At 59.1% G+C, this 57179-nt stretch carries 55 protein-coding genes and 1 pseudogene (2 of these 56 running past the window's edge); 28 read left to right on the top strand and 28 right to left on the bottom strand.

The window, feature by feature from the left end; all coding sequences use genetic code 11:
* Nucleotides 1-351 carry the 3' portion of a 4-hydroxy-tetrahydrodipicolinate synthase gene (dapA, locus tag CKA81_RS09040; RefSeq protein ID WP_128354963.1) on the top strand. Its footprint begins 555 nt before the window's first position, so only the last 351 of its 906 coding nucleotides appear in the window; the start codon falls outside the window, past its left edge; it ends in the stop codon at nt 349-351.
* Complete coding sequence (gene bamC, locus CKA81_RS09035; protein WP_128354962.1) at nt 352-1485, top strand: outer membrane protein assembly factor BamC; 1134 nt, start codon at nt 352-354, stop codon at nt 1483-1485.
* 6 nt (nt 1486-1491) lie between these two features.
* On the opposite strand, the gene cysG is transcribed toward bamC, so the two are convergent.
* The 10 genes from cysG to gapS6a all read right to left on the bottom strand — a co-directional run bounded on the left by cysG (nt 1492) and on the right by gapS6a (nt 16145).
* A complete protein-coding gene (gene cysG / locus CKA81_RS09030; protein WP_128354961.1) occupies nt 1492-2886 on the bottom strand; it encodes a siroheme synthase CysG in 1395 nt (464 codons plus the stop codon).
* Complete coding sequence (gene cysI / locus CKA81_RS09025) at nt 2883-4598, bottom strand: assimilatory sulfite reductase (NADPH) hemoprotein subunit (RefSeq protein WP_128354960.1); 1716 nt, start codon at nt 4596-4598, stop codon at nt 2883-2885. Before cysI ends, cysG begins: the two co-directional genes overlap by 4 nt.
* A gap of 11 nt (nt 4599-4609) precedes the next feature.
* Nucleotides 4610-6406, bottom strand: coding sequence for an assimilatory sulfite reductase (NADPH) flavoprotein subunit (locus CKA81_RS09020; RefSeq protein ID WP_128354959.1), 1797 nt, complete (start codon nt 6404-6406; stop codon nt 4610-4612).
* Nucleotides 6407-6498: 92 nt separating this feature from the next.
* Complete coding sequence (locus CKA81_RS09015; RefSeq protein WP_128354958.1) at nt 6499-7695, bottom strand: cupin domain-containing protein; 1197 nt, start codon at nt 7693-7695, stop codon at nt 6499-6501.
* The gene (mutS, locus tag CKA81_RS09010) at nt 7692-10322 is read right to left on the bottom strand and encodes a DNA mismatch repair protein MutS (RefSeq protein ID WP_228255688.1); all 2631 of its coding nucleotides are present in this window, start codon (nt 10320-10322) and stop codon (nt 7692-7694) included. Before mutS ends, CKA81_RS09015 begins: the two co-directional genes overlap by 4 nt.
* Before the next feature lie 5 nt (nt 10323-10327).
* Nucleotides 10328-11593, bottom strand: a complete 1266-nt coding sequence (locus tag CKA81_RS09005; RefSeq protein WP_118994193.1) for a tyrosine-type recombinase/integrase — start codon at nt 11591-11593, stop codon at nt 10328-10330.
* 23 nt (nt 11594-11616) lie between these two features.
* A complete protein-coding gene (locus CKA81_RS09000) occupies nt 11617-11841 on the bottom strand; it encodes a helix-turn-helix domain-containing protein (RefSeq protein ID WP_118994194.1) in 225 nt (74 codons plus the stop codon).
* Between the two features lie 123 nt (nt 11842-11964).
* Nucleotides 11965-12168, bottom strand: a complete 204-nt coding sequence (locus tag CKA81_RS08995; protein WP_118994195.1) for an excisionase — start codon at nt 12166-12168, stop codon at nt 11965-11967.
* A 298-nt stretch (nt 12169-12466) separates the two neighbouring features.
* Nucleotides 12467-15781, bottom strand: a complete 3315-nt coding sequence (gene gapS6b / locus CKA81_RS08990) for a GapS6b family protein (protein WP_118994196.1) — start codon at nt 15779-15781, stop codon at nt 12467-12469.
* A 22-nt stretch (nt 15782-15803) separates the two neighbouring features.
* Nucleotides 15804-16145, bottom strand: a complete 342-nt coding sequence (gapS6a, locus tag CKA81_RS08985) for a GapS6a family protein (RefSeq protein WP_118994197.1) — start codon at nt 16143-16145, stop codon at nt 15804-15806.
* A gap of 707 nt (nt 16146-16852) precedes the next feature.
* Here gapS6a and CKA81_RS08980 point away from each other — a divergent pair.
* The 5 genes from CKA81_RS08980 to CKA81_RS08960 all read left to right on the top strand — a co-directional run bounded on the left by CKA81_RS08980 (nt 16853) and on the right by CKA81_RS08960 (nt 21992).
* Entirely contained in the window at nt 16853-17677 is an 825-nt protein-coding gene (locus CKA81_RS08980) for a DUF932 domain-containing protein (protein WP_118994198.1), read from the top strand.
* Between the two features lie 81 nt (nt 17678-17758).
* Nucleotides 17759-19792 (top strand): ParB/RepB/Spo0J family partition protein, encoded by a 2034-nt coding sequence (locus tag CKA81_RS08975; protein WP_128354957.1) that lies wholly within the window; start codon nt 17759-17761, stop codon nt 19790-19792.
* Between the two features lie 718 nt (nt 19793-20510).
* Nucleotides 20511-21038: a JAB domain-containing protein gene (locus CKA81_RS08970; protein ID WP_164878371.1), complete on the top strand. Its 528-nt coding sequence runs from the start codon at nt 20511-20513 to the stop codon at nt 21036-21038.
* 78 nt (nt 21039-21116) lie between these two features.
* Entirely contained in the window at nt 21117-21452 is a 336-nt protein-coding gene (locus CKA81_RS08965) for a hypothetical protein (RefSeq protein WP_128354956.1), read from the top strand.
* A 225-nt stretch (nt 21453-21677) separates the two neighbouring features.
* Nucleotides 21678-21992: a DUF736 domain-containing protein gene (locus tag CKA81_RS08960; protein WP_128354955.1), complete on the top strand. Its 315-nt coding sequence runs from the start codon at nt 21678-21680 to the stop codon at nt 21990-21992.
* A gap of 73 nt (nt 21993-22065) precedes the next feature.
* On the opposite strand, the gene CKA81_RS08955 is transcribed toward CKA81_RS08960, so the two are convergent.
* Nucleotides 22066-22362, bottom strand: coding sequence for a helix-turn-helix domain-containing protein (locus tag CKA81_RS08955; protein WP_118994202.1), 297 nt, complete (start codon nt 22360-22362; stop codon nt 22066-22068).
* Nucleotides 22363-22626: 264 nt separating this feature from the next.
* Between CKA81_RS08955 and CKA81_RS08950 the strand changes: the two genes are divergently transcribed.
* The 4 genes from CKA81_RS08950 (at nt 22627) to CKA81_RS08935 (ending at nt 25409) form a co-directional block, all read left to right on the top strand.
* Complete coding sequence (locus CKA81_RS08950; RefSeq protein ID WP_118994203.1) at nt 22627-22977, top strand: DUF2958 domain-containing protein; 351 nt, start codon at nt 22627-22629, stop codon at nt 22975-22977.
* Between the two features lie 370 nt (nt 22978-23347).
* Nucleotides 23348-24154, top strand: a complete 807-nt coding sequence (locus tag CKA81_RS08945; protein WP_118994204.1) for a DUF2285 domain-containing protein — start codon at nt 23348-23350, stop codon at nt 24152-24154.
* An 83-nt stretch (nt 24155-24237) separates the two neighbouring features.
* Nucleotides 24238-24522, top strand: a complete 285-nt coding sequence (locus CKA81_RS08940; RefSeq protein ID WP_118994205.1) for a helix-turn-helix transcriptional regulator — start codon at nt 24238-24240, stop codon at nt 24520-24522.
* 26 nt (nt 24523-24548) lie between these two features.
* Entirely contained in the window at nt 24549-25409 is an 861-nt protein-coding gene (locus CKA81_RS08935) for a replication initiator protein A (RefSeq protein ID WP_118994356.1), read from the top strand.
* A gap of 174 nt (nt 25410-25583) precedes the next feature.
* On the opposite strand, the gene CKA81_RS17070 is transcribed toward CKA81_RS08935, so the two are convergent.
* Nucleotides 25584-25724 carry a hypothetical protein gene (locus tag CKA81_RS17070; protein WP_164878370.1) on the bottom strand — a complete coding sequence of 47 codons (141 nt, stop codon included), beginning with the start codon at nt 25722-25724 and terminating at the stop codon, nt 25584-25586.
* Here CKA81_RS17070 and parA point away from each other — a divergent pair.
* The 5 genes from parA (at nt 25723) to CKA81_RS08900 (ending at nt 30244) form a co-directional block, all read left to right on the top strand.
* The gene (gene parA / locus CKA81_RS08925; protein WP_118994206.1) at nt 25723-26361 is read left to right on the top strand and encodes a ParA family partition ATPase; all 639 of its coding nucleotides are present in this window, start codon (nt 25723-25725) and stop codon (nt 26359-26361) included. The two genes, CKA81_RS17070 and parA, sit on opposite strands and share 2 nt — an antisense overlap.
* Entirely contained in the window at nt 26358-26642 is a 285-nt protein-coding gene (locus CKA81_RS08920; protein ID WP_118994357.1) for a chromosome partitioning protein ParB, read from the top strand. Before parA ends, CKA81_RS08920 begins: the two co-directional genes overlap by 4 nt.
* Nucleotides 26639-27184 (top strand): DUF2840 domain-containing protein, encoded by a 546-nt coding sequence (locus CKA81_RS08915; RefSeq protein ID WP_118994207.1) that lies wholly within the window; start codon nt 26639-26641, stop codon nt 27182-27184. Before CKA81_RS08920 ends, CKA81_RS08915 begins: the two co-directional genes overlap by 4 nt.
* Nucleotides 27181-27780 carry a S26 family signal peptidase gene (locus CKA81_RS08910; RefSeq protein ID WP_118994208.1) on the top strand — a complete coding sequence of 200 codons (600 nt, stop codon included), beginning with the start codon at nt 27181-27183 and terminating at the stop codon, nt 27778-27780. Before CKA81_RS08915 ends, CKA81_RS08910 begins: the two co-directional genes overlap by 4 nt.
* A 460-nt stretch (nt 27781-28240) precedes the next feature.
* Nucleotides 28241-30244, top strand: a complete 2004-nt coding sequence (locus tag CKA81_RS08900; protein ID WP_118994210.1) for a relaxase/mobilization nuclease and DUF3363 domain-containing protein — start codon at nt 28241-28243, stop codon at nt 30242-30244.
* Nucleotides 30245-30259: 15 nt separating this feature from the next.
* On the opposite strand, the pseudogene CKA81_RS08895 reads toward CKA81_RS08900, so the two are convergent.
* The 16 genes and pseudogenes from CKA81_RS08895 to CKA81_RS08815 all read right to left on the bottom strand — a co-directional run.
* Nucleotides 30260-30832, bottom strand: a pseudogene (locus CKA81_RS08895) (LysR substrate-binding domain-containing protein); the annotation flags it as partial.
* 92 nt (nt 30833-30924) lie between these two features.
* Entirely contained in the window at nt 30925-31773 is an 849-nt protein-coding gene (ccmI, locus tag CKA81_RS08890) for a c-type cytochrome biogenesis protein CcmI (protein ID WP_118994212.1), read from the bottom strand.
* Nucleotides 31770-32237 (bottom strand): cytochrome c-type biogenesis protein, encoded by a 468-nt coding sequence (locus CKA81_RS08885; protein ID WP_118994213.1) that lies wholly within the window; start codon nt 32235-32237, stop codon nt 31770-31772. Before CKA81_RS08885 ends, ccmI begins: the two co-directional genes overlap by 4 nt.
* Nucleotides 32234-32758, bottom strand: coding sequence for a DsbE family thiol:disulfide interchange protein (locus CKA81_RS08880; RefSeq protein ID WP_118994214.1), 525 nt, complete (start codon nt 32756-32758; stop codon nt 32234-32236). The genes CKA81_RS08885 and CKA81_RS08880 overlap by 4 nt, the downstream gene beginning before the upstream one ends.
* Entirely contained in the window at nt 32755-34716 is a 1962-nt protein-coding gene (locus tag CKA81_RS08875; RefSeq protein WP_118994358.1) for a heme lyase CcmF/NrfE family subunit, read from the bottom strand. The genes CKA81_RS08880 and CKA81_RS08875 overlap by 4 nt, the downstream gene beginning before the upstream one ends.
* 5 nt (nt 34717-34721) lie before the next feature.
* Nucleotides 34722-35162: a cytochrome c maturation protein CcmE gene (gene ccmE / locus CKA81_RS08870; RefSeq protein ID WP_118994215.1), complete on the bottom strand. Its 441-nt coding sequence runs from the start codon at nt 35160-35162 to the stop codon at nt 34722-34724.
* Nucleotides 35159-35341 carry a heme exporter protein CcmD gene (locus CKA81_RS08865; RefSeq protein ID WP_118994216.1) on the bottom strand — a complete coding sequence of 61 codons (183 nt, stop codon included), beginning with the start codon at nt 35339-35341 and terminating at the stop codon, nt 35159-35161. The genes ccmE and CKA81_RS08865 overlap by 4 nt, the downstream gene beginning before the upstream one ends.
* Nucleotides 35338-36075: a heme ABC transporter permease CcmC gene (gene ccmC, locus CKA81_RS08860; protein ID WP_118994217.1), complete on the bottom strand. Its 738-nt coding sequence runs from the start codon at nt 36073-36075 to the stop codon at nt 35338-35340. The genes CKA81_RS08865 and ccmC overlap by 4 nt, the downstream gene beginning before the upstream one ends.
* Before the next feature lie 10 nt (nt 36076-36085).
* Entirely contained in the window at nt 36086-36769 is a 684-nt protein-coding gene (ccmB, locus tag CKA81_RS08855; protein WP_118994218.1) for a heme exporter protein CcmB, read from the bottom strand.
* 4 nt (nt 36770-36773) lie between these two features.
* A complete protein-coding gene (gene ccmA, locus CKA81_RS08850; protein WP_237183383.1) occupies nt 36774-37340 on the bottom strand; it encodes a cytochrome c biogenesis heme-transporting ATPase CcmA in 567 nt (188 codons plus the stop codon).
* Between the two features lie 439 nt (nt 37341-37779).
* Nucleotides 37780-38103, bottom strand: coding sequence for a thioredoxin family protein (locus tag CKA81_RS08840; protein WP_228255844.1), 324 nt, complete (start codon nt 38101-38103; stop codon nt 37780-37782).
* Between the two features lie 48 nt (nt 38104-38151).
* Nucleotides 38152-40407 carry a heavy metal translocating P-type ATPase gene (locus tag CKA81_RS08835; RefSeq protein WP_164878369.1) on the bottom strand — a complete coding sequence of 752 codons (2256 nt, stop codon included), beginning with the start codon at nt 40405-40407 and terminating at the stop codon, nt 38152-38154.
* 7 nt (nt 40408-40414) lie between these two features.
* A complete protein-coding gene (locus tag CKA81_RS08830; protein ID WP_228255686.1) occupies nt 40415-41521 on the bottom strand; it encodes a c-type cytochrome in 1107 nt (368 codons plus the stop codon).
* Between the two features lie 15 nt (nt 41522-41536).
* Complete coding sequence (locus tag CKA81_RS08825) at nt 41537-42355, bottom strand: c-type cytochrome (RefSeq protein ID WP_118994222.1); 819 nt, start codon at nt 42353-42355, stop codon at nt 41537-41539.
* 7 nt (nt 42356-42362) lie between these two features.
* Nucleotides 42363-43013 carry a cbb3-type cytochrome c oxidase subunit II gene (locus CKA81_RS08820; protein WP_118994223.1) on the bottom strand — a complete coding sequence of 217 codons (651 nt, stop codon included), beginning with the start codon at nt 43011-43013 and terminating at the stop codon, nt 42363-42365.
* On the bottom strand, nt 43010-44626 hold the full coding sequence (locus tag CKA81_RS08815; protein WP_425330941.1) for a cbb3-type cytochrome c oxidase subunit I: 1617 nt from the start codon (nt 44624-44626) through the stop codon (nt 43010-43012). The genes CKA81_RS08820 and CKA81_RS08815 overlap by 4 nt, the downstream gene beginning before the upstream one ends.
* A gap of 215 nt (nt 44627-44841) precedes the next feature.
* Here CKA81_RS08815 and CKA81_RS08810 point away from each other — a divergent pair, with 215 nt between their 5' ends.
* The 12 genes from CKA81_RS08810 to CKA81_RS08750 all read left to right on the top strand — a co-directional run.
* Nucleotides 44842-45519 (top strand): response regulator, encoded by a 678-nt coding sequence (locus CKA81_RS08810; RefSeq protein ID WP_118994224.1) that lies wholly within the window; start codon nt 44842-44844, stop codon nt 45517-45519.
* Nucleotides 45516-46874 carry a sensor histidine kinase gene (locus CKA81_RS08805; RefSeq protein WP_118994225.1) on the top strand — a complete coding sequence of 453 codons (1359 nt, stop codon included), beginning with the start codon at nt 45516-45518 and terminating at the stop codon, nt 46872-46874. The genes CKA81_RS08810 and CKA81_RS08805 overlap by 4 nt, the downstream gene beginning before the upstream one ends.
* A 76-nt stretch (nt 46875-46950) precedes the next feature.
* Nucleotides 46951-48801 carry a protein-disulfide reductase DsbD gene (gene dsbD, locus CKA81_RS08800; protein ID WP_228255685.1) on the top strand — a complete coding sequence of 617 codons (1851 nt, stop codon included), beginning with the start codon at nt 46951-46953 and terminating at the stop codon, nt 48799-48801.
* Nucleotides 48798-49631: a TlpA disulfide reductase family protein gene (locus CKA81_RS08795; RefSeq protein ID WP_118994227.1), complete on the top strand. Its 834-nt coding sequence runs from the start codon at nt 48798-48800 to the stop codon at nt 49629-49631. The genes dsbD and CKA81_RS08795 overlap by 4 nt, the downstream gene beginning before the upstream one ends.
* Nucleotides 49628-50179, top strand: coding sequence for a TlpA family protein disulfide reductase (locus CKA81_RS08790; RefSeq protein ID WP_118994228.1), 552 nt, complete (start codon nt 49628-49630; stop codon nt 50177-50179). The genes CKA81_RS08795 and CKA81_RS08790 overlap by 4 nt, the downstream gene beginning before the upstream one ends.
* A gap of 35 nt (nt 50180-50214) precedes the next feature.
* Nucleotides 50215-50988: a thiol:disulfide interchange protein DsbG gene (gene dsbG / locus CKA81_RS08785; RefSeq protein ID WP_118994229.1), complete on the top strand. Its 774-nt coding sequence runs from the start codon at nt 50215-50217 to the stop codon at nt 50986-50988.
* A gap of 49 nt (nt 50989-51037) precedes the next feature.
* Nucleotides 51038-51841, top strand: a complete 804-nt coding sequence (locus tag CKA81_RS08780) for a sulfite exporter TauE/SafE family protein (protein ID WP_118994230.1) — start codon at nt 51038-51040, stop codon at nt 51839-51841.
* A 74-nt stretch (nt 51842-51915) separates the two neighbouring features.
* Nucleotides 51916-53283: a dihydrolipoyl dehydrogenase gene (locus CKA81_RS08775; protein WP_128354954.1), complete on the top strand. Its 1368-nt coding sequence runs from the start codon at nt 51916-51918 to the stop codon at nt 53281-53283.
* A 571-nt stretch (nt 53284-53854) separates the two neighbouring features.
* Entirely contained in the window at nt 53855-55453 is a 1599-nt protein-coding gene (gene lnt / locus CKA81_RS08765) for an apolipoprotein N-acyltransferase (RefSeq protein WP_118994232.1), read from the top strand.
* Nucleotides 55454-55550: 97 nt separating this feature from the next.
* Nucleotides 55551-56456, top strand: a complete 906-nt coding sequence (locus CKA81_RS08760) for a LysR family transcriptional regulator (RefSeq protein ID WP_118994233.1) — start codon at nt 55551-55553, stop codon at nt 56454-56456.
* 32 nt (nt 56457-56488) lie between these two features.
* Nucleotides 56489-56755 carry an EexN family lipoprotein gene (locus tag CKA81_RS08755; RefSeq protein ID WP_118994234.1) on the top strand — a complete coding sequence of 89 codons (267 nt, stop codon included), beginning with the start codon at nt 56489-56491 and terminating at the stop codon, nt 56753-56755.
* A 233-nt stretch (nt 56756-56988) separates the two neighbouring features.
* On the top strand, nt 56989-57179 hold the start of the coding sequence (locus CKA81_RS08750; protein WP_118994235.1) for a conjugal transfer protein TraG. 1825 nt of this gene lie beyond the right edge of the window; 191 of the gene's 2016 nt are visible here — the first part of the coding sequence; it begins with the start codon at nt 56989-56991; its stop codon lies off the right edge, out of view.

Genomic DNA, 57179 nt, shown 5'->3' with positions numbered 1-57179 from the left:
GATGCACCGGCTGATTTTCTGGTGTTCAGCGGCGACGATCCCACGGCCGTCGCACTGATGCTGCTGGGCGGTAAGGGCAATATCTCTGTCACCGCCAACGTGGCGCCGCGGCTGATGCACGAACTATGCATGGCGGCCATCAAGGGCGACGGCATACTGGCCCGGCAACTGAACGCCAAATTAGCTGCCTTGAACAAAGTGCTGTTTGTAGAATCCAACCCGATTCCCGTCAAGTGGGCCGTTGCTGAAATGGGTCTGACCAAACTGGGCTATCGCTTACCCTTAACCTCCTTGCACGAACAGCACCATGAGCTGGTGCGTAAATCGTTGAAAGACGTGGGCTCTATCTAAATGACAAATTCGCGTATTACCAAACGCTTTGCCGGCCTGACGGCTGGCCTGTGCGTACTGCTGCTTGCCGGTTGTTCGACCCTGAACCAAATGATGGGCAACGAAGAGGCGGTCGACTACAAAAGCACCGTTTCGGGCGATCCGCTAAGCATACCGCCCGACCTTACCCAGGCCAACAGCGAAGCGCATTACCGTGCCCCGGAAGGCACCGCCACATTCAGCCAGTATGCGCAGACTCAACAAGCAGAGCAGAGCCGCGGCGCCGCCGAGCGCATCTTGCCCCGGACCGAAGGGGTCGAGGTGATGCGCGATGGCGATGTGCGCTGGCTTTCAGTTGCCCGGCCTGCCGAAGACGTCTACCCGAAGATCATCGACTTCTGGGTCGATCAGGGCTTCACCATACAGTCGCAAGATCCACGCGCCGGCCTGATCGAAACTGATTGGGCAGAGAACCGCGCCAAGATTCCTGAAGGCTGGATCCGCAGTGCGCTGGGCTCCATCGTGGACACCGTCTTCGACAGCGGCGAACGCGAGCGTTTCCGCACTCGCGTCGAACGCGTCAACGGAAAAACCGAGGTCTATATCAGCCATCAACACATGGTCGAAACGCCCACGCAAGACGGCACCACCTTCAAATGGGTAGGCGGCAAGGAAGATCCCGGTCTTAACGCAGCAATGCTGGCGCGTTTGATGGTGTTCCTGGGCACGGACGTGCAGCGCGCACACGATATGGTGGCACAGGCCGAGAAAACCTCCGGCGAAGCTGAAATCATGCAAGTTACCGACGGTCAAGCGGCCATCACGCTGGGCGAGCCCTTCGACCGCGCATGGCGCCGCGTTGGCGTGGCGATCGACTCCGCCGGCTTCTCGGTCGAAGATCGCAACCGGTCGGCAGGCGATTACTTCATCCGGTATCTGGACAGCGATACGGGCGAAAAAATCGAACAGCAGAACTTCATTGGCCGCATGTTCGGATCAAAGAACACTGCCGAACCCACGCCATTCCGCATTCATGTGGCACAGCAGGGTAGCGGGTCGGTGGTTACCGTGTTGGACCAGAACGGACAAGTTCAGGATACCGATACGGCCAAGCGCATCATCAATGTGCTGTCTACGCACATGAAGGAAAAATAAACCGCTTCAAGCGGCCTGGCTGGCGCCGAACCATTGCAGGGTAGGCGCCAGCGCAGTCACTTCTCCGACCAGCAGCATGGACGGCGCCTTGATGTCATGCTCGCGGCCCAGTCGCGCCAGGTCCTTCAACGCCCCATGCACCACGCGCTGATTGCTGCGGGTGCCGTTTTCAATGATGGCAAAGGGCGTGTCGCCCGATCTGCCGTGTCGCATCAGTTGGGTCGATAGCCAATCAAGCTGGCTGACCCCCATATAGAAGGCCAGTGTCTGCTTTTCGCGGGCTAGTGAAGCCCAGTCTTCGACGTGGTTGTCTGGCCTGCAGTGGGCCGTTACCAGTCGTACCGATTGTGCATAGTCTCGATGCGTCAGGGGAATGCCCGCATAAGCGGCGCATGCCAGGGCGGCCGTGATGCCCGGCACCACTTCGTAGCTGATGCCTTGCTGCTGAAGAAACTGCAGTTCCTCTCCGCCACGCCCGAATACAAACGCATCTCCGCCCTTGAGGCGGACGACGAGACTTCCCTGGCTGGTATGCGCGAGCATCAACTGATGAATGCGGGCCTGAGTGGCGTCGTGGTCCTCGCCGGGTCGCTTGCCGACGGCGATCTGCGTTGCATCGCGCCGAGCCAAGTCCAGAATTTGTTGATCGACCAGCCTGTCGTACAGAATGACGTCGGCCTCGTTAAGCGCACGTAGTGCCTTGAGCGTCAGCAGGCCGGCGTCGCCCGGCCCGGCGCCCACCAATATGACTTTGCCTTCCGCCTTCTGCTGCGCCTGCTGCAGTATCGCTTGTAGCAGGGTTTCAGCTTCCTCTGGACGCTGGCTGCGTAGCGCCGCGGCAACCGGACCATCCAGCAGCCAATCATAGAATTCGCGGCGGCCGCGCAGTTCCGGCCTGGCGGCACGAATGGCTGGTCGATAGCGTGCCGCCAGTTCCGCCAGCGAACCCAAGGTGGCGTCGAACAGGCTTTCTATGCGTTCGCGAACCCGGCGTGCCAGCACCGGTGCACTGCCCGCGGACGATATGGCGATGGTCAGCGGAGCACGGTCGACAATCGATGGAACCTGGAAGCTTGATAGCTCGGGGTCGTCAACAACGTTGATGAACAGCCGCCTGTCGTTCGCAAGTTCGGCGATGCGGCGATTCAGTTCGCGGTCATCGGTGGCGGCCACGACCAGCCATACGTCGGACAGCCACTGCGCATCAAAGCGCTGCGTAATTAACGCTATCTGGCCCTTTGCGCCTAATTGCTCCAGCTCTGCGTTGATTCTAGGCGCGCCTACGGTGACGCGGGCGCCGCAAGAAAGCAGACTTTTGACCTTGCGCTCGGCGACATCGCCAGCGCCCACGACCAACACGCGCCGGCCCGTCAGGTCGGCGAAAAGGGGAAAGAGTTTCATGCGGTGTTCGGTAGTGTCACAGTATCCAGCCGAATAGGAATCAACTTCTGGGTGGGCGGTGGAATGACCGCAGACCTTATCAGGAAATCGCCAAACTTCTCATCGCCCTGGCGTTCGCGCGCATAGCCGGCAAACAAGGAGTCGAGTTCCGAGAGGATTTCCGCCTCGTCGATGTTTTCGCGATACAAGGTATTAAGTCGTTGACCTGTAAAGTCTGCGCCCAGCCGCAGATCATAGCGCCCCAGTGCCCGACCTATCAATGCGATTTCGGCGAGGTATGGCCGTGAGCAGCCATTGGGGCAGCCCGACAGCCGCAAGACGATAGGGGCATCGGCCAAGCCGTGTTGTGACAGCAGCGCTTCCAGCTTGGGTAGCAATATGGGGGCGTAGCGTTCGCTTTCGGCCATCGCCAGGCCGCAAGTAGGCAGGGCGACACAGGCGATGGTGTGTTGCCGGATACCGCTGTGCTGCTTGTAGCCATCCAGTCCGTACTGTGCCACCAGGGCATCGATTTGCTGACGATCCCTGGCGTCGACATTGGCTATTACCAGGTTCTGGTTGCAAGTCATCCTGAATTCGCCCTTGAGTATCTTGGCGATCTCGCGCACACCAGTCTGCAGCCGTTTGCCCTCTACATCCCAGAGCCGCCCAGACTCGATGTCCAGCCCCAGGTGCCAGCGCCCATCCTCGCCTTGCTGCCAGCCGTAGCGATCACCGTTCTGGTCGAAATGGTAAGGGCGCAGCGGCTGCAGGGCGAAGCCGATGCGCTCCTCCAGTGCCTGCTTGAACCAGTCCAGGCCCCGGTGGTCTATGGTGTATTTCAGGCGGGCGTGTTGACGTTCGATCCGGTTGCCGTAGTCGCGCTGCAAGGTCACTACGCCTTCGGCCGTGGCAATCACTTGTTCGGGCGGCACGAAGCCGATCAGGCTGCCCAGCCGCGCGTAGGTGGAGTCGTCGCCATGTGTGGCGCCCATCCCGCCCCCGATCGCCACATTAAAGCCAAGCAACTTGCCTTTCTCGATGATGGCAATCAAGCCCAGATCCTGGGCGAAGACATCAATGTCGTTGGTGGGCGGTATGGCGACACCAATTTTGAACTTGCGCGGCAGATAGGTGCTGCCGTATATGGGCTCTTCTTCCGGCTCGCCCGTAAGCTTCTCGCCATCCAGCCATATCTCGTGATAGGCGCGTGTGCGCGGTATGAAATGATCGGAAAGCTTGTTGGTCCATTCCTGAACCAGGCGATGCTGCCCGGACAGCAGCGGGTTGACTGAGCTGACAACCTGGCGGTTTACGTCGCCACAGGCTGCAATGGTGGTCGCCATGGCCTGGTTGATGGCCTGGAGGGTGGGTTTGAGGTTGCGTTTGATGATGCCGTGCCATTGGAAAGTCTGGCGCGTGGTAATGCGCAGGCCGCGCGTGGCGTACCCTCTGGCAATGTCGTCAAAGGCCAGCCATTGCGCGGGCGTCACTACGCCTCCCGGCAGTCTCGCTCGCACCATGAAGGCGTAGGCGGGTTCCAGCTTGCGCCGCCGGCGTTCGTCGCGAATATCGCGATCGTCTTGCTGATAGCTGCCATGAAATTTCAACAGCTTGTTGTCGTCGTCGCTGATGGCTCCGGTAACGGGGTCATTCAAACCTTCTTCGATCGTGCCGCGCAAGTGGCGGCTGGCCGCCTTGATGTCTTCCAGATGAGATACCGTGTTGCTCATTACTTTCCTGTTCAGTAAACGTCTCGGGCATAGCGGCCCTGCGCCGCCAGGCCATCCAGCCATTCCTTGGCCTGCACTTCATCCATGGCGCCTTCCTGTCGGCCGATGCGCAGCAATGCCTGATGCACATCCTTGGCCATCCGGGTAGCATCCCCACACACATAGACATGGGCGCCATCCTGTATCCATTCATAGACTTCGCTGGCACGCTCGGTCAGTTTGTCCTGCACATAGACTTTGTCGGCCTGATCGCGAGAGAAGGCCAGGTCCAGTCTGTGCAGATCGCCGTCCGCCAGGGCGCGTTGCCATTCGGTCTGATAGAGGAAATCGCTTGCGAAATGCGGGTTGCCGAAGAACAGCCAGTTACGACCCGAAGCGGCCGTAGCGCTGCGCTCTTGCACAAAGGCGCGAAAGGGCGCCACGCCGGTGCCGGGTCCTATCATGATCACATCGCGCGACGTATCGGACGGCAGACGAAAGCGCTGGTTTTCTTCTATAAAGATGGGCAGTTTTTCACCCTCGTCCAGCGCGGCCAGAAAGTTGGATGCCACGCCCCAGCGCGACTCGCCTTCGTATTCGTAGTTGATGGTGGCGAGCGTCAGGTGCACTTCCTCATCGACCACGGACTGGCTGGAGGCAATGGAATACATACGGGGTGTCAAAGGGCGCAAGGCCTTGACCAGGGCGAGGCCGGACCAACTGGCAGGGTAAGCCTTCAGCAGATCGAGCAGTTGACGCGTTTCCAGGAAGGCCTTGAGGCCGTCCAGCGCATCGGGCTGCAACAGCGCTTTCAGCTCGTCGCTGCCCGCCAGCTCGGCATGGGCGGCCAGGAAGGGCCGGGTCAGTTGCGTCAGTTCACGGTGCCGCGCCAGCCACTCATGCAGGCTGCGGGTCGTATTGCCGATCTCGATCTGTTGGGCGCCCTCCAGCGACAGCGTCGCCAGTACCTGGTCGACCAGCACGCTGGCCTGTGTCGGCCATACACCGAGTGCATCGCCGGGCTGGTAGCTAAGTTGGCTGCCCTCCAGCGAGATTTCGAGGTGACGCACGTCCTTGTCGCTGCCTGCTGCGGTGATGGGTTGGTTCAGCAGGACTTCAGCCAGGAATGGCTGATCCCGGGTCGCACGGGAAGTTTTAGGGTGCAGGGGGGTAACGCTGGCGGTCGGAATGTCTTGGGCTTTTAGCGCCTTCTGCGCCAAGGCAATGGCGCTGTCCGTCCAGGGTATGGCTACCGTCTCGATGTCCAGATCCGCGGTGCCCAGGTCGTGCAGACGCTCGCCGCCCAACTCGGCGAGGCGGGCATCGATGCTTTGCGCGATGCCGCAGAACAGCGGATAGCTGGAGTCTCCCAGCCCCAGGACGGCGTACTTCAGCTGCGGCAGCTTGGGCGCGCGTCGGCTACGCAGGAACTCGACAAACGCCAGAGAGTCGTCGGGCGGATCGCCGTCGCCCTGTGTGCTCATGACGATGTACAGCAACTGTTCGTCCTTGAGTTCGCGGGTGGTGTAGCGGTCGGCGCGTACCAGGCGGGCAGTCAGGCCCAGCCCGCCGGCGCGCTCGGCCAGCGATTCGGCCACGCGTTTGGCGTTGCCGGTCTGGCTGCCATAAATGATGGTTAGCTGACGTGCCACCGCAACATCGGTGGCGGTGGCGAGCACCGGGGGCGGCGCAGTACGTAGCGCCTGGCGGCCTTGCGCCACACCGGCGAAGTAACCGGAAAGCCAACTCAAGGCGTTGGACTCCAGACCTTCGGTCAGTTCGGTGATCAGTGTCTGTTTGGATTCGGGTAGATAAGAAGGGGCCAGCATGCAGCGCTCGTGGAGTGAGTATGCAGCCCATTCTAGGGAGCTTGCCGCGCCCTGCGAACGACAAGATTATTATTTCTTTATTGCTTATATGGTTATCTGTCGGGCGCGGCATAGTGCAGCCACCCTTCTTCAAGCCACTGCATCAACACTTGCCGCTCTGCGGTTCCAAGTTTGCGTACCGCCGGCGCAGAGCAGGGCATTTGCCGCTGGTCGGCCAACTGCCGCAGAGCCGCGGTGGCCTGCACCTGGGCCACTTCGCCATTGATGTACAGCTCTCGGTTCCAGTACATCAGTCGCGTGCAGCGGTCCAGGCTCAACGTGCCATCAGTGGGTATGCCGGTGGTGAGATCTGGCAAGTCTTCCGCTGGGTCGAAATAGGCATTGCCAGGTGGTTCGGTAAGCCATTGGCCTAGAAAGCGTGCCGCCAGGGCGTCGGTAAAGCGCAGCCGGGAGACCGCCTCGATGCTGGCGGCAATCAAGGCTGGAGGCAGCTCGGCCGGCTGGGCGCTGGCCAGGGTGCCCGCGTCCTTGTAGGTGGCGTGTAGCGCCGGGCCCGGAATGACTGGGTTGGCGTACAAGCCCCCCAGATCGCCCAGGTTGGCCATAATCTGGTCGTTGGCGGCTTCCAGCATGCCACAGGCCAGCGTGGCCTGGGTGGGGGCGCGAAATCCGATCGATATTGTCATGCAGTCGCCGCCCACAGCGACGCCGTCGTGTGCAGCATGGGGCGGCAGGTAAAGCATATCGCCCGGTTCCAACACATATTCTTCCTCGGGCTGGAAAGACTCGAGTATTTTCAGCGGCAGCCCGGCAAGCAGGCTTAAGTCCTTTTGCTGACTTACGCGCCAGCGGCGTTTGCCGTGGGCCTGCAGCAGGAAGACGTCGTAGCTGTCAAAGTGCGGGCCTACACCGCCGCCATCGCTGGCGATACTGATCATCGCATCGTCCAGGCGGGCATCCGAGATAAAACGGAAGCGCTGCAGCAGCTGCGCGGTGGCATCGTCGTGCAGGTCCACGCTTTGCGCCAGCAGGGTCCAACCTGGTTTGCTGGCGGCGGGCAGGCGCGAGAATGGCCCACTTTTCATGTTCCAGGTCGCGCCGTCACGCCAGATCAGGCGCGACTCCACTTCTTCCCGCCGCACCAGTTGGCGGATGTTGGCCACCGACAGGCTGGGTTTGAAGTCCGGGATGGCTTGCCTGATCAGTAGGGGCTTGCGCTGCCAGTGGCGGCGCATGAATTGCTGTGGGCTTAGACCGCCCAGCAAAGTCAGTGCTTGGTCGATGTTCAAAGGTATTCGTTCCGTAGTCGATACAGGGTGTCCAGCGCTTCGCGCGGCGTCAGTTGATCGGGATCAATATCGGCCAGGGCCGCACGCAGCAAGCCGTCGTCGGCTGCAGCGCTATCGTCTTGTGCAGGTTCGCTGGCGGCAGGCGCTTGCGACGCCGCTGCGAACAGATCCAGTTGCGGTGTGGGCGCGCCTTGCGCTTCCAGCCGCGACAGTTCGCGCGATGCGTGGCGTATTACGGCGCCCGGGATGCCCGCCCGTTGTGCCACCTGTATACCGTAGCTGCGGCTGGCAGGGCCGGGATGGACCTCATGCAAGAAGACGATGCCAGCCGGCGATTCCGCTGCCGCCAGATGCACGTTGGCCGCTGCGCTCGCCACAGTGGGCAGGCGCGTAATTTCGAAGTAGTGCGTGGCAAACAGCGTGAGCGCCTGGTTGTGCGTCAACAGCCGGTGCGCAATCGACCACGCCAGCGCCAGGCCGTCGTAAGTAGACGTGCCGCGTCCGATCTCGTCCATCAGCACCAGGCTTTGCGGGGTGCTGGCCGACAAAATGGATGCCGCTTCGGTCATCTCCATCATGAAGGTCGACCGGCCACCGGCCAGATCATCAGCGGCGCCAATACGGGTGAAGATGCGGTCTATCTGGCCCACGCGCGCGGCGGCGGCCGGCACAAAGCTGCCAACCCGGGCCAACAGCGCGATCAAGGCGATCTGGCGCATATAGGTGGACTTGCCCCCCATGTTGGGCCCGGTAATCAGCAGCATGCGCTGCTGTGGTCCCAGTTCGCAATCATTGGGCGTGAATTGCTCGATACTGCGCTCGACCACAGGATGGCGCCCAGCTTCGATGACGATTTCGCTGCCCTCGGTCAGTTCCGGCGCCGTCCAGTCGTTCAGGTAGGCGTGCTCGGCCAGTGCGCTCAGGGCATCGATTTCAGCCAGCGCAGCGGCACAAACCGACAAGGCGCCCGCGTGGACGCTCAACTGATCCAGCAGGCCCTCGAACAGCCATTTCTCGCGGGTCAGGCTGCGCTCTTTGGCTGACAGTATCTTGTCTTCCCAGGTCTTGAGCTCGGGGGTGATGTAGCGTTCGGCATTCTTCAGGGTTTGACGGCGGCGATAATCGGCCGGGACTTTGTCGGCCTGGCCGCGGGAGACCTCAATAAAGAAGCCATGCACGCGATTGAACTCCACACGCAGGTTCGTAATGCCCGTGCGTTCGCGCTCGCGCGCCTCCAATTCCAGCAGAAACGCGCCACTGTCTGTCGCCAATCGGCGCAGCTCATCCAGCTCGGCATCGTAGCCGGAAGCAATGACGCCGCCTTCGCGTATCAACACGGCTGGTTCGGGGTCGATAGCCTGCTGCAGCAACTGGGCAATCTGCGGGTCGACCAGGACGGACGACTCGAAGCGGGCCAGCGGCGTGGCAGATCCGAAGCAACGCTGCAGGTGATCGGCCAGCGCAGGCAACAAGTCCAGCGCGTCGCGCAGGCTGGCAAGCTCGCGTGGCCGCACCGAGCGCAAGGCGATGCGCGTCGCGATTCTTTCCAGGTCGGGATAGCGATCCAGCAGGCGCCGTAGCGCCGCAAGTGACGGTTCCGCCTCCAGGCTGGAGGCGCCCGGTGGTGCCGACAGGAAGCTCGCGATGACGTGCTGGCGGTCGAGTGCGGTGGCGTTGTCGCGTACGGGATGGTGCAGCCAGCGACGCAGCAATCTGCTGCCCATAGGTGTGGCGCAGTGGTCCAGGACCGAGAAAAGCGTGGGGCTGCCCTCGCCGCTGATGGTTTCCGTCAGTTCCAGGTTCTTGCGCGTGACCGGGTCCAGCACGACGTACTCGCTGGCGTGGTCAACCCGCAGGGTTTGCACATGCACCAGCGTATGGGCCTGGGTGCGACTGACATAACGCAGCAGGGCGCCGGCCGCACACGTGGCGGCTGGCAGGTCGGTCAGGCCAAAGCCCGCCAAAGACTCGACCGCGAAATGCTTCTGCAGCACCTCGTTCGCGCCATCCATATCGAAATGCCAATCAGGAATGGCGCTGCGCGCGGAGTTTGCGGGGACGTCCAGCCTGGCGCTCTCGGCGCACACCAGCTCGGCCGGGGCGATGCGATGCAGCTCTGTTTCCAGCATGGCCGGTGCGCATTCGCTCACCAGGAACTCACCATTGGCAAGGTTCATCCAGGCCAGGCCGGCCCGCTCGCTGCGGTTTACACGGGTCTGCCATACGGCCGCGATCATGCGGTCAGCGCGTGCGGGAAGCAAGGCTTCGTCGGTCAATGTGCCGGGCGTAACGATGCGTACGATCTTGCGCTCTACCGGCCCCTTGCTGGCGGCCGGATCGCCGATCTGTTCGCAGATGGCAACGGATACGCCGGCGGCCACCAGCCGAGCCAGATAGCCCTCCATGGCATGAAAGGGCACGCCCGCCATCGGTATGGGCGCGCCGTTCGAGGTGCCGCGTTTGGTCAACGTCAGGTTAAGCAGCCGGGCTCCGCGCTCGGCGTCTTCATAAAACATCTCGTAGAAGTCGCCCATCCGGTAGAACAGCAGATGCGAACCGGCCTCGGCTTTCAGGCGCAAGTACTGCACCATCATGGGGGTGTGCGAAGATGAATCGGTTTTATTCATACAAATCAAATAGTTACTGTTTCTTCGCGGTTTTCTTGGGACAAATTTGGGACAATTTGACGCATGTTTTGCATGCTCTCCCAGATACGTTCCAGCTCGCTGGGAGACTCTGAATCTATCCAGCGCGCGTACACTTGCACGAGCATGGAGTAATCATTGTGGCCCATCTGATTGGCGATAAAGGCCAAGTTTCCGCGAGCCGTCAGATTCCAGCATGCGTAGGTGTGCCGCGTCTGATAGGGTGGGCGTGGGCGAATCTCCGCCCGTCGGACCAGGTTGCTCCATTTGGTATTCCAGGCGCTGGGCACAAAGAATTCGTTGACTTCCTTCCTGCGTGCTTGAGTTTTGGGCGACAGGAGAACGCGCACGCGGTCGGTACGCGATTCATGGCGGTTTAGCCAGACTTGCAGATCAGCGGGCTTGCGATGTTTGGCGTCCTCGATAAGCACCCGCAGTGCCTCACGGGCGGGCGGGAACAGCAAGACGGTGCGTTCCTTGTTTGTCTTGGGAACCTTGAACGTCATGGATTGGGTCACTGACCGGCGTACCGTAATCTTGCTCAGGTCGGTGGCCACGTCCTCCAAAGCCAATGCCAGCAGTTCGCCGGGGCGTAGTCCGGTATAGACCGCCAACGTGACTGCCGCCCGGTCAATCGGGTGTATGCAGCCTTTATCAATGAGCAACTGATACTCCTCGAAGCTCAACGGGTCGGGGTCTTTGTGGCTTTTGGTGAAGCGGGTGCAATGCTTGGCCAGATCCTTGCAGTATCCGTTGTCTTCGCACCAGTACAGGAAGCCGGAGAAGGTTGCGAGGTAGTGGTTGACGGTAGAGACCGCGCGGGTGGCGATCAGATCGACTCGCAACTGCTGGATGTCGGCGGGCTTGAGCGCGTCGACTTGGCGGTCGCGGCCGATCGTCTCCAGGCAGACGTTTAGCGCGTTCTCGTAGCGTGACTGTGTTTCCGGTGTGATGTCGACCGCCTTGAGCGGCTTGTAGCGGTCGCACAGGTCGACCAGGCGCTTGCTGGTTTGGGCAGTGCTTTCCGCTGGGCGCGTGTGCGGAAACATTTCTGCTTCGTTGTAGGTGCCGGTGCGCAACGCATACAGAGCCGCACTGCGCAGACGCGCGGCGTGCTTGAGGTTTGCTTTGGTGGGGTCAAGTCCAAGCGTATGCCGATGGCGCACGCCCTGGTGCATGAAGTCCACGCGGATCGATTTGCCGTGTATCCAGATGCCGGGGAAGCCGGTCTTCGCTACTGCTTCGACTGCCATCACGATGCTCCTGCTGCTTATGCTTACTCCGCCTTCGTTTGCTCGTTCAAGGGCCATTGGCCGGTCTTGAGCATGAAAAGCTCGAAAAGACCGGGAGGCATGGAACGGTCGCCCGCCTCCCAACGCTGCCATGCGCGCAGCGATACCCGCACAATTTGCGCGGCTTCCGTTTGAGTAAGGCCAGCTACGATGCGGGCATCACGAATGGTGGCGACCGGCGGGCTTTGCTGCTTCGTCGATTCAGACATAGACAAGAATGGTGGAAACCTGCGCGTTTGCAGCTAATCCCCGAATTATATACGACCATTGGTCGTATTGCAAGAATTGCCATTCCCAACAGGTGACGGATGCTTATGCCTTCTAAACGTCACTCAGAAGGATCTGGCGTGCGCTGTGCTTTCCACCCATCGTTCGAACTCTGCAAGGTTCAAAAAGATACGGCCATCCGGCGCTTTGCGCCAGATGCGACCTTCCAGCCAAATTCCGCCTTTAACCTTGTGGCGCACCGCGTTCTCGCTGTAGCCAGTGACTTCGGCAAACCGCTTGACGAGTACCCATCGGCTTGGATTGCTCACGGCGTTCTCCCTGTGTTGTCGGTGCCACAATGCAACCGAACCAGCATGGGGAAATTGTTGCCGGGGTTTGTTATTGGGGAAACTTGTGTGGGCGTAGTTGAGCGTAGGCGGGTGTGTGGGGTGGCCTCGGGGTATGTCGTCTCACCGATAGGCCTGGAGCCAGGAGCAGTCGCGTTCGCGGGGATGCGCCCGCCCGTGCTTCAAGTCATGGTTATCCGGCATGACACCTTCGGTCCGTCTGGTTGAGTCGGGTCTGCGCGTTACGTTTGCTAAAAACAAACAGTGTGTGCAGATTTTTTCATGGTTCGGATTCAAATGATTGAAAATATTCAGCGATAATTTTTAAAGACATGAAATGCCCTTCAGCAAAGCTTAAAAATTTTCGACAAATATGCTCCCAAAGGGCGTGGTGCGTCCCTGTTCTGAAGAGCATGTACTTCATAACCTTTGCTAGTCGAAGTTCCGTGTAGCCCTTGCCAAATGAGAGATATAGGCTGAGTCCGTGATTAAATACATGATCGGTGAAAATCTGCCAAGGTGTGTAGCGTGGCCATAGAGTTCTGAGATCTCCGCCAAAGGTATAGCGACTGGACAGATGAACAAAAATCAAATGGAGCAACAGCTCGGATTCCCCTTCATCTGAAAAAATTTGGCGACCGTGATTTTTTATCAGTTGGAACAGAATGAAACTAGCCAACGGATTTGGTGTTTGTGCTAGCGAATGGAGATTTTGGGCAGTGAATGCCAGTGGAAGGGCGCCAACAGAGTAAAGTAAAAAGCCGTGTCGCAGACTCTCAAAGTCGAACTCTTCTTTTGACACAGCCCGAAGAACTATAGCGGCTACATTTGCCGTAGGACTCTTGTTGGCGTGGTGTAAAGCAGAAAAAGCCCCATCCATACAAAACCAAGGAATGTTATTGGCCATGGAAAGCTGAATGGCATCGTAGACGGTAGCGTCTATCCCTTCCTTGATTGAAAAAACCTCAAGATTTGCATCATGAGCCATCGGATAGGCTACAGATGAATTGTCCAGCACTAATTGCAGCGTCTCTACTATGTGTGCGCTATTTTCGCGAATATCCGATGCCGTGGTTCGAACAAGTCTTCCACTATCCGTCACACCTAAGAGCATGAACTTTTCATCGGAGATCTCATTGATGAACTGTGTCAGCTTCTCTTTGGTGGCTGCGGGTAAAATAAATGAAATGCCAGCATCTAGTACTGCGCGGACTAGGTTTGTAGTTGCTAAGTAGCCAATGCCGTAAGCGTCAAGCACAATGGCATTAGGGCTAGCCTCACCTTGATTCCATAGGGGTGATTTGGGAATCCGGACGTCAGGCCAGCAATTCAAAGCGCTTTTAAAAGCATCGTTTGGATAGAGCGCATGACCACGAATATATAACGGTAAGGCATCAACCTCTTCCAGTTGCTTGCGACGCTCAGCATCTGAATTTTGGCCGAGTTTTTTCTCTAAATAGGGTACTAACTCAGCAGGGTCAGATGGCATCTGCATCATGACGAAGCAATCGCTGCCATCGTTGTGGATATGTCGCAGTCTTAATGCAAGACGTAAACACCCCACGTAAGGGGGCAGGCGGTCTATCACCCTGTAAGTAGCCATTCCCAAATTGGCGCTTTCGCCTTTCGGCAGATCTTGCAGCAGCCTCCCCAAGTGGCTGGAGGACCTCAATGTGTATTCACCGGAGTTTTGGTCGTCCTCAACGATCAGCCGAGTCTGAATATTTCCTTCCTGCTCATACTCAATGGCAACTGCGCACTGCTCTAATGTAGCCGAGACATCTAAGTCTAAGTCGGTCATGAGGCCTGTGCCAAAGTGGAAATTTACCAAGTCGACGGCTCGGTCTCTGGGGGATTGGATGAACCAATCCACCCACAGCGGCTCTACGCGTTTGAAGTTCCCGGCTCGGGTAAGAAACCCAAGAATGGCCATGACCTCGGGAATCGGAGATTGCAGCACAGCATCAGGTATCCTCTGATGAAAAAGCTGTTGCTCGGCTAAACTCTGATGGCGCGCTCGAAGGTGGCAGCCCTGATACCATGCATATGCCATATCAGGTGCATACTCGACCATGAGATCACTAAATTTCAGTGCAGATGTGATATCCCCCATTCGCTCGGCTTTCATCGCACTGAGGTTTAAGATCATTACAGACTTTTCTGCATCTTTGATTTTGTCGATCACCTTCTCGAATGTTTCGTACTGCTCCGCTTCAAGTAAGCATCTCAGATAGGCTACGACGAACTGAGACGGCCATAACGTGTCATCGGGTATGAGACGGGAGGTGAACTCGATTGCCTTATTAGGTAGTTTGCTGGCGGATAGCTTTTCTGCCAATTCAAATACCACTTCCGGCATCAAGGTCGTTATGTCGTTCCCCCATCGCGAAATGAAACGATCCGCGTGCTGGGCCAATTCCTGTCTCTGCCGTGCACTATGGTTATCTTCATCGTGCTTAAGGGCGTGGACTAACAGTCGAACGTAAGCTTCCTCCATTTCAGAGGCGTCATTTAGTATATGCTCACGACCCACCCATTCTTCGAGCTCGGGTGGTGTTGCCAGTCGAAGGAAGGGCATTATGTCGCTGATTGGGTGACTATTCGCTGCAAGGAACTGGTTGCACCAGGCAGTGCGCTTTTGAGGATTTTCAGTTGCCGCTTTCAGCTCCCTCTGTGATTCGTTCAGCGCGGTCTCGTCACCTAAAGCAGCCTTGCACATCGCAATAGAAGCAGATCGAGTGGGATCAAGATTCGGAAGGTGCTTTTTCAGCGTTTTGAATAAGCTGAGTGGTGCGTAGCCCTGATAAGCGTTGAAAATGGAGCAGGCCAGTTCCTGGACGCGTATATCGGTGCCTTCCGATTGCTCGAATAGCTGAGCAGTGTGGTCAGCCAGATCGTCCAGCCCTTCCTTCACTGCGGGCCGGTTCAACCAAAAGTGACATTTAGCAAGATCAGGGTTGAACTTCATGCCTGTTGCGATGGTAAGAAGCACCTTGGAGTTGTAGGAGGGAAACCACGTATCCAAGTGCTTGGCCATTCGCAGCATCAGATCTGTTAGTTGCAGTCGGGCGGCACCCTCAACGATCCCAGTCAGTTCTGCCTCTGTGGGGTTTCCTTTTCCCGCTGCCTCCAGGTACTCCTTGTCTGCGTACAAACGTAGATACGTCTCTTGGGAGTACGGTCCGGGAGGCGATTTTCCTTCAAAAAGGTCTCTCGCCGCCTGTTCGCGATCAGTACCACTTGACAACTTCAGGAGCGCCGCTAAGCACATGTCCTTAACCACATGATTGCTTGCGGTCGAGATGATCTTCGCAACGGTTTTCCAGGCGTCATCGTGATCTTGAGCTTCAACCAGTCCGCTATAGATTGAAATGACCTCTACCAAGGCGGCAGCTTCAGGGTCTCGCTGGGCCATGGCTTTGAGCATGACCATCTGGGTTTTGGCCGTAGCATTATCCTTTTTTCGAAGGCTTTCGAGCACCAAATCCATTGGAGGAATCAGATCAGCCGGAGCCAGCGATTTGATCTGGACCATGATCTTATCGCCAGCCACGTTATCACCAACACCGGTGTGGCTCTGCTCAATTGTGCTCACGTATGCGGTTCCTGATTATTGATCACTGGGTGATTTTGTTGCCTGCTACATTGTCGCCACTGCCGTTGTGAGTTTGAGTGACGGTATTGATTGTGGATGGCGTAGCTATGGCAGCCTTTGCGTTGATTTCTTGAAGTAGGGTGAGTAATTGCGAGGAATTTTCTAGGCGGCGATTAATGGCTAGCTCACTTAACTCGTCGTTGATATTGAGTTTCGCAAGTTCGGTGGCCAAAGCATCAGCAACCACCTCGTCTTTAATCCAGCTACCTAAACGACTCTTTAGAATATCGCCGCTTAATTGAGCGCCGCGTTTCAATACGTCGTAAATCGTGCTTGCGATGACTCCGGTAGTAATGAAATCCATTCTAGATATTCCTTTGGTGTGAGAAAGGTGGTTTTTACGGCAGCTATCTGGGGAACATGGTGTAGGCTACAGCCGAACGAATGACTGGATGGCAATATGTGCCCGACCAGCATTGCCACTTCTTGTCGTCTCTTGCCACGAAAGGCAGTGGCGCCCCTCAAGAATGTATCAAAAATGAACAGGGCGGTGTTGTCGCTGTTGAAGTTCATCACCTAATCAAACCATAGCGTCTGCGCTTCGCGCACCACGCTGCTCCAGGTTCGCTCCCGCTCATCCCTGACGGGACTGCCTATCGCCAGCCTTCCACATCCCTGACGCCTACGGCCCGGCTTCCCCGCTTCGGGCCTGCGCGCTTCGCTTGCCTGCGGGCGACACCAAAGACCTGGCCGTTGCCTGCTCAACCATCTTTCCTGACTTCATCACCTTGTCCGCGACTGTAGCCCGTGGCCGCGTGCCGTCAAGGCGCGCCAGGCCGTGTCCTCGGCTGCGCCTGCGGGCCGCACCCTCCTGACGCTTCTTTCCTTGACGGCCCCCGTTCGTGGGCTCCTGACCGTCGCGGGCGACGAACTCAGGAAAGACGGTGGCAACGAGGCCAACCGGGTTCTTCGTGCCGACCGCACAACAACAGCTCAAAAGCGTTGGGCTTCCGAATCTTGGAATCCGGTGTGCGGTGAACAGCAAACCCTTTCTTTGTCAGGAGAAATCCCATGCTTGCATCCCGCTTCGCTCCCCATTCCCCCGTGCTTCGCAGCGACCGCCCACTATCGGACGATCAGATCAGGGCGGTGGTGCCGTCCATCTATGCCGATGCTCCACACGAAAGCCGTTCAGAACGCTACAGCTACATCCCCACGGCGGCAGTGCTGACGGAGCTACGGAAAGAAGGTTTTGAACCCTTCATGGTGACGCAGACCCGGGTACGTAACGAAGACCGGCGCGAACACACCAAACACATGATTCGCCTGCGCCATGCCAATCAGGTGAATGACAGCATTGCCAATGAAATCATTCTTTTGAACTCGCACGATGGCACGAGCAGCTATCAGATGCTGGCGGGCGCGTTCAGATTTGTTTGCGCCAATGGGCTGGTGTGCGGCGACACCGTCGCCGATGTTCGCATCCCGCATAAAGGCGACATTACCGGGCAGGTCATCGAAGGTGCTTATGAAGTGCTAGACGGTTTCGAGCGGGTACAGGAATCCCGCGAAGCCATGCAGGCGATCACGCTGGACGCGGGAGAAGCCGAGGTTCTCGCACGCGCAGCACTGGCCCTGAAGTACGACGACCCCGACAAACCTGCACCTATCACCGAAAGCCAGATTCTGATGCCGCGCCGGTATGACGACCGCCGCCCCGATCTGTGGATGACCTTCAACCGCCTGCAAGAAAACCTCACCAAAGGCGGTTTGCGTGGCCGCAGCGCCAACGGTCGCCGCCAAAGCACCCGAGCGGTGCAGGGCATTGATTCCGACATTCGCCTGAACCGTTCCCTGTGGCTGTTGGCCGAGGGTATGCGCCAGTTGAAAGCCTGATTCCCCTACGCGGCAGGGGCAGGCAGCCACCCTTGCCGCGCTTTTCATGGCTGCAATGCAAAACCTCAAGGAGTGTTCACCATGAACGCGATCAACCACACCGAAGCCCAAGCTATCGACACCGCTACGCCCGAAGCCGCCGCCCCGGCGCAAAACCTGATTCTCGTACCGCTGTCGCAGCTTCGCGTTTCAAAGCGCAACGTGCGCAAGTCCAAGACCGCAGGCCAGTCGATTGATGCGCTGGCGGAAAGCATCGCCCGCGTGGGGCTGCTGCAAAACCTCACCGTCATCGCCGCCGTCAATGGCGAGCATTACGAGGTCGTGGCCGGTGGCCGCAGGCTGGCGGCGCTCAAGCTGCTGGCGAGAAAGCGCCGCATCGCCAAGGATTGGGAGGTTCCATGCCTGCTGGTGCCGGACGCCAGCGCCCGCACCGTGAGCCTGACCGAAAACGTGCAGCGTGAGGCCATGCACCCGGCAGACCAGTTTGAAGCGTTTGCGGCACTGGTCAAGGAAGGCCGACCCATTGAAGACATTGCGGCGGATTTCAGCGTCACCCCGCTGGTGGTGCAGCGCCGCTTGAAACTGGCGAACGTCTCGCCGCGCCTGCTGGCCGATTACCGCGCCGATGCCGTGAACCTTGATCAGTTGATGGCCCTTGCCATCACAGACGATCATGCGGCACAAGACGCCGCGTTTTATGACGCGCCCGAATGGCAGCGCAGCCCCCATGCCTTGCGTGATCGGTTGACCGAGCGAGAAATTGACGCAGGCCATGCGCTGGTGCGCTTCGTCGGACTGGACGCCTACGAAGCCGCAGGCGGCGGCATTCGTCGTGATTTGTTCGCGCAGGACGATAGTGGCGTGTATGTCACCGACGCGGCACTGTTGGAAACGCTGGTGCGCCAAAAGCTGGACGACCACGCGGCCACAGTGAAGGCGGAGGGGTGGGCTTGGGTGGATGCCACGCCCTTTGCCACCTATGCCGACCTGCAAGCCTTCCAGCGAGCCCCACGTGAGCGGCGCAATCCCACCAAGCGGGAGGCCGAGCGCATGGAGCGGTTGGAAACCAAGATGCAGGCCACTGGTGCAGCGATTGATGCGGCATTGAGCGATGATGACGAGGAAAAAGCCGATGCCTTGCAGGAGCAGGGCGACAGCTTGGGCGAACAATTGCAGGCGCTGGAAGATCGCTTGCTGGATTACGCCCCGAACGTGAAAGCCGCCGCAGGGGCCATTGTTACCCTTGATCGGCAAGGGGAAATTGTGGTGTATCGCGGTCTGATGCGTGAAGCCGAAGCGAAGGCGCTGCGCACTTTGGAGCGGCTGCGCCAAGGCTTCGGCGGTGAGGATGACGTTAACGGCGAAGGCGAGGATGACGAACAGCCCAAGGCCGCTTCCATGACCGACCGGCTGGCGCAGCGCTTGAGCGCCCACCGCACCGCTGCGCTGCAAATCGAACTGGCCCGGAATCCACAAGCTGCCCTGGCCGCTGTGGTGCATGGCATGGTGCAGACGGTTTTGCAGCGTGATCGCTATCATCGCGACGGCTTGCCACTGGAAATACGCTTGACCGTGCAAGACCGGCTGGAAAGCATGGCCCCGGACTGGCCGGAATCTCCCGCCGCCGTGGCGCTGGCAGAATTGCAAAAGGTCTTGAGCGAAGGCTTGCCGCAGGACAGCGCCGACCTGTTCACCGTCTTGCTGGCAACGCCGCAAGATGCACTGGTGCGGCTGCTGGCAGTATGCGCGGCGGCAACGGTGGACATCATCACCCCCCGCGCTACCGCACAGCAACCGGGTGCGGAGCTCGCGCAGGCCGTGGGGCTGGACATGGCGGCATGGTGGCAGCCGACCGCCGAAGGCTACTTCAAGCACATTTCCAAGGCCGTGATTCTGGATGCCGTGGGCGAGTTCGCGCCTGATCAGGTGTCGCGGCTGGCGAAGCTGAAAAAGGCCGATATTGCCAGCGAAGCCGAACGGCTGGTGGCCGGTATGGGATGGATGCCCGCCATCTTCCGGGTGGCAGCCTCGCAGGACATGGCGGCAGACGAAGATGGTGAAACCGTCGAGGATGCCGATACGCTGAATGATGCGGTGAATGCCGTCGCCGCATAACCCTGACGAGCAACCAGCGCCCCGGTTTCAGCCGGGGCGCTGGCGGTTCATGGGTTTATTTCGCACCGTCCACAATGTCTCCCCGTCATTGTGGACGGTGGGCAAAATCCGGACGCGGCATCGCCGCGCCCGGTGATAACAGCCAAAGCGAAAAGCCAAATCAGCCGTTCGCCGCCCACCGGGCCAGCGGCGACCGGAGCCTATGACACAAGCGCGCCTGGGGGCGGGCGGCCATCGCTGCGCTGGACAAATAGCAGCCCATCCAGGCGCAAGGCACGGAATGACAAGGGCTGTCATAAAGTCTTCATCTCTTATGCACAGGCTTGCTCACAGAATCTGTGGATAAATCCGTGCGTGTCGGCGCACGCGCCGCCGGGCTGTCGGGCAGCGCCACATGCCGGCTTTGCCGTCACGGCCATTCGGCTTCCATCCCTCACGCCTTCGCGTCGGGGGGCGCTGCGCACTGCGCGTGCACGTTGCGCGACCCGCAACGATTAAAGTCTGGCTGCGTTGCACGCAGAGGATTCCAACGCAAAACCCAGTGACACGGTGGGGGCTGTTTTACTCCCGGTCATTGTGTCATGTCGTTCTTATTTTCAAGGGCGGCGCGTCGCCGTGGGCGCCGCTTGCGGCCGCTGGCCGTCTTTGACCCTTGAAACCTGCGCTGCGCCATGCCTTCGGGTTCCGGGCAATCCCGCCCTGAACACTGGAGAGCATCATGAACAACACCATCGCCGCACTGAGCTATGACAACATGGACGAGACATACGCTCTGTATGTACGCAGTCCCAGCGGCCGCTACAAGCTGGCCAGCGACGAGCAGATTCTGGCGGCGGGCCGCACGGCTGCGGAAAGCCTGGTTTCCCAATCGTCGCCGGTCGATCAGCCGACCAAGGTGAAGCAGTTTTTTCAGGCCAAGCTGGCCGGGCTGGGACACGAATGCGCCGCCTTCCTGTATCTAGACTCACGTTTCAAGCCGATTCGCTATATCGAGCAGGGGTCGGGCACGTTGAGTCAGGCCAGCGTCTATCCCCGCGAGATCGTTAAGACGGCGCTGCGTCTGAACGCAGCCGCGCTCATCATGGCGCATAACCATCCGTCGGGTTCAACCGAGCCAAGCATGGCGGATCTGAACCTGACCAAACATCTGAAAAACGCGCTGGCGATGGTAGACGTACGGCTTCTCGATCATGTCCTCGTGACGGCGGCAAGCACAACCTCACTGGCAGAGCGGGGGCAACTGTAAAGCTCCGACAACAGCACAGGGCGCGTTATACCCTGTGCTGTTGTCAGATAGGCAGCCTCAAGTGCTTTCGGTTTTTATATGGCGCCCCGCCAAACGGCGGCGCGGGTCACGCTACGCCTGGGCTTGCTGGCGCAGGTTGCACGCAAGCGTGCCGTCCTCGATGCTGGCGGTTGTTTGTCTGGACATCAGGAGGGGCGGTTCACCGACACGCTGCCCGGTCTGGCTTATGGAGCTTCCACACCGCGTTTTCGACGACAGCGCCGCCACTTGCGGCGGGTGCGTTTTCACCCCACATTGGGAGCCTGGTTCTTGCCCGCATCAGGGCGCTTGCCGGTCAAGCCTGTATGCGGAGAAACCGAGTTCGCCACCTCTCTTTGCAGGACGGTCGGCCTGTACGTCCTTGTCTTGTCGTGAATCCTGGCGGGGGACGGCAAGCCTTCGGGCTTATTGGTCGCAACCGTCCAGCACAAACAATTTCCCCGCCGCCGCGGGCGGCTTCCTCGCGGGACAAATTCTTTGTGCTTCCCGGCCCTTCACGTTGTTACGGCCGCTGGCGCGGTGCGGCCCGCCCACCCCCGCCGACCGGATCACAACAAGGACGCACTGGCGCGACCTTGAATTCCTGAAAGGAGAATCATCATGGCTAACATCGGCACCTTCACCGCAGACAAAGATGGCTACACCGGCACCCTGCGCACCCTGACGCTCAATGTCAAGGTCAAGCTGGTTGCCAACGACAAGGGCGAAAACGACAAAGCCCCCGACTTCCGCTTGCAGGCGGCGAGTCATGACATCGGCGCGGCGTGGAAGAAAACCAGCGAGGCCGGGCGGGAATACCTGTCCGTCACCCTGGACGACCCCACGTTCCCGGCCACGGTCTATGCCCGCCTGATCGAAGACGAGGACGGCACGCATGATCTGCTGTGGTCGCGCAGCAAGCCGCAGGCGGCTTAAACCACCGCGCCCCGCCTTTCGGCGGGGCGCCTGTTCACCTAACAGCCCATGGCGGCACAGCCGCCCCAGACCTTTATTCTGAGACCTTGCCTTGGGCAAGCTGGGCTTCTGTCCGGGTCATGAGCACGGCCGTGCTGCATTCCAGCGCGCCGGCGATCTTGAAGATAATCGCCAGGGTGGGCGTGTGTTCGCCGCGCTCGATCTTGCCCAGATGGGAGCGTTCAACATTGGCGAGGTTCGCCAGCATTTCCTGGGCGATGCCGCGTTCCGTGCGCAGCGCACGCACCGCTGTACCGAAGGCGTGCGCCAGTTCGGCATCATAGGTAGTGGCGCCGGGTGGCCGGCCGCGCTGGATGGGACGCTTTTGCATAGACACAAGCGTCGTTTGGCGGCACAATTAAAACCACGTTATCTTTAACTCATTCATCCAGATTTCAGCTTTTTCTTGTGTAATGACGCAAACCCGTCAAGGTGGATTCCTTTTAAAGCGCAGATGCGCAAGCGTGCTTTTCAGGGCTTGCGCACAATCGGCATTACGATTGCCCGCTTTTACGGATTCGAGACAAACCGCTTTCGGGTCTTCGCACAAATGCACAAAGGCAGATCAGCGGTTTTACGTTTTGGCAGAGAACACGTGAACCTTTCACTCATCACCGACGACGAACGCGCACAACTGCTCGCTCACGGGCAGGCCCGCGCTGCGGGCCAGCGTATCGACCCGCCGCCGGTCGTGCGGCTTTTCACGCCGGACGCGCATGCGACCTGGCTGCTGACCGCACTCGATCCGGCTGATGGCGACACGGCGTATGGGCTGATCGACCTGGGGATAGGCATGCCGGCGCTGGGCACTGTGCAGCTTTCCGCCTTGGCCTCCATCGTCGGCCCACGCAAGCAGCCCGTGATGCGCGACCGCTATTTCCAGGCGGTGCGCCCGCTCTCGGAATACGTGCGCCTGGCGCAAGAAAACGGTTCGATCACGGATTAACAGGCAGTCGCAATACGAGCCGCGCAGCCCATCTCATCCAGGCGCATTGTGACTATTTCAGTCATGTTCAAGACCGTGACGGTCTGAATCATGAGTCTTGCATGAATACGCGACGGCCCAGACTTAAATAGTCATGATCTTCTGCGCGAAATGCGGCAGGGTCATGGATGCTGCTTGCTGATTCTTCAGCGGTGCCATCATCGCATTCTGATCACTGGTGCAATGGTTAAGACGCAATCGGACTTGATGTTTTTAGTTTCATTTTATGCGATTGGTAGTTAAATCTTAACGTATTGAAACTGGCTTGTGTTTATTGGCTCGTGTTTATTTTCCGATGGTGCTGCCCCGCTGAGTCAAAGGGGGTTGCGTCATGGCCGATTCGCTCGCCAAGCACTGGCATCCGGTTGCCGCGTATCTCTACATCCTGCACTTGGATGGCCCGGCGCTGGCCTGGGAATATCTGCGCCGCCATCCTGATTACCGGCAAGATTGGCTGCGCCATTCCCAGCAGCCGGAAGCCGCGCAGCCCACGGCGCAGCGCTGGGGCTTGCGCCTGCTGGAAGACCCCGCCCTGGATGCGCGTGACGCACATCCGATCTGGTTCCCTAATTCTCATGGCGTTCATCTTTACCCGGACGCCGACCCCATGCCGGGTGCCACGCTATTCACGCTCTGGCGCATCCCCGGTGACAAATCCCTGATTCACGACGGTGTACGCCTGGTGCTGCGGGTGCGTTGGCCGGGTAGCTGCCTGCGGCTGGCGGTGGCCCCTGGCCTGGCAGACGGCATGGCCTACGTCTATGCCGTGCGCGCCGGCGCCGATCTTCTTGCGCACGCGCAAGCGCTCACGCTGGAAATGAACAATCTGGCTCTGGTCAACGACGCCGTTCCCATTGCCGTGGTGCGGCCCCGGCCCGCCTTGTCGGCCTTGCAGGAACTGCACACCTTGCAAGCGCTCGACGCGACCCTGGCGGGTGCGTCCTTGCGCGACATCGCCGAAGGGCTGTTTGGCTCCAAGGCGGTGGCCCGCGACTGGCATGCCGATGGCGCTATGCGCGCTCGCATGCGCCGCCTGGTTCGGCGAGGCGATGCGCTGATGCGCGGCGGCTACCGCCGCCTGGCACAGTTGCCCGAGCCTGTACAGGGACGATCTTCATCCCCTGCAAAACGTCCCTGAGCAAGTCGCCCGGCTTTGTTGAGACTGTCTCCATCCGGCAGCACTGGCGCCGCCGGCTCTACCGACCGATGGAGGTTCATCTCATGCGACCCGCTCCCTTACGGCCCGCCGCCGCACCCATTGCCACGCCCGCGCAGCCCCAACGCTACTTGACCAACGACGAAGCCGCCCAGTACCTGCGCCTGTCGCCGCGCACGCTGGAAAAGCAGCGCGTGATCGGCGGCGGGCCGACGTTTCGTAAATTCGGCCGGCGCGTCATGTATGCGGTGGCCGATCTGGACGCCTGGGCCGATGCGCGCAGCTACGAGGCGACATCCGACCCGGAATACGCCGAGCGCCATGAGGGTGATTATCGTGACGGTCGCTGAGCGTTCGGGTGCGGGCGGCCATCGCCATGTCCAGTCCTTCGCAGTCATCACGGCTGCGACCCCCGCCGCAGCGCGAACAACTGGCGTTGTTCCGCGCACTACCGGGCGAGGACATGGCGCCGCGCGATGCTCAGGATTTGATGGCCTATCCCTTCTTCTCGTTGGCGAAGTCGCGGCGCGTTGCGCCCATCGACTTTCACAGCGGGAACGTCACCATCCGCGTGGAGGGTACACAGGAACACGGTATTGCCACGATCTGGGATGCCGACATTCTGATCTGGGCCGCCAGTCAGATCGTGCAAGCCCGCGATGCGGGCATCCGCAGCTCACGGTTGATGCAGGTGCGTCCCTACGAGATCCTGCGCTTCATTGGGCGCGGTACGTCCTTGCGCGACTACCAGCGCCTGAAAGCCGCCCTCGACCGGCTGCAATCGACCAGCGTGGCCACATCCATCCGCGAAACCACGGGGCGGCGGCTGCACCGCTTCTCGTGGATCAACGAATGGAAGGAGCTGGCCGATGCCGATGGCAAGCCGCTGGGCATCGAACTGATTTTGCCGGACTGGTTCTATGCCGGGGTGATGGATGCGGCCCTGGTGCTGACCATCGACCCGGCATACTTCCGCCTGACGGGCGGCATCGAACGCTGGCTGTACCGCCTGGTGCGCAAGCACGGCGGCAAGCAGCCGGACGGCTGGCAATTCGACTTCCGGCACCTGTACCGCAAATCGGGCAGCGTAGCGCGCTTCTACGACTTTGCCGCCGACTTGCGCGCCTTGGTTGCGCGCCAATCGCTGCCGGGCTACGTCCTGGGCATCGAACTCGTACCGGAGGACAAAACCGAACTGCTCACGTTCCGGCCCGTGCCGCCCACGGCACGGGGATAAATCTGTGGGTAAGTTGTGAATATCCTGTGGATAGTGTCGTGCTATCAGGCAACGGAACACTCGTGCTATCAGGCAACACATCCTCGTGCTATCAGGCAACAAAAATGGCCGCAACCCGGCGCCATTGCTGGCTTTGCGCGCCCCTTAACTTACCTAACTTAACTACTCTAACTTTTAATAGAGAAGCGCCATATCGGTGGGCAGCTTCCAAAAACCAACAATCGGGACGGTCTGAACAGCAAAATCAGCCGAAGCACCATGCCCGTCTGGCAAGGCAAAAACAGACAGGCATTCCAGGTGGGAGGGCTGCGCCATGATTATTGCCTTGCTCAACCAGAAAGGGGGCGCCGGCAAGACCACACTCGCCACCCACATCGCTGGAGAACTCGCGCTGCGCGGTCAGCAGGTCATCCTGCTGGACGCCGACCCGCAGGGTTCCTCACTGGACTGGACGCAGCGCAGAAGTCAGCAAGGTTTGCCAAGGCTGTTCAGCGCCGTGGGCCTTGCTCGCGAAACACTGCATCAGGAAGCGCCGGAGCTGGCCAGACGGGCCGATCATGTCGTGATCGACGGGCCGCCACGCATCGCCGCCCTGGCGCGCTCCGCGCTGCTGGCGGCCGACTACGTGCTGATTCCCGTTCAGCCCAGCCCTTACGACTTATGGGCCAGCGCCGAGATGGTGGCGCTGATTCGCGAGGCCCAGGTGTTCCGGCCCGCCTTGCAAGCGGCCTTTGTCATCAATCGACGGGTCAGCACCACCGTCATTGGGCGCGAAGCGCGCCAGGCGCTGGCCGATCTGCTGCTGCCGACGCTGCGCGCCGAGGTCCGGCAAAGAATCATCTTTGCCGACAGCGTGGCCGCCGGGCGGCTGGCACGCGAGACAGCGCCCGACAGCGCGGCGGCGCGTGAAATCACGGCCCTGGTCGATGAACTGCTGCGGTGGCCGACATGAGAGCGAGGCTGCCACCGAACAGCAAACGCCCGGCCAAGCGCGTCGGAATAGGTATGCGTCCGCCCGTGAATCCACACGCCGAGGCGTGGATTCGCCAGGGCGACGCCGGCGCACTGAACAAGGGCGACTGCTACACCGCCCGCCTGACGCTGGACATCACCCCCGCGCTGCGCGCACGCATCAAGGTGTCGGCCTTCACGCAAGGCGTGACCGTGGCCGACCTGCTGCGCGGTCTGCTGGAGCGCGAGTTTCCAGAACATCGCAAAGAGGACACGCCATGAATACATCCGCTTCGCCTGCTTTTGGCGCGGCGACGGCGGCATCGCTGCCGCTATCCGCCACGCTTGCCAACCAAGCCAACAGCGTGCCGCTGACGCGGGTGGCGCTCGCCACGATCGAACCGCATTTCAATCTCTATCTGCGTTTTGGCGAACCGGCACATATGATCCGGCTGGATCGCTGGCGGCGCTGGGCGGTGTTTATGCCGGGCGTGATGTTCTGCCGCGTCCGCTGGCAGGCCAACGATTACGGCACGGTACGCTGGCAGCTCATGGTAATGCAGGCTTGCACACCGTTGGACGCGGCGCAGCGCATTCCCGGCGTGCAGCCCGGTGCGCGTTTGCTGCTGAACGTCGAAGGTAATCATCCAGTTCGTTCTGTGCTGGAGCGCATTGACGCCATCGAGGCGCTGGGCATCGTGCCCGCCGCTACATCGCCAGCGTACTGGCGCACGCTGGGCAACCGTTTGGCGGCCCGCCTGGCGTTGCCCGAATACACCATTGAGCGGCACACTGCCTGGCTGGCTGGGAGGGCGCTGTCATGACCCCCGATTCCACCACCGCCCGCACACCCGAAGTCGCGCCGTTTCCTCGCTCACGCGTGCGCGCTCGCATCGTCCTGGCGGGCTTCGCCGCCGTTGGCCTCGCGGCGCTCGCCTGGGCGACGTTCGTGCAGCCGCTACCGCGCCTGATCTACAACCCGTCCAGCAGCGTTCCGGCCGGCTGGTATCGCGTCAAACCATTCCAACATCAGTCCGGTTCGCTGCCCCGTCGGCTGGAAGTGGGCAGTATTGTTCTGACTCGATTGCCTGCTGACGCCGCCGTACTGGCCGCGCAGCGCGGCTACCTGCCCGCACATATCCCGCTGCTCAAACGTGTGGGCGCCGTCGCGCCGCAGCACGTCTGCATTATCGACGGTCAGGTGCGTATCGACGGCGTGCCGGTGGCCGCCGCACTGCCTGCCGACCGGCTAGGCCGGCCGCTGCCCTTCTGGCCGCATTGCCGACCACTCCTTGAGAGCGAACTGTTCCTGCTGAGCGCCACACATCCGGCGTCGTTCGACAGCCGTTATTTCGGCCCGGTCAGCGCATCCGGCGTGATTGGCGTCGCGCATCCGATCTGGCTGGAGACACATCCATGATGGCCGCCGATTCGCTGCACGTTGCCGTGCATCTCATCGTGCCATCGGGCATGCTGTTCCGGCTGCTGCCGCCGTGTCGTCGCGCGTGCAGCACGGGCGCATTCGCGCCGCGCCTCGCGCAACATCCGGCGCAGCCGTCCAACGAGCAGGCGTCTTGCCTCGAACGCGCCCGGCCTGCGGCCATTGGCGCGTTCGCCGGCGGGCTGGCTGTCGGCAGCACAGCGCTGCCGGACCGCCGACGCCCGGAGCGAAAGCGACAGGCAAAGGCGGAAGGCAAGACAAAAGGGGGCGGCACACAGCCGCCCGCAAAGCCAGTCTGCACGTGGGGGTGGCGCGGCACGACGCGGCGTTGCCGTCGTGCCGCTGGGGGCGCGAGGCTCGCGCCAAGAGAGGGCTTGCCGCGTGCTTCACACGACCGGCTACGCCGCAGCTTCAGTCAGAACTTACAGAAAGCGTAGCCATGAGCGACCGCCGCGATGATGATTTCCGGGTGCGCCCCAGCGCCCCGAAGAACCGGGGCAAGGGTCAAGGCCAAGGTTTTATTTCCAAGGTGCTCAAGCAGACCGGCAAGGCCAGCGGGGGCAAGTCCTCGATGCGTCATTCCGCAGCCGGTAGCCGTGGCGCACGCACCGGTCAGCGTCCCGGCGCACGCCTGGGTCGCGGCCATACGGCGGCGCGCTTCGCAGGCGCCAATCTCACGCCATTCTCGCGGCGCGTGACCATTAAGACGCTGCTGGTCAATCAGCAACGTGCCAGCCCACAGTCGCTTGCCAAGCACCTGCGCTACGTCGAGCGTGACGGCGCGGGCCGCAATGGCGAGCCAGGCCAAGCCTATGGGCCACAGACGGACGTCGCCGATCTGGATGCCTTCAAGGAACGCTGCGCAGACGACCGGCATCATTTCCGCTTCATTGTCTCGCCCGAAGATGGCGCGGAGCTGGGTGACCTGCGCACCTACACCCGGCATCTGGTGAACCGCATGGAAGCCGACCTGGGCACGCGCCTGGATTGGGTGGCGGTGGATCACTGGAATACCGACAACCCGCACACCCACCTGATCGTGCGCGGGCGCGACGAGACCGGTCAAGACCTCATCATTGCGGGCGACTATATCGCCCAGGGCTTGCGTCATCGCGCTTCTGAGCTGGCGACCGAATGGCTGGGGCCGCGCACCGAGCTGGAAATCCAGCAGGCCATGCAGCGCGAAGTGGAGCAGGAACGGTGGACGAGCCTGGATCGCACCCTGCAACGTGAGATCGGAGAGGATGGACGGGTGCAGATCCAACGCTTCAATGAGCCGACATTGCAACGCCAGCGCCTGTTGCTGATCGGTCGCCTGCAACGCTTGCAGCGCCTAGGGCTGGCCGATGAAATACAGCCCGGCACCTGGGCCATGCACACCGACGCTGAAAAAATCTTGCGCGCCCTGAGCGAGCGGGGCGACATTATCCGCACCATGCAGCGGGCCATGAGCGGAAAACAACGCGAACTTGCCGTATTCGAGCCGGGCCAAGATGATGATGGAGGTGGACGCGTCATCGTTGGGCGCGTGGCGGCCAAGGGGCTGGATGATGAGCTGCGCGACCGGGGCTATCTGGTGATCGACGGCGTGGACGGCAAGGCCCATTACGTTGCACTCAATGCTCGCGACGAACCGGCCAACTATCCAACCGGCGCGGTGGTGGAAGTGAAGGGTTCCGCCGACATTCGAGCGGCTGACCGCAACATCGTGGAACTGGCAAGCGACGGTTTGTATCGTATCGATCACCACCTTGCTATTGAGCAAGGTCGCGCCAAAGCTGGTCGCGACCCGCAGGAAGTCGTCGCGGCGCATGTTCGCCGGCTGGAAGCCCTGCGCCGCGCCGGAATTGTGGAGCGCGTGGCTGATGGACTATGGAAAGTACCGCGTGACCTCCCCGAACGTGGCCGCCAGTATGACGCGCAGCGGCAGGGAGGTGTGGCGGTGGAACTGAAATCACCCCTTCCCATCGAGCGGCAAACTCGCGTGATTGGGGCCACCTGGCTTGATCACCAGTTGATTGGCCGCGGCAAGGGGCTGGAGGATATGGGTTTTGGTGGCGAGGCCAAACAAGCCATGCAGCAGCGCGCCGACTTCCTCGAAGAGCAAGGACTGGCCCAGCGGCGCGGGCAGCGCGTGATCCTGGCGGGCAATCTGCTGAGCACGCTGCGCAATCGGGAACTGGCGCGGGCTGCCAAGGACATTGCCGCCGAAACCGGTCTGGAGCATCGGCCCGTGGCTGATGGGCAGCGCGTGGCCGGTATCTACCGACGCTCAATCATGCTCGTCAGCGGGCGTTACGCGATGCTTGATGACGGCATGGGGTTCAGTCTGGTGCCGTGGCGACCGGTGATCGAGCAGCGGCTGGGCCAGCAGATCGCCGCAACAGTGCATGGCGGTGGGGTGTCGTGGGAGATTGGGCGACAGCGCAGCCCTTCCGTTTGAAATTTTACTTTGTGATTAGTCATCCGCCTCAGTGATTAACCACTCCCTGAATGCCGCTAGTGTGGGTAGATTGGCGCACTCGGGTCGGTAAACGATGTAATAAGAGGCATTCAACGCTAAGCTGATGTCTGGGAATAGCCTCACGAGGCGCCCGCTCGACAGATCGTCGCGGGCCATGATGCTGCGTGCGAGCGCGATGCCATGCCCCTCAATAGCTGTCTGCAGCACGGCTGCAGAGTTATTGAGGGGCATGCCGCGATGGATCGTCGCTGTGTCGCTAACGCCGGCTTTCTTCATCCATTCCTCCCAGGTCGGGAAGCCCGCATGGCCGGCCATCGTCAAGTCATGGATCAGCGTTTCGCGAATTAGATTACTTGGCTTGCGTAGTTGCCTGAACTGATGCAGCAGCTCAGGGGAGCATACGGGAAAAGCTTCTTCATCCATGAGCTTGTCGGCCTTCAGGCCTGGCCAGTCCCCCATGCCGTAGCGCACACCGATATCGATGCGCTGGGCTGCGAAGTCTACCGATTTGTGGTTGGTGTCCAAGCGTACATCGATGTCCGGACAAGCTGTCTGGAATCGATCTACCGAGATGAAGTGCAGTCCCCGGGCTTATATGCGAGAAACCGATTAGCTGGTTTGAAGGCGATTTCCAAGCGAGTTCGAAGTATGCTGATGGGTTATGGAGAGGCGGCACCAGCACTTCGTCGAGCCATATCAATGCCATTTAGTACCGCCTGGGCCGCTTCCGAACCGGCCGGGAACTGTTCTAGTAATTGTTGCCAATAGCCAATGGCCGCCTGATATTCGCCGCGCTCGAATGCAGCCCTTCCCGCCAAGGTGAGGGCGAATGGTTCGTCCGGGTCGAGGGTAAGGGCGCGGTCAAGTAGTCGCGTCGCTTCTTGGGTAAATCCGCTTGCGCTGCTGCGTGCGATCACTTCGGCATATTCCGCCAGGGAAAGCGGGTCCGCCTCGATGATGGGAGCAGCTTTGGAAAAAGCTTGGGCTGCATCTGCATATCTTCCAAAGTATCGATAAGAGCGGCCCAACATCAGCCAGCCCTCGGGATCGTCCGGATTTTCTTTCAGGCGCGCCTCTAGAGATTCCACCATCTTCTGCACATCAGCCTGAGTCATTGTGGCAGCACTGGGAGCTGGGGCGGGCCGCGTTGCGGCCGGGCTGCCAAGGTATGCGTACACCAGCAGGGCGGCCACAGGCAAGACGATGCCCACTACCGCGGCTGCTCGTCGGCTGTTATGCGCACCGGTAGCGGGAGCCGAGCCAGGTATCGCCTCATCCAGCGCGCGGCGCTGCAACTCTTGCTTGGCCACGGAAAAATCGTGCTCGGATAGTGTACGGTTTGCGACGTCTCCTTCCAATTCAGCCAATTGATCGCGCAAAACTGTTGCGTTGACCGAGTGATGCCCGATCTCATCACCTTGGCCTGGGCCGCGCCAAAGGGCGCGGCCGAGCCACAATGCCACCGTTGCGCAAAGCAACGACACAATGCCAGCGAAGAGCAAGCTCATGATGAATTACCTTTTGAATGAGTTTCGCTGGTGCTGCGCTGTAAAAGGGCGTCAGCCATGCGTTGTTCGTCATCGTCAAGCGGGTCAGGCGCGGCGTTTCTATTTCGGCGCCGCAGTGTCATGGCGAGCACCAGGAGCCCGCCCACCATCAGCAGCATGGGTCCGAGCCACAGAAAGAGCGTGGTAGCTTTCAATGGCGGCCGATAGAGTATGAAGTCGCCATACCGCGCCACCAGGAAATCCTGAATCTGAGCTTCTGACCGTCCCGCCTTGATCTGATTACGAATCAGCTCCCGTATGTCCCTCGCAAAGTCAGCGCGCGAGGCGGCAATTGATTCGTTCTGGCACACTAGGCAGCGCAACTCGGTGGCGATATCCAGCATTCGCGCCTCAATCGCGCTGCCGTTGCTCCAGACGGGATGGCAAACCGATGCGCAAAGCAGCAACAGCCATATGCGCTTCATTTTTGCAGCTCTCGAACCAGGGGCAGGATGGTGTCGCGAGCATCGCCGAAGCTGACCGCGCCGATATGCTTGTAGCGGATGACACCCTGTTTATCGATGATATATGTTTCCGGCACGCCATAAACACCATAGTCGATACCGACGACGCCTTCGGGATCTGTGATCACTGCTTCATAGGCATCGCCATGGCGCTGTAGCCAGGCGATTGCATCATCAGCCATATCCTTGTAATTCAGACCGACAATCGACAATCCGTGGGTGGTCGACAAATCGGTAATGACGGGGTGCTCTTCAAGGCAGGGCGGGCACCACGAGGCCCAGACATTCAGCAGCCACACCTTGCCGTCCATGGATTGCGGCGAGAATGTTTCGTCCGGGGCTGCCAACTTGGGCAAGCTAAAGACGGGTGCCGGTTTGCCGATAAGCGGAGAAGGCACTTCACTGGGCTTCAACGTCAAGCCGATAGCCAATAGGCCTATCAGTAACAGCAGTCCGGCCAAAGGCCAAAAAAAACGATTCATGCGTCAACTCCATGGGCAGCCGTGTCTGTTTGGCGCCGGCGGCGTTTAAGCCGGTAGCGTCGATCGCTGATGGCCAACAGCCCGCCAAGTGCCATCAAGATACAGCCGATCCAGATCCAATCGACAAACGGCTTGAAGTAGACCCGCACGCTCCACGATCCACCGCCCAGAGGTTCCCCCAAGGAGACGTACACGTGCCGCAGGCCGTTGGCGTCAATGGCCGCTTCCGTCATCGGCATGTCCGATGAAAAGTAATCGCGTTTCTCGGGATGGAGTGTGCGCAGCGCTTTGCCGTTCTTTGAGAGCAGCACGTCGCCAATTTCCGCCTCGTAGTTGGGGCCTGTTGCCTTGGTGACCCCGCGGAACGTCAAGTCATAGCTTCCCGCCTGCACCGTAGCGCCGGGTTCCATGCGTAGGTCTTGTTCGGTTTCATACCCCATGACTAGCGTGACGCCCGTGACAAACACGGCAATGCCAAAATGAGCCAGATGCATTCCCAGCCAGCTGCGCGGCTGTTTCAGCGGGCCACTGCGGGTGGCGCGCACACGTTGCATCACGCCGATGGCCACCGACGCCGCGATCCAGGCCGCTAGGCCCAGTCCCAGCGCTATCAGCACAGACCATCGCCCCAGCAAGAGCGGGGCACCGATGCCGACGATCAGCGCTATCCATGCGGGATGCAGAAGCTGCTTTGTCAAGGCCGCGATTTTCGCCGATTTCCAGTTGGCTGCGGGCCCTATGGCCATAAGCAGCAGGGCGGGAATCATCAGCGGCACGAAGATGGCATTGAAGTACGGGGGACCGACCGAAATCTTGCCTAGGTCGAAGCCGTCGAGCAGCAGCGGATACAGGGTTCCGAGGGTTACGGCGCCGGCCGCTGCAGCCAGCAGCACATTGTTCACCAGCAAGAGAGTCTCGCGCGACACCAATGAGAATTGGCCGCCTGTGCTTACTTTGGGGGCGCGCAGAGCAAAGAGCACTAATGATGCTCCCACCACAACAGCAAAAAGAATGAGCAGGAACACGCCTCTTCGGGGATCGGTGGCAAAGGCGTGCACGGACGTCAGCACACCCGAACGCACCAGAAAGGCCCCCAGCAGGGAAAATGAGAACGTACAGATGGCAAGGAGCACTGTCCAGTTCTTGAAGCTGCCGCGTTTTTCCGTCACGGCCAAGGAGTGAATCAGGGCAGTGCCGACAAGCCAGGGGATGAAGGACGAGTTTTCCACGGGATCCCAGAACCACCATCCGCCCCATCCGAGTTCGTAATAGGCCCACCAGCTACCCAGGGCGATGCCCAGTGTCAGAAACAACCAGGCAGCCGTAGCCCAGGGCCGGGACCATCGCGCCCAGGCAGAATCCAATTTTCCGGCCAGTAAGGCGGCCACGGCAAATGCGAAAGCCACCGAGAACCCGACATACCCCATATACAGTAAAGGTGGATGAAGTATCAGGCCGATATCCTGCAGTAGCGGATTCAAGTCCATCCCCTCCATGACGGGAGGCATCAGCCGCTCGAACGGATTGGAAGTTGCCAGTACAAACAGCAGAAATCCGACGGTGACCAAGCCCAGCACGCCCAGTACGCGCGCCACCATAGCCTCCGGCAGTTGTCTTGAAAAAAAGCTTACGGCAAACGCCCATCCGGTTTGCATCAGCAGCCACAACAGCAGCGACCCTTCGTGTCCACCCCACGTCGCGGCGATTCGATAGAACCAGGGAAGTTGAGAGTTGGAGTTCTGCGCCACGTAGAGAACTGAAAAGTCGTTGGCGAAGAACGACCCGCCAAGCGCGATAAAGCTGATGGACACCAAAAGAAACTGAGCGCGTGCGGCGGGACGCGCGAGGGCGATCCAGGCGGCATTGCCACGCGCGGCGCCCGCAAGGGCCAGGCTGGCCTGCGCTAGCGCCACGAACAGCGCGAGTATTAGGGAGAAATGTCCGATCTCGGGAAGCATGGCGATCATGGCCTCCCTGCATTGGTGGCTTTCTCGGCTTCGTTCAAGGCGTGCTGAGCTTCGGGAGGCATGTAGTTTTCATCATGCTTTGCCAGTACCTCCTGGGCCAGGAACCGGCCGCCAAGCTCAAGCCTGCCTTGCACCACTACGCCCTTGCCTTCGCTGAAGAGGTCAGGGAGTATGCCCGTGTAGCTGACGGGTACCGTCTTGGCGTTGTCGGTCACGACGAACTGCACGGTTAGGCCGTCACGCCGTACGCTGCCCGCTTGCACGATCCCCCCGACGCGGAAGAGGCGTTCCTGGGGAGCTTCGCCCGCATTGACCTGCGTAGGCGTAAAGAAGAACACAAGATTATTCTGGAATGCATTGAGGACGAGCGCCGTCGCAATGGCGATGGCGGCCAGCCCGCCTCCAATGAGCAAGCTGCGTTGATGGCGCTTCTTCATTGGACTGCCTTTTTTTGCATGCGCTGCTCGCGAACTGCTTGCAGCAGCGCTGATCTACGGCGCCGTCCAAGAAGCATCTGTTCGGCGCACACAGCGATGATGGACATTCCCATGGCGCCCCATACGTATGCACCATAGCCGCCCATGGCCAGGAATTCAGTTGGACTTGACCATGTCATTCTTGCATCTCCTTCAATTCGTTCAGCCACCCGGCATGGCGCTCGCGCTCCAGAATGATGCAGCGCATACGTCTTAGTGCGGTGGCGATGGTGTACGCCCATGCGGCCAGGGCCATGAGCAGCATGCCGGCCAGCATGATCGTTGCCATGGACGGAGCGCGTGTCAGCGAGACCGAGGCCCCCTGATGCAGGGTGCTCCACCACTGGACCGAGAAATAGATAATCGGAATGTTCACCACGCCGACAAGAGCCAGCACGGCAGCGGCCTTGTCGCCGCGTCGAGGGTCGTCCACGGCCGACTGGAGCGCAATGAAGGCCATGTACAAGAAGAACAGAATCAGTTCTGAGGTCAGGCGCGCATCCCACACCCACCAGGCTCCCCACATGGGCTTGCCCCACAAGGCGCCGGTCCATAGGGAGAGAAAGGTGAACATGGCGCCGGTGGGGGCCAGGGCCGATGCCATCATGGCCGACAGGCGGCTGTTGAGAACCAGCCCCACTGCGGCCCAGAAAGCCATCACCAAATAGATGAACATCGACATCCATGAGGCGGGCACATGCACGAAGATAATGCGGTATCCCTCGCCTTGCTGGGCGTCGGTGGGCGCCATGAAGAAACCTGCGTATAACCCCGCCGCAGTCAACAGGACGGAGGCTGCGCCAAACCACGGGATCAGGCGCCCAGCAAGCGGATAAAACGTTCTTGGCGATGCGTATTTGAACCAGTTGATCATCTGTTTTTCATTACTCCAGCGCAATCTTCAGCGCGGCAGCCGTCGCCCAAGGAGCAAAAAACGCGGCCAGCACCAACATCGCTCCCAGCAGCGAAATATTCGCGCCTGTGCGTGCCCCGCCGGTGGCGACGTCAACAGCGGCCGTGCCAAAAATCAACACCGGTACGTAAAGCGGCAAAATCAGCAGTGTCAGCAGCACGCTGTTGCTGCGCAAGCCCAATGTCAGGCTGGCTCCAATCGCTCCAAGCAGGCTCAGCACCGGGGTGCCGAGCAATAACGAGGCTGTCAGCGCGTATAGAGATGAAGGCGGCAAGTCGAATTGCAGTGCCAAAAATGGCGCCAGCAATGTCAGCGGCAGGCCGGTCAATAGCCAGTACGCGACGACTTTGCCCAATATCAGTACGCCCAACGGAGCGGGGGACAGGAGCAGTTGCTCCAGGGTCCCGTCCAGATAATCCCGTTCAAACAGGCGATTCAACGAGATCAAGGTGGCCAGCAATGCGGCAATCCAGAGAATGCCGGGTGCAATCTGTCTGAGTATGTCTCGTTCAGCGCCAACGCCCAATGGAATCAAGCTGACCACGATGACAAAGAACGAAAGCGAAGTCAGGACTTCGGACTTGCAACGCATGGCGACTTTTAAATCATGTTTGATCACTCCATGGAAAGAAGCCAGCCCCAGGGGCGCACTCATGTGCTTATCCGCATGTGATGTGATACGTCGCATGCTTCAGTTTCATCTCATGATGCGTCGTGACAGCGGCTATTCCGCCACGGCACAGGTGCCGGTCTATCGTTTCCGTCACCCATTGGGCGGCTTTGCTGTCCAAGGCGGCCAGAGGTTCGTCCAATACCCACAAAGGGCGTTTTTGCAGTACTAATCTAGCCAAGCTCACTCGACGCTTCTGTCCTTCAGACAAGAGCCGCGTCGGCAGATTTTCCTTGCCTTGCAATCCGACCTGATGCAATGCCGTGTGTATCGCACTTACGCTGGACGGTTCATTCGCCAGGGTCAAGGCAAACTGCAGGTTTTCCTCTGCATCTAGCTCTTCCTTCAGTCCTGGGAGGTGGCCTGCGTAAATGAGCTGACATCGGTATTCTTCATCCAGAGAGTCGATCTTGCGCCCGTGCCAGTACAGTGCGCCAGCAGCGGGGGCTGCCAGCCCCACAAGTGTGCGTAGCAGACTCGTTTTTCCACTACCGTTGTCGCCATGAATCACCAGACACTCTCCGGCCTTGAGATGAAAACTCAGGCCGTTGAACAAGCTGCGATCACCGCGTACACATTCTAGGTTGAGAGCTTTGAACAACTTCACCTCAATTTATGGGATTACTCCCAATCGGTAAAAGCGCAGGTTGCATGTGTTGATTCACTCACACTGCTCAGCGCATTCGTATGGGTAATGACCCGTTCGATTGGGCCAATCATTACACACGATACGCCAACCCGATTAAGTCAATATTAAAGGCGCAGTGGCCGTATGTAACTCCGGTTTCAACCTTTGGGTCGCGCTGATGAACAACTCCGGTCCCTCCAAGCGGTGAGCATCGCCTAGTCAATTATGGACTTCTGTAGTAGTCATCAACTGACCACCTTGCTCTAAGCAGTAATGACCACGAGCCTAAGATTGGTACGTGCAGCATGGATGGCGGCGGCCCATCCCGCAGGATCTGAACCGAGGATAATGAGTGAGCGGTGCGTGCTCACTCGATCAATCCAAGTGTTGCTTGACGAAATTGTTCAATTGCGTTTTTCCAATCGCTCCTGCCGTTCGATCCGCGAGTGAGCCGTTCTTGAATGCTAGGACTGCCGGTATGTTCTGAACCCCCGAAGCGATGTGTCAATGCCAGCGCATGATCAACGTTGATCTCACCGAAGTGGGCGTCTTTGGCCATGTCATTGGAGGTTTGCTTGACCGGGGGCGACATGGCCCGGCACGGTCCACACCATTTAGCCCAGAAGCGCACAACGTGCACGCCGGATAGGCCTATGGTGGTGTCAAAACTCTCGGAGGTTAGTTCTCTGATTATGATTAAGTTTCCGGGCGAGAGGGATGAAAGATTTGGCGGTGCTGCTTAATGAGCAGCAGCCAAGCCGTCGGACTGAAATGGACGAGCAGAATTGCCGAGGACCGTCATGCTGCTTAGAAGCATGGCGACGGCGGCCGCACCGGGGGTAACGCCGATATGCAAGAACAACGCAACGATTGCAACGTTGTAGATGATCGAGAAAAAGAGGTTTTGACGGATTCGCCGCATGATGTGGCGGGCCATTTGACGTGCCAGGACCACTTGGCTCATGCCGCCTCGCGTGATCACCACGCCTGAGGCCGTGACGGCGATGGCATTTGCACCAGTGACGGCCACACCGCAGCCGGCCGCAGCAAGGACCAGCGTGTCGTTGATGCCGTCGCCGACAAAAACAGTGTCATGCCCATGTTTCTGAAGGATTGCGACTTTGTCGTCCGGCTTGCTGGCTGCGTGAACGTGCTTCGGCGCAAAGCCAAGTTTTTCACCCACCCAGTTTGCCGCCATGGCGTGATCGCCCGTTACCAGCAGAGTTCGACAGCCTTCTTTACGCAGGAAGTTCAAGGACTTCAGCGAATCGGCCCGGATATTGTCTTGCAGTTCGATTTTGCCTTCCCATCGTCCGTTACGAGAAATGTGCGCTGTGGCGCTTGGTGCTGGGCCTGTTGCGGGATCAGCGGCTGCTTCCTCCTTCTCGGTGCAGCGCACGCCCTGCCGCTCCAGCCACTTGACGGCTCCGATCAGCCATGTCGCCCCATCGGGCGCGATATAACGTACGCCGGCCGGATGCCGCTCCACAAGGGGCGTCAGCGGCAGATCTTCGATTCCACGAGAACGAGCATGCTGGACGATGGCGTTGGCCACAGGATGGGCAACGCCTGTTTCCGCGTTCGCGACGACTCGTAGGAGATCGTCGGGCGCCAGGTGCTCGCTTGTCATGCGCGCCACTGTCAATTGCCCCGTCGTGAGCGTTCCCGTCTTGTCAAACGCAAATGTGCGGCCTCGCGCCAGGGCTTCGACACTGGCGGGATCCCTGAACAGGATGCCGGCGCGCGAAGCGCGAGCACTGCCTGCCGAGAATGCCAGCGGCAGGGCAAGCCCGACGGCGCAGGGGCAAGCCGCGACGAGTACCGAGAGCGAGGCTAGTAATGCGTGGTCGACGGCCATACCCATCCATAGGTGGCGCATGAGCGCAAGCAGCGATATCGCGCCAGCCACTGGAAGTAGCCATCGGGCAAATTGTTCGGCGAGTTTCGACATCGAGGACTTCGCGCCGAACAGCTCATGCATGCGCAGACCCAGTTTATCGGCATATCTTTCGCCTTGAGATTTTTCCACCCGCAGCACTAACGGGGCCTGCAGATTCACCATGCCGGCATGCAGGTACTCGCCGGCGCTGCGCTCCAGCGGCAGAGATTCTCCCGTCAGCAAAGACGTGTCTACCTGCGACGCGCCCTTTTCTATGAGCCCGTCGACAGGTATGCGTTCGCCAGCGAGCACGTAAACTAGTGAGCCCGTCTGGACCGACTCCAGCGCAACGATTTTTTTATTTCCGTCAGGCTGGATGATGCGTGCCGTTTCCGGCATGAGCTGGCGCAGGGCGTCGATCGCTACCATGCTGTGCTTGCGTGCCTGGATCTCGATCAGCCGCCCCACCAACAGGAATGTGATAAGCATCGTGGCGGCATCGACGTATACGGCGGGCGAATTTCGAGTGAGGTTCCATAGCGACAGCAATAAGGAGCCCCAGACGCCCAGCGATATGAGGGCATCCATGCCGGGAACTCCGGCTCGCACTGTTTTCCAGCCCGCCCGATAAAAATCGAGGCCACTGTATAGAACCACCGGCAGGCTGAAAATGGTTGCGGTCCAGCCTACCAGCAAGGCATCGATACCGGCCACGGCCTCGATGCCAAAGTAAAGCATCCAGGATCCCAGCATGCTCCACATGCCGAAGAAGGCGGCAACGATCAACTGCAGCCGTATCCGCGATGCTTGTTTTTCCAGGGATAGGTTCACCTCGTTGTCGTCCAGCAGCGGCGACATTTCGTAGCCTAGGCCCTGCACCCGATCAAAAAGCTTTTGAAAATCGAAGCGCGCCGGTTCCCACCGAACTAAGGCGGAGCCGGAGGTGAAATTTACGTTGCTCTCCAGCACTCCCGGCGCTTTATCGATGACGCGCTGCACCGCCATGGCGCAACTGGCGCAGAACATGCCGCGCACGGAAAAAATCATGCGTCCGGCGGGGCGCAGCGACTCTAGGTCCAATGTGTTGGCTGCGGCGGCCGTTGTCGTCGACTGCATGGCGTGATCAGTCCTCTTGTTCCGTACCCCCGCCGACGACCTTCCCGTTGACTGCCTTGCCGTAGAAGCTTTCCTCCCCATCATGGAATTCGACGCGCGCCTCTTCGAGGGTGCCGGTCTGACGGGGATCCTTGGGGCGTTCATGGCTGTCGACGAAAGCTGCAACGTCCCAAGCTTCCTGGTCGGTCAGCGAGAATGGCTTGCCCAGCGGCATGTTGGCCTTGATGAAGCCGGCGGCCGTATCGATACGCGCCATGCCCGCGCCCCAGTTGTAGGAGTTCGGGCCCCAGAGCGGGGGAAACACCACACCGCTGTCGGGATCTCGCTGGCCCTGGCCATCCGCGCCATGGCACAGGGCGCAGTTCTGCGCGTAGACTGTCTGTCCGCGCATCACGTCGTAGTCTTCTTCGGGTTTCTTGAGCTTGGGATAGCCTGAGCCAGGTAACTTTTCTCCCGTGGACGCACCATCGGCCATCCAATAGAAGTAGGTTGTCAAGTCGCGGTAGATATCGCTCCCGGCTGGTGGAGGCTGGCCCGATGGTGAGCCCTGTGCATTCATTGAGTACGTGAAACAGCCCTTGATGCGGTCCTCGATGGTACTGATTGACTTTGTCTTGCTTCGGTACGCTGGATAACGCACATAGGCGCCCCACATGGGAGCTGAATTTTCTCGGCGTCCGGCATCAAGGTGGCAATTGACGCAAGCGAGCGTATTGCCGACGTGCTCGGACACCATGGTCGACGTTTCCATGAAGATGGCGCGGCCTCGCTTGACGGCATCGCCGTAGGGACTGTCAGGAATACTGTTTTCCGATGGAGGTGAGTAATAGCCATCGGCACCGACTGGCATGCCGGCTGTGGGCGCAGCCCTGTCTGCTTGGTGTGTCTTGCGGTCGGACTCCATGGCTTCACGTGTGTAGACCTGGCTGCCGATCTGGGTAATGCCGCCTTTCTCGGAAGTGAAAGAGAACGACATCAGGCCGCTGTCATGAATCAGGTAGCCGGCGCCGAACAACAGGATGCCCAGTCCCGCGCTCCAGGCTAACCGCCGGGCGCCTGACATCCGCTTGCGTATGCCCGGCTCCGGCCGGTTAGAGGAATGGTTTTGTGTCATCTTGGCTCTCTATGCTTACTTGACAGTGTCGTCGCGGTCTCCCGGCAAGGACGCCGCATAATTGGATACCGCATACAGATCCTGGTAGGACAGTCGGCTCGCGATGTCGTCCATTAAGGATTGCGGTGAGTTGTGCCGGTGACCACCTTTCCAGGCGGCCAACTGGCCGAACAAGTATTCGGGCTGTTGCGCAGCCAGGGGCGGGAAGGAGACACCCACGCCTTGTCCCTGGTCTCCGTGGCAACTGACGCATGCAGGCACGTCCAGTTTCCAGTCACCTTTTTCGAACAGCAGGCGGCCTCTCTCCATGTCGGCATCGGAGTGCGGCAGCATCAACTGGGGGACGGGCAGGTTCGCATAGTAGGCCGTCACTTCCGCAATATCGTGAGCCGATAGTTCGCGCGCCACGTAGTGCATGGATTCGTTAATGCGCTCGTCGGAAGCGAAGTCGCGCAGCTGCTTGGCCAGGTATTCCTTTGAAAGGCCGGCAAGACGGGGGGTGTTGCCGGCACCCTCGCCCTGATCGCCATGGCAGGATGCGCAGCTCCACACGCTACCTCGGCCGGCATGGACCAGCTCGGGTGCATCCTGCGTCGCGATGGGAGTAGGCACTGCGGGCGTCACCGGCGCGACCGGGCCACTGGCGACCGTATCGGGCGAGCCGGAGTCCGTCCATGGAGCCAGGTCGCTTAGATAGATGCCGACGCCGGCCAGCGCCAAGGCGATGAGCACCGCCAGCAGGAAAATGGGAATCGGGCGGGGCGGCTCCCAAGGTTCGAATGTGGGATCGATGTCGTCGACACGGGGCGTTGTCGAGTGGTGATTAGTTTTCATGGCGTTCCTAACCCGCATGCCCGTCTGCCGCTGTTTCCGGACGGTGGTCATATCCGCGGTCCCTCTTCTGCAATTCCTCGTGGCTGGCCGGATAGGTGCGATCCAGGCTGAGCAGGTATTCGACGAGATCCAGCGCTTCTTTGCGAGCCACGACCACCCGGCCGCCCGGCGGCTGGAACTGGGCGGGCAGGCGCACCACGACGTCGTCCTGCGCAGCTTCATCCTTCACGTCGAACATATAGGGATATGAAGGCATGATGCTCCAATCGAAGATGGCGCGCGGCTGGTACAGGTGCGTCAGATGCCAATCGCGGCTTTTCAGGCGGGCGCCGACGTTGAGCAGGTCGGGGCCGGTACGCATGGTGCCCAGCAGGTGGGGCGTGTCGTAGAAATAGTCTCCCGGCGTCGAGGCGCGGCCCCAGCCGCGGGCGCCGTCGAATAGCGTTTGGCCTGTGGAGCGGGGCTGCTGGCTGTGGCAGTAGATACAACCGTTGGCGACGTACTGCTGGCGTCCGAACAACTGCTGCTCGGTGTAGGGCTGGAGCTGCGCCGGCGGCTGCGATGTGCGAAGCTGCCAGGCGGGCAGAATCACCAGCATCAGTGTGGCGAGCAGCAAGACGCCAATTGCGCCAATGAGAAGTGGCAAAAGTTTGTTCATGACGCTTTCACAGGAGCGAACGTATCGACGGAATTGGTGCTCGATTCTTTTTTCAGCAGCAGCAAGGCGAAATGTGCGGCAAAGACGAAGTGGCCCAAGGTCATCAACGTGCCGCCGATGGATCGGCCTTCAAGATAAGGAATCATCGATCGGGTGATTTCGGCAAAGCTCGATCCCGGATCCATCAACCCCATGCCTTGCAGGACGCCAGCGATGGTCAGGGAGACGAAGTAGATCGTGAATCCGACCACCACCAGCCAAAAATGCGTTTGCACCAGTTTCGGGTAGGGCCAGCGCCGGCCAACGATGTGCGGCATCATGTAATAGAGAGTGCCAAACAGCACAAGCGAAACGAAGCCATAGGCGCCCAGGTGTGCGTGCCCGACGGTGTAATGGGTGAAGTGAGTGATCGAGTTGACCGAACGTATTGCCTCGATTGAGCCCTGAAAGGAAGAGAGGGTGTACATCAGCGCGCCGATCCATACGAACCGGAGCGACATTGACTGCTTGAACGCCCACATGTTGGTGGCGACAGTGACGTGCTGGTTGATCGCAACGGCGATTACCGGGACAAACATCATGATGCTATGGACAACAGACAGCGTCACCGCCCAGGTCGGGATCGGTCCGCCCATCAGGTGGTGGATGCCGACCTGGCTGTAGAACAACGCCAGGCTCCAAAAACCGAGGAGCGAGACGTTGTATGAATACACCGGTTTGCCGATGATCTTGGGAATAATGTAGTAGGCCATGCCAACGCCCATGGGCGTCAGCCACAATCCCAGCACGTTATGGGCGAACCACCAATTCACTGTCGCCTGCTGAGCGCCCACGTGCAGGCCGGGTATGTTCGCCACCAGGAACAAGAAGGGAAACCACACCATGCCGGCTAAGAAATACCAGCCAGACACATAGATGTGACGTGATTTCCGCCGTGCAGCAGTCTCAATCGCAGGCCAGGCAAGGAAGAAACCGCCCAATGCAAGCACCAAGTCGATTTGCCATGGGAATTCCAGCCACTCAATGCCATCGGACCAGCCGTTAGCGACGGCGATGGTCCCACCCAGAACACCCAGCGTCCAAAGAAAGGCCCCAAGATAGGCCATATTGGGCCGTCGAAGGGGCGTGTGGAAGATTCGTGGCAACAGCCATAAAGCCACGCCGATGCCTGTGACCGAAAGCCAGCCATAGGCAACGATATTCAGATGTAGTGTGCGTGCACGGCCAAAAGTGATCTGCGCAACATCCGCGAGCCAATCTGGCCAGTGCAGCTTCAAGGATGCAATGACGCCGAATGTTGAGCCTATCAGTAGCCAGAGAATGCCAGCCGTGATCAGAACCAGAACTGGGCCCTTCCCGGCGCGATCGATGCCAGCGCGCAATACGTCGAAGTGATGTGATTCGTCCTCGTTCTGTTTACCAAAAGAGGAGCTGTCGTCGGGATGGCCGAGCTCTCCTTCCATGAAAATCGTGGAAGCCTCGGCTTTACCCACGAATATCAACTTATTGGCAACAGCCCAGACGAGAATGCCCAGCGCCACCAATGAAGCGACAAAGCTTGTCGCTAGCAAGGTTCCCAGTATAGGTGTCATAGCATACGTGTCCGCTTCCATAGGGGCTGCATCCGGTAGAGTCGTATCCGGTGCTGCCTCAGGAGATACGTGGCAATCCAGATTAAATACAGCCAAATTGGAGACACAATAAGTTGCCAGAATTAAGGCAGCATTAAGAGGTGATGCGAGGGTGAGCAAAGCTTGAAAGACTGTTAAGATTTTTGCTTGATTGAGAGTTCAGAAGGTTTCCGGCGCTTGTACGCAAGGATAATGAAATGCATATTTTGCTCGTAGAAGATGATCTCCTCGTCGCGAGCGGTATTGTGGCGGGACTGAGATTGCATGGCTTGACGATCGACCACGTGAGCACGGCTAACTTGGCGGATGCTGCATTGGCGACGTCATACTTTGATGTATGCATCCTTGATCTTGGGCTGCCAGACGAAGATGGAATGGCATTGCTGCGCCGTTGGCGCGAAGAAGGTCGTGATCTTCCCGTTCTCGTATTGACGGCACGTGACGCGCTCAGCCATCGTGTGGAGGGACTACTTGGAGGGGCTGATGATTACCTGGTCAAACCTTTCGAGTTGGATGAGTTGCAGGCACGGTTGCACGTACTGACGCGCCGGGTCGCGGGCCGCAACACCGACTGCATGAATCACGGGGAACTGAAGTTCTGTTCGTCGACAGGCCGAGTATGGCTAGCCGATGAGCCGGTAGCGCTGGCACGTCGCGAGTTGTCATTATTGCGCGCCTTGCTGCAGAATCCCCAGGCCATCCTTAGTACAGAGCAGCTTTGCGATAGCGTCTATGGTTATGAGCAGAACGTGGAAAGCAATGCGATCAACGTACATATTTATCATTTGCGCCGCAAGCTCGGAAATAATATTGTCGAAACAGTGCGTGGACTCGGTTATAGGCTTGGTTCAGCCGAGAAGGTAGTGGGAACATGAGTCTGCGCTTGCGCCTTTTGCTGTATATCGGTATTTCGCTGACTGCGCTTTGGACTTTGGTGGCGACCTGGATGTTCATTGACGCCCGTCAGTCGTTAGGCCAGGCATTGGACAACCGTCTGGCGGCGTCCGCACGAATGGTTGCCGGGCTGGTTTCCCAATTTCCCGAACCTCAAGATATTGCCGCAATGGGTGATAAGCCATTGGACGTCGTCGCCCGAGATGGGGTGGCGTGCGAAGTAAGCCTCGTGCGCGGTGAAGTCGTGATTGAAACCGTGGCACGTACGGCAGGCAGTCCGGAACTGATGCATGCTGATCCAGGCTTCAGTACCTATATATACGGTAATAAGCGATGGCGTACCTATGTACTGCGGCAGGGCGACGTTCAGATCGCTACCGCCGACAGCATCGACGTCAGAGAGGCATTGGTCAAAGAGTTGATCCTTTCGGCAGGGGTGCCGTTCGTTGTCGCTTTGTTTGGCACCCTGATCGTGCTGTGGTTGGGCATTACCCGTGGACTGGCGCCCGTGGAGCGTATTCGTAGCCTTCTGGCACGGCGCCGGCCCGGCGACGATAGTCCATTGCCTGAGGTGAAGGCCCCTGTAGAGTTACAGCCGCTCCTGCATACGATCGAGCAACTTTTGGAGAGACTGCAGGACGCAATCGTGCGAGAGCGCCGATTCACCGATAGCGCGGCGCACGAATTGCGTACTCCCCTTACCGGTGTGAAAACACACATTCAAGTGGCGAAGCTTGCGTTGCAACGGCGAGATGAAAAAGCCACCATGGAAGCAGCCCTCACCAGCGCAGACCAAGGGGTACAGCAGCTGCAGAATATCCTTCAGCGTTTGCTTGATCTGGCGCGGTTAGAAGGCCATTCTGTCGCGAAGGAGGTTAGCGATCCGATTGAGGCTGCATCCATTGCAATTGAGGCATTGAAGCCAATGTACGGTGATTCTATAGGTAGGATATCGGTGCAAGGGGCTGACAACTCGCGACCGGTACGCGCCGCCCGACCACTTCTAGTTGGGGCAATTCAAAACCTAATTGATAATGCAATACGCTACGCGCCCACCGACACTCCCATTACGATTCGCTTGGAGCCGCAAAGCAATGGCACCATGCACATTAGTGTGCTGGACGAAGGCGCTGGCCTGAATGCGCAAGAGCGGGCTCAAGCAGTTAATCGGTTTTGGCGTGGAGACCCAAAAATACCCGGCTACGGACTAGGCCTATCTATTGTGAACGCGATTGCACGTCGACATGCGGGCGCATTTGAGCTTCTGGAACGGGATGGCGGCGGGCTGGAAGCACGACTTACGCTTCCAGTAGCGGGCGATACTACGCTTTCTTGAGTTTTCTGCGAAGCCTTAAGCTTCCCTTAATCCTGCAGGTGCATGATTCACCTAAGTTTACCTGCAGGAGTTCAGCTTGTCTGTCTATCGGATTGCCCGTGCGGCTCTCGTACTGTTTTGTTTTGCCGTTGGAAGTGCCTGGGCAGGCAATGGTCTGTTTTCGTCGGCCACGGAGCCCGAATTTCTTGAAGCCTCAGACGTATTCAAGGTAGAGGAGGTGAGGCAGCAAGGCGGAGAGTATATAGTCGAAGGGCAGATTGCCGACGGCTATTATGTCTACCGCCACTCGTTGAAGCTGGTCGACGACAACGAGAATGCTGTTGATCTGGCTCTCCCTGCTGGAACGCCCCGGCATGACGAGTTTTTTGGCGATACCGTCATCTACACCGGCGATACGGCCCGTCTGCGCTTCCCGGCGGCTGTAACCGGCCCACTGACACTGCATTGGCAAGGCTGTGCAGAAGACGGTATCTGCTATCCACCGCAGACGATGCATATCAGCGCGCCAGCAGCGACAGCGGTAGCTGACGGTCAGGCTGTCGAGCAACCGCCTCAGGCATCGGAACCTGAATCAGTCTCGGAGCGCGGGCCTGATTCGGCCGGCATGCCTTCGGGCGCCAGTGTTGGCGAGGATCAGGCGGCTGCTCAGCGACTTGCTGCGCTGGGGCCTATTGCCGGCACGCTGCTGTTTTTCGGATTCGGCCTATTGTTGGCTTTTACGCCCTGCACTTTGCCGATGATTCCCATCGTTTCCACCATGGTCGTTGGTAGCCAGGCCAAGCCGCGTCGGGCTTTCGTTTTGTCGTCGTCATACGTCCTGGCGATGGCGGGTACCTACGCTGCAGTGGGGGTGGCGGCTGGACTGGTGGGTGCCAATTTACAAGCCACGCTGCAGTCGCCTTGGTTGCTCAGCGCCTTCGCGGCGCTCTTTCTCATTCTGGCCAGTTCGCTATTCGGTCTGTTCGAGTTGCGCTTGCCATCCGCTGTGACGAATCGCCTCCAGGCAGCGGGGCCTGCTCGTTCGGGGGGGAGTATCACCGGTGCGGCGGTGTTGGGTTTTCTGTCGGCGCTTTTGGTTGGTCCGTGCATGACGGCTCCCTTGGCGGGTGCGCTGTTGTACATCGGGCAGACGGGCAGTGCGATCCAAGGGGGGCTGGCTTTGTTTGCGCTGGGTTTGGGTATGGGCCTGCCATTGTTGGCCATTGCTGTGTTCGGCGCCCGTGTGCTGCCCAAGCCCGGTGCGTGGATGGATCGGGTGCGCGTCGCCTTCGGCTATGTCATGGTTGGCATGGCAGTGATGATGCTGACGCGTTTTCTGACCGGAACGACGAGTCTGTTGCTCTGGGGGGCCTGGATGCTGCTGGTGGCGGTGGGGCTCGTCGCTTGGGCGCAAGCCGTTACGAATAGGCAGCGGTTGGCGTGGAGCTTGCGTTCGGCGGCGGCGTTCGTCGGTCTGTGGTCTGTCCTGATGCTCGTGGGCGCCGCTTCAGGGGGTGACGCCGCCTTGCAGCCCCTGGCGCATCTGCGCGGCGCGCCCGCTGCGGCCACGCCAACCGCCGAGGTCAGTTATATCCAGGCGAAATCGGTGGCCGACGTGGATGCTCGCCTGGCGGAAGGCGCCGCGCGCGGCCAGTGGACCTTGATTGATTTCTACGCCGACTGGTGCGTCAGCTGCCATGTAATCGAGCGCAATGTATTCGGCGATCCCGCGGTTGCGGCGCAGCTGGCGCGTATGCAGGTCGTGCGGCCAGACGTGACGCGTAATGACGCTACAGATAAGGAACTGCTCAAACACTGGGGCGTCATGGGGCCGCCCACGCTCATACTGGTGGGGCCGGATGGTACGGAACGGCGGGATCTGCGTGTGGTGGGTGAGATCGGTGCGCGCGAGTTTCAGGACCGCCTGGACGCGGCGGGGGTGTCATGAGCGGCATTGGTCCATTTCCTATACAGGTCGTCACGGTTATTGCCGCCGTACTGCTGGCTTGGCTGACAGCACGAATTGTCGGTCGGAGGACGCCTGATGTGTCTTACAAAGCCGCCGGATCAATGATTCTTGACGCCGTGTTTTGGGGGCTCTTGACGGCACGCTTGGCATACATTGCGCAGTGGTGGGAGGAGTACTCGGCCACACCCAGATCCATGATCGCCATCGGCGATGGTGGATTTGTCTGGTGGGTTGGCGTGCTGGTGGTCGTTGCTTACATCTGGCGGCGAACCCGGTCCGCTCAGATCTTGCGCGTCCCCGTGATGGCGGGCGTCATGGTCGGCGTCGCCGCATGGGCCCTCGCGGGCGGGGTGCTCGCTTTATTGCTGCGCGCCGCGCCGCCTTTGCCGGACCTGCAACTGGCGACGCTGGACGAACATCCCGTTTCGCTGAGCGAGTATGCGGGGCGCCCCATCGTGCTCAATCTTTGGGCGAGCTGGTGTCCGCCATGCCGACGCGAGATGCCGGTGTTTGAACAGGCTCAGACCGATTTTCCGGATGTGGCCTTCGTGTTGGTCAACCAAGGGGAAAGCGCGCAGCAGGCGCAGGCTTTTCTTGAAAGTGAGGGTTTGAGCTTGACGGATGTTTTACTTGACCCCGCTTCCGAGGCCATGCGCACAATGAACTCGCGTGGCTTGCCCACCACCTTGTTTTTCGATGCGCAAGGCCGTCAGGTGGACATGCATTTGGGCGAGATCACCATGCCCAGCCTCAAGGACAAGATGCTGCGTCGTTTTGACCTATCCTCCGGCTCGGGAGCCGAAAAATGATAACCAAGCTTACACCGGCTTTACGCCTGCTCATTCTTGTTGTCGTCACCCTCATGCTGATGGCGGGCTGCAATCAGGCAGACAACGCAGAAAACTCCTCAACAGCACTGGGATTGGAAGCTGACAAGCTGGCGCAGCAGGCCGCGCTGTCTTTGCCGGACTTGCAGTTAATGACGCTGGAGGAGCGTCCCGCCCACTTGAGTTCGTATGTGGGAGTGCCGGTCGTGCTCAATCTTTGGGCGACCTGGTGCCCACCATGCCGGCGCGAGATGCCGGTGCTCGAGCAGGCCCAGGCGGCATTTCCCGATGTAGCCTTCGTCTTGATCAATCAGGGGGAAAGCGCGCAACAGGCTAAAGCGTTTCTTCGTAGCGAAGGTCTGAATTTGAAGGATGTTCTGCTCGATCCATCGTCCAAGGCGATGCAGGAAATGCGGACGGGTGGCTTGCCCACTACCTTCCTTTTCGATGCACAAGGACGCATGGTGGACTTGCATTTAGGCGAGATCACGATGAGTGATCTCAAAGACAAGATATCACGCCATTTTTGACCATTCATTTAACCCAGTACGGATAAGGAACGACTATGTTTGCACCGCGGGTGCTTTTCGCTTTCATGACTGCGGCGCCTCTCATTCTGATGCCCAGCGGAGGCCTGGCCCAAGTCACGGATAAACCGCCAGTTATCGACGCGTTGGAAGACCAAGGTGTCATCTTCAAGCAGGAGTTCGAGGCCGGTAAAGGCGTGCGCGCCTTCGCCGGTGTTCTCGGCGACAGCCCCGTCGCGGTCTACGTCCTGGCCGATGGTAATGCCGTTGCGGGCACGCGCCTGAATGCCAAGGGCGAACCGATTGACCAAGCGACACTGCAGAGCCTGGTTGCCAAGCCAATCAGCGACCAGGCGTGGGCGCAGCTGGAGTCGGCCACGTGGGTGCTGGATGGCAAGGCAGACGCGCCGCGTATCGTCTATGCCTTCACCGATGCAAATTGTCCCTATTGCCATTTGTTCTGGGAGGCCGCGCGTCCGTGGGTTGATGCCGGAAAGGTCCAGTTGCGCCACCTGTTAGTCGGCGTCATCAAAGAGGACAGCCCGGCCAAAGCGGCGGCGATTCTTGGCGCAGCCGATCCTTCAGCCGCGTTGCGAGAGAATGAAGTCAAGTTCGACCAGGGCGGTATTACGCCCGCCAAGAGCGTACCGGACGATGTACAGCGGACGCTCGAAGATAATCAGATGCTCATGCTTTCGATGGGATTTCGAGGAACCCCTGGCATCATCGTTCAGGACGATAAAGGGTTGATCCAGAAGTACAACGGCATGCCGCAACAGGGCGCGTTGACCGAAGTGTTGGGTCCGCGCTGATGGATCATCTGAGTACAGACGTACGGAATTATGTGTCAAGGCAGGGGGCATGATGCTTAGTGGCGGGCTGCTTGGGCTTGTAATCGGCGCTGTCTTAGGACTCACTGGGGCTGGAGGCGGTATCTTTGCCGTACCGGCACTGGTGTTTGGCCTGGGTATGGATATGCGTGCGGCTGCTCCTATGGCACTCATGGCCGTTGGTTCCGCAGCGATGCTTGGTGCATTGCAAGGGCTGCGCCAAGGCCTTGTTCGGTACAAAGCCGCGATTGTCTTGGCGACAGCGGGTACCATTACTGCGCCACTCGGCATCAGGCTGGCTCACTGGCTTCCTTCCCGGTGGCTGAACTTGATCTTTGTCGCCGTCATGCTTGTGGTCGCCTACCGCATGTTCATGTCTTCACGCGGTGTTCAAAACGATGGCGAGTTGCCCCTGATGCAATCTGGGATTTGCAAAGTATCCAAGGAGACCGGACGCTTCATCTGGAACCCACGCACCGTCACAACGCTGGGCGGTATCGGAGTGGTCTCGGGCCTTTTTACCGGCATGTTGGGCATCGGCGGTGGATTCATCATCGTCCCCGCGCTGGGGTACTTCAGCGAACTTCGCATGCACAGCATCGTCGCAACATCTCTGTTGGTGATTGCACTGCTATCTGTAGTCACCGTCTTCATTGCGTCAGAACAAGGTCTTTCACTTACTGCTGCAACTTGGGCATTCTCGGCCGCCGCACTCGCAGGCATGGCGGGCGCTCGCTTGCTGGTGCCGAAGATTTCCTCAATGGTATTACAGCGAATTTTTGCCATCGCCTGCGTTGTGGTGGCGGCCATGATGCTCACGCGCAATATCGGCTAACGGTTCTTAGACAGGCGCGCTGTTGCGAACATGCTTCAACGCCCATTTCTTTAATTATGGATAAAGGGAGTTCAATGCCCAACCGGAAAATCGATGTCGCCATTATTGGCGCAGGCACTGCGGGAATCACAGCATTCCATGCGATAAAAGCTGCAGGCAAGCAAGTGGCTCTCATTGATCGAGGGCCACTGGGCACGACGTGTGCCCGCGTCGGATGTATGCCGTCGAAAGCTGCGTTGCATGCGGGTATGCGCTGGAAGACCGTAAAGCAATTGCCAGATGGCGCTGTGCTCTTCCCGCGAGGACGACAAGCTTTGTGGAAGCATGCTCGCGAGACACGGGACATGTTGGCCAACGGGGCAGCGGAGCGTACGCGCAATGCGGCAAAAGATAGTCTGATTCTGGCCGAAGCAAGCTTCATTGAACCTGGCGTCTTGCAGATAGGATCGGAGTGTCTCGAAGCCGATGCCTTTATTGTCGCTACCGGTTCTAGCCCTGTTGTGCCCAAAGCACTTGAAAGTGTTGCGACTAGAATCCTGACAACCGATACCCTTTTCGACCAGGAGTCTCTGCCGAAACGATTGGGAATTCTTGGCATGGGAGCGGTTGGCCTTGAGCTGGGTTTGGCGCTCGCTCGTCTAGACGTAGAAGTAATAGGAGCCGATCAGCGCCATACTATCGGTGGTATTCAAGATCCCATGGTTCAGGAGCGGGCCATTTCAGCATTCATAAGCGAGCTGCCGATGTGGCTGGGAGACTCGGTGGAAATCCACCTGGCGGGCGAAGGGGTACTCATGCGTACGAGTGAGCATAGTGCCGTTGTGGACCGCCTTCTGGTCGTCACAGGACGGGCTCCCAATACTGCTGCACTGAATCTGTCGGTTGCGGGAATTTCGCTGGATGATCAAGGTAGGCCATCTATTGACCCCGTTACCATGCAGGCCTCAGATGTGCCGATTTTCTTTGCCGGCGACGTGCAACCCGACCGAGCTTTGATGCACGAGGCAGCGGATGAAGGACTAATGGCGGCGCAGGCCGCATTGTCCTACTTGCGCGATGAGCAGCGGCCAAGTACTTCACGCCGAGTGCCGATGTCGATCTTGTTTACGGACCCGGATGTTTGCACTGTAGGGGTGTCCTACGATGCCGCGATGCAGCAGGGCGCGATCATAGGGTTGGCCGAAGGCAGTGGCAATGGTCGCTCCAAGATACTGGGTGCACAAGATAACCTGCTGCGAGTTTATGCCGAGCCGGATACGGGCATTTTGCTTGGCGCCAGCATGCTGCTGACTCGAGGTGAACATATAGCGCACCTGCTCGCATGGGCGATTCAGGCGAAGCAAACCGTCAATGAGCTACTGACCATGCCGTACTACCATCCCTCCATCGAGGAGATGTTGCAGAGCGCTTTGAAATCGGCGTCCCAGCAAATCGGTACTTAAAGTGACCCACATTCATAGGAGCCGCTTATGACTGTCCATGCCCGTTCGATTTCTAGCTTTATTCTAGGATTAGTTTTTGCAATCCATATATAGCGTGGCCCTCGAGCCGCCACTGCTCGATTTAATGTCCTAATTATGATGAACAGTATGCAGCAAGATAATGAACTGAAAGTTGTGTTTCACGCACCGACGTCTGAGGCGCTTCAGCGGGCGCGCAGCAACGCGATGAACTTGAGACGGGAGGATCCTGGAGCAGATGTGTGTATCGTCATTAATGCTGAGGCGGTTGCCGAAGCCTTGGATGAGGCGCATCCAGATGCGGATGAGTTCACATGGGTGTGTCCGAATACTCTTGCTCGAATCAATAGGGAGAATCGACAGCCGCTTCGCTTACTGGATAGAGCCGCAGTCCTTGAGCTTGTTCGCCTACAACAAAGCGGTTGGGCATACATTCGGTCGTAATAGCTTGTCCATCTGGCATAGCGTGTTCCCAAGCATAAAGTCAGCCTCTTTCCCGGTCGGGTATTTGCGTTCCGCTACGGTGTTGACCCTGTCTGGTGGCGTACACGCAATGACATTCGCGATAGGCCCGCTGCCTTCCTGGTCGTTGGCGATTGTACAGATCGCATCTTTGGCGGTGCTTGTGCGTGTCGTTGGCGATGCCAAGTCGCTTAAACAAGCTGCCATACGAGGTTGGTGGTTCGGCGCGGTGAGCTTCGGAGTCGGTTTGTACTGGCTCTTTATTAGCATGAATCACTATGGAGGTCTTTCCGCTACGCTGGCTGCTGCTGGTGTAATTGCGTTATCGGCCTTTCTGGCTTTATTTACCGGTATAGCATGTGCAATTTTTTCTTGGCTGCGGCCACCGTCTTTACGCACAGCGCCCCTAATGGGTGCTTTGGCTTGGTCGGGAGCATGGGCAAGTATGGAGTGGCTGCGCGCTGTGGCCTTTTCCGGGTTCCCATGGCTGAATATCGGCTACGCTCATGTTGATAGCCCGCTGGCAGGATGGGCGACAGTCCTGGGCGTGCATGGTACCGCGCTGTCAGCTGCGTTCGTAGCGGCTGCACTGGCCGCTCTTTGTTCGTCTCCTACTTCTTTGCGCCGGCCTGCCATTTTCACGCTGTCTGCGCTGGTAGTCGTCGTCGGCGTGGGCGAGCTTTTGACTCATGTCGAATGGGCTTCGGCCGAAGGTAAGCCATTGAATATTCGGCTAGTTCAAGGAAATATTAAGCAGTCTCAGAAGTTTGATCCGGCATTGCTTGAACTGGGCATTGCCAGGCACTTGCAGCTTGCGACGAAACCGCCTCTTCCTGACGAACCAGTTCCCGATCTAATCGTGCTGCCTGAGACCGTACTACCAGTATTCCAGGACCAGCTCGAAGCCCATGTCTGGAAAGCGTGGCGCGACGTTGCCGAGCGCCAGCACAGTACGATTGCTATGGGGGCGCCTCTTCGAATCGCACAAACGAACGGAGAGTTTCGGTATACCAATAGTGCAATTGGTTTTGACGCTAGTACGCCGGTGCAGCAGTTGATAGAAGGCACGATGCCGCAGCGATATGATAAGCGCCACTTGGTACCATGGGGCGAATATGTACCACCGGGCTTTGAGTGGTTCGTGCAGATGCTCGACATACCCATGGGCGAGTTCGACCGCGGTCCTATCCGACAGACTCCGTTCACGGTAGGCGAGCAGCAACTGGCCTTCAACATTTGCTATGAGGACGTTTTCGGGCCGGAAATTCTACCGGCGTTACTCGCGAGCTCCGGCAGCGACGAAGGTGCGAGCGTTATCGTCAACATAAGCAATCTCGGCTGGTTCGGTGATACGTGGGCACTTCGCCAGCATCTACAAATCGGCCGGTTGCGCAGCATTGAGACTGCTCGACCTATGGTGACTTCCACCAACACCGGCATTACGGCATCTATTGATCCGCATGGCCGTGTTCTGGCCGCATTGCCCCCACACCGCTCTGGCGTGCTGCCGGTCACGGTGCAAGGTATGACGGGCCTAACCCCGTATACCCGCTTCGGCGATAGCCCCGTGCTGATGTTGGTAGCGGTATTTCTGGTGATTGCTGTCCGATGTCGTTATAGCCGTCGCTTGTCGAGCATGTGGCACTCGAATGCGCTGCAGTCCAGCAGCGGAAGTAACGGAGGCATTTGAGAAACCGGTCATCGATGGTGGGGAAAACACCTCTAACGAGCTACGGCATTTGCTAAGTGCTCGTGGGATCAGGTCAAGCTAATTAATGGAGAGTGCGGTGGAACTGCGTCATCTGCGTTGCTTTCTAGCGGTTGCTGAAGAGCTCCATTTTGCACGCGCCGCGGAGCGGCTCCACATCGAGCAGTCACCCCTGTCGCGCGCTATCAAAGAACTAGAAGATGAGTTGGGTGTTGTGTTATTCGCTCGAACTACACGAAGCACTCGACTGACCCGGGCGGGGCTGCTGTTCTTGGAGCATGCACAACGAGTCTTCGTCTCCTTAGAGCAAGCCAGAGACAGTGTCAAAGCGGCGGCCAATGGCTTCTACGGTCAATTGCGCTTCGCGTTATCCGATGGCATTACTCCATTACGCTTACCGGCCTTGTTAGCGCTCTGCCGCCAGGAGGAGCCTCAAGTTGAAATCCGCCTATTCGAGGTGCCTGTGTCGCAGCAGCTCAAAGGGCTGCAAGAAGACTTGTACGATGTGGGGCTTGCACAATCCAATGAGGTTGGAGATGGCATAGTTGCCGAACCGGTATGGAGCGACCCGCTGATGGTAGCCGTGCCGGCGAGACATCCGTTGCTGAGTTATAAGCGAATTCCTTTGAGTGAAGTCCTGCGGTATCCACTTGTGCTGTGTGATCCTTTGGCATGTGAAGGGTTCTCCCGTCAAATAGACCGGGTGTTGCGGCAGGCCGAAGTAGAGCCTCTAATCGCAGAGCGAGTTGCATCTTACGACCTGATGATGGCATTGGTGTCGGCGGGTTTTGCACTTAGCCTAGCTAGCGCCCCACATATTGCTGCAAGCCGGGAGCCAGGTATAGTGGCACGGCCGCTAGCGGGCCGCCCGCCGATGTTGATGACGTACCTGCTGCGTCGGGATGATGATGTTTCTGATGAGTTGTCCCGCTTTATCAAGCGCGTGCAGGCTATTGACATACTCCGTCAGTTCAAGCCGATGTAATCTGAAGTCGACTCTAAGGAGCAGATAGAGCCATGAAACGAGTCACCCTTATTCTTCTGGTAGCCACACTAAGCGGTTGCGGCCAATCAGAAATACCCGAACAGAAACCGGATGTCGCGACTGTAGAGGAGTTGGCTGCCGACCCGACGACGTTAAAAGAGCTACGCGAGCAGTGCAAAACAGATCGTACCAATATGGGAGATCTACTGTGTGACCGGGTGGCTCAAGCAACGCGCCAGCGCTTCTACGGTGACGGCACTGTACCTTACACCCCATCGGATACGCCACCCAAGTTCTGATTTGTCGGCATTTTCTGACAAATCCCGTTTTTCTTTGCCAACACGCCGCAGCGCGCCCACGCCTGCGGCTTTTTTCTTGTATTCGCTCCTATATGAATTGATGCTTTTTTCGTCAGCATTGTCCCGATAAGAGTCTTTGACCTGCACTGGCCCGGCACCGATCCTCATATGGCAGGCACACCCACGTGCCGCCTTTTTGAGGAATCAGCGCAGGAGACATCGGAGGCCAGGCTATGCAAGGGACGAACGTGCTGTTCGGGCAGATCGCCGTCGTATTCGGCATCGTGATCGCCGGAGTGTGGAGTGCCACACAATGGACAGCCGCCGCCCTGGGCTATCAGCTACGCCTGGGTTCGCCCTGGTTCGATGTCTACGGCACGCCGATCTATCTCCCTTGGAAACTGTTCGAGTGGTGGTTCTTCTT

It is taken from the genome of Pollutimonas thiosulfatoxidans, assembly GCF_004022565.1.
Taxonomy (GTDB): domain Bacteria; phylum Pseudomonadota; class Gammaproteobacteria; order Burkholderiales; family Burkholderiaceae_B; genus Pusillimonas_D; species Pusillimonas_D thiosulfatoxidans.
This window is presented reverse-complemented; position numbering and strand designations above follow the sequence as displayed.

What these genes read in the sequence shown, in the direction of transcription:
- bamC (WP_128354962.1), top strand. Translation starts at nt 352, where the DNA reads ATGACAAATTCGCGTATTACCAAACGCTTTGCCGGCCTGACGGCTGGC.
- gapS6a (WP_118994197.1), bottom strand. Translation starts at nt 16,145, where the DNA reads ATGGATTTCATTACTACCGGAGTCATCGCAAGCACGATTTACGACGTA.
- CKA81_RS08970 (WP_164878371.1), top strand. Translation starts at nt 20,511, where the DNA reads ATGAACAACACCATCGCCGCACTGAGCTATGACAACATGGACGAGACA.
- CKA81_RS08820 (WP_118994223.1), bottom strand. Translation starts at nt 43,013, where the DNA reads ATGAACAAACTTTTGCCACTTCTCATTGGCGCAATTGGCGTCTTGCTG.
- CKA81_RS08940 (WP_118994205.1), top strand. Translation starts at nt 24,238, where the DNA reads ATGCGACCCGCTCCCTTACGGCCCGCCGCCGCACCCATTGCCACGCCC.
- CKA81_RS08755 (WP_118994234.1), top strand. Translation starts at nt 56,489, where the DNA reads ATGAAACGAGTCACCCTTATTCTTCTGGTAGCCACACTAAGCGGTTGC.
- CKA81_RS08805 (WP_118994225.1), top strand. Translation starts at nt 45,516, where the DNA reads ATGAGTCTGCGCTTGCGCCTTTTGCTGTATATCGGTATTTCGCTGACT.
- CKA81_RS08900 (WP_118994210.1), top strand. Translation starts at nt 28,241, where the DNA reads ATGAGCGACCGCCGCGATGATGATTTCCGGGTGCGCCCCAGCGCCCCG.
- CKA81_RS17070 (WP_164878370.1), bottom strand. Translation starts at nt 25,724, where the DNA reads ATGGCGCAGCCCTCCCACCTGGAATGCCTGTCTGTTTTTGCCTTGCCA.
- CKA81_RS08955 (WP_118994202.1), bottom strand. Translation starts at nt 22,362, where the DNA reads ATGCAAAAGCGTCCCATCCAGCGCGGCCGGCCACCCGGCGCCACTACC.
- mutS (WP_228255688.1), bottom strand. Translation starts at nt 10,322, where the DNA reads ATGAATAAAACCGATTCATCTTCGCACACCCCCATGATGGTGCAGTAC.
- ccmB (WP_118994218.1), bottom strand. Translation starts at nt 36,769, where the DNA reads ATGAGTGCGCCCCTGGGGCTGGCTTCTTTCCATGGAGTGATCAAACAT.
- cysG (WP_128354961.1), bottom strand. Translation starts at nt 2,886, where the DNA reads ATGAAACTCTTTCCCCTTTTCGCCGACCTGACGGGCCGGCGCGTGTTG.
- CKA81_RS08795 (WP_118994227.1), top strand. Translation starts at nt 48,798, where the DNA reads ATGAGCGGCATTGGTCCATTTCCTATACAGGTCGTCACGGTTATTGCC.
- CKA81_RS08960 (WP_128354955.1), top strand. Translation starts at nt 21,678, where the DNA reads ATGGCTAACATCGGCACCTTCACCGCAGACAAAGATGGCTACACCGGC.
- CKA81_RS08945 (WP_118994204.1), top strand. Translation starts at nt 23,348, where the DNA reads ATGGCCGATTCGCTCGCCAAGCACTGGCATCCGGTTGCCGCGTATCTC.
- CKA81_RS08815 (WP_425330941.1), bottom strand. Translation starts at nt 44,626, where the DNA reads ATGGAAGCGGACACGTATGCTATGACACCTATACTGGGAACCTTGCTA.
- CKA81_RS08810 (WP_118994224.1), top strand. Translation starts at nt 44,842, where the DNA reads ATGCATATTTTGCTCGTAGAAGATGATCTCCTCGTCGCGAGCGGTATT.
- CKA81_RS08780 (WP_118994230.1), top strand. Translation starts at nt 51,038, where the DNA reads ATGATGCTTAGTGGCGGGCTGCTTGGGCTTGTAATCGGCGCTGTCTTA.
- parA (WP_118994206.1), top strand. Translation starts at nt 25,723, where the DNA reads ATGATTATTGCCTTGCTCAACCAGAAAGGGGGCGCCGGCAAGACCACA.
- CKA81_RS08880 (WP_118994214.1), bottom strand. Translation starts at nt 32,758, where the DNA reads ATGAATCGTTTTTTTTGGCCTTTGGCCGGACTGCTGTTACTGATAGGC.
- CKA81_RS09005 (WP_118994193.1), bottom strand. Translation starts at nt 11,593, where the DNA reads ATGGCAGTCGAAGCAGTAGCGAAGACCGGCTTCCCCGGCATCTGGATA.
- cysI (WP_128354960.1), bottom strand. Translation starts at nt 4,598, where the DNA reads ATGAGCAACACGGTATCTCATCTGGAAGACATCAAGGCGGCCAGCCGC.
- CKA81_RS08775 (WP_128354954.1), top strand. Translation starts at nt 51,916, where the DNA reads ATGCCCAACCGGAAAATCGATGTCGCCATTATTGGCGCAGGCACTGCG.
- CKA81_RS08825 (WP_118994222.1), bottom strand. Translation starts at nt 42,355, where the DNA reads ATGAAAACTAATCACCACTCGACAACGCCCCGTGTCGACGACATCGAT.
- CKA81_RS08790 (WP_118994228.1), top strand. Translation starts at nt 49,628, where the DNA reads ATGATAACCAAGCTTACACCGGCTTTACGCCTGCTCATTCTTGTTGTC.
- CKA81_RS09020 (WP_128354959.1), bottom strand. Translation starts at nt 6,406, where the DNA reads ATGCTGGCCCCTTCTTATCTACCCGAATCCAAACAGACACTGATCACC.
- CKA81_RS08975 (WP_128354957.1), top strand. Translation starts at nt 17,759, where the DNA reads ATGAACGCGATCAACCACACCGAAGCCCAAGCTATCGACACCGCTACG.
- CKA81_RS08885 (WP_118994213.1), bottom strand. Translation starts at nt 32,237, where the DNA reads ATGAAGCGCATATGGCTGTTGCTGCTTTGCGCATCGGTTTGCCATCCC.
- CKA81_RS08935 (WP_118994356.1), top strand. Translation starts at nt 24,549, where the DNA reads ATGTCCAGTCCTTCGCAGTCATCACGGCTGCGACCCCCGCCGCAGCGC.
- CKA81_RS08965 (WP_128354956.1), top strand. Translation starts at nt 21,117, where the DNA reads ATGGCGCCCCGCCAAACGGCGGCGCGGGTCACGCTACGCCTGGGCTTG.
- CKA81_RS08830 (WP_228255686.1), bottom strand. Translation starts at nt 41,521, where the DNA reads ATGACACAAAACCATTCCTCTAACCGGCCGGAGCCGGGCATACGCAAG.
- lnt (WP_118994232.1), top strand. Translation starts at nt 53,855, where the DNA reads ATGACATTCGCGATAGGCCCGCTGCCTTCCTGGTCGTTGGCGATTGTA.
- CKA81_RS08910 (WP_118994208.1), top strand. Translation starts at nt 27,181, where the DNA reads ATGACCCCCGATTCCACCACCGCCCGCACACCCGAAGTCGCGCCGTTT.
- CKA81_RS08835 (WP_164878369.1), bottom strand. Translation starts at nt 40,407, where the DNA reads ATGCAGTCGACGACAACGGCCGCCGCAGCCAACACATTGGACCTAGAG.
- CKA81_RS09000 (WP_118994194.1), bottom strand. Translation starts at nt 11,841, where the DNA reads ATGTCTGAATCGACGAAGCAGCAAAGCCCGCCGGTCGCCACCATTCGT.
- CKA81_RS08980 (WP_118994198.1), top strand. Translation starts at nt 16,853, where the DNA reads ATGCTTGCATCCCGCTTCGCTCCCCATTCCCCCGTGCTTCGCAGCGAC.
- ccmC (WP_118994217.1), bottom strand. Translation starts at nt 36,075, where the DNA reads ATGATCAACTGGTTCAAATACGCATCGCCAAGAACGTTTTATCCGCTT.
- ccmI (WP_118994212.1), bottom strand. Translation starts at nt 31,773, where the DNA reads ATGAGCTTGCTCTTCGCTGGCATTGTGTCGTTGCTTTGCGCAACGGTG.
- ccmE (WP_118994215.1), bottom strand. Translation starts at nt 35,162, where the DNA reads ATGAAGAAGCGCCATCAACGCAGCTTGCTCATTGGAGGCGGGCTGGCC.
- CKA81_RS08875 (WP_118994358.1), bottom strand. Translation starts at nt 34,716, where the DNA reads ATGCTTCCCGAGATCGGACATTTCTCCCTAATACTCGCGCTGTTCGTG.
- CKA81_RS08920 (WP_118994357.1), top strand. Translation starts at nt 26,358, where the DNA reads ATGAGAGCGAGGCTGCCACCGAACAGCAAACGCCCGGCCAAGCGCGTC.
- CKA81_RS08915 (WP_118994207.1), top strand. Translation starts at nt 26,639, where the DNA reads ATGAATACATCCGCTTCGCCTGCTTTTGGCGCGGCGACGGCGGCATCG.
- CKA81_RS08865 (WP_118994216.1), bottom strand. Translation starts at nt 35,341, where the DNA reads ATGACATGGTCAAGTCCAACTGAATTCCTGGCCATGGGCGGCTATGGT.
- dsbG (WP_118994229.1), top strand. Translation starts at nt 50,215, where the DNA reads ATGTTTGCACCGCGGGTGCTTTTCGCTTTCATGACTGCGGCGCCTCTC.